We start from the raw sequence: 57671 nt of genomic DNA, 5'->3' as shown, positions 1-57671 counted from the left end.
CTTGGTCAGGGCGTCCTGGTCGTAGTAGAGGCCGGCCGCGGCCCAGTCCAGCGGCAGCGCGTACTGCTTGCCGTCGGTGAACTTCCAGGCGTTCACGCCGACGGAGAAGCGGGACAGGTCGAACTTGTCCTTGGCGATGAAGTCGTCCATCGGCAGCAGCTGGTGCTGGCTCGCGTATGCCTGGAAGAACTGGACGCTGTTCTGGAAGGCGTCGGGGGCGTTGCCCGCGACGAAGCCGGCGGTCAGCTTGGTGAAGTAGTCGTCGACGTTGTACTGCGAGATCTTGACGGTCGTGCCGGGGTTGGCCTTCTCGAAGTCCGTGGCGCAGGTCTTGTAGGCGGCGGCCTGCTTGTCGTCCCAGGTCCACCAGTTGACGGTCTTCGAACCGCCCGCGGAGTCCGAGCCGGAGGAGCAGGCGGACAGCAGCGCGGCGAGGGTGAGCGTGGCCCCGAGCGCGACGACTCTGCGAATTCTCATGGTTCCTTCTTTCGGGACGGTTCCAGGTGAGGGTGGTGGGACGACGTCTTGAGGAGCGCGCGGAAGGCACTCAGGGTGATGACCAGGTCCTCGGGGCCGCCGGCGTCGTGGCCGTTGAACTCCCACAGCCGCATCTGCTTCGGCCCGCCGTAGCGGTGGTAGGCAGCGAGGGTGGTGGCCGGCGGGCAGACCTCGTCGCGCAGTCCGGCGGAGAACCAGGCGGGCGCGGTGGCGCGGCGCGCGAAGGCGAGGCCGTCGAAGTAGCCGAGGGTCCGGAAGGTCTGCTCGACCCGGTCCCGGCGGGCGGCGAGGTAGCCGATGAGCTCCGCGTACGGCTGCTCGCCGGTGAGCCGGGTGGCCTGCCGGATGTCGCACAGGAAGGGCGCCTGGAAGTGCGCCGCGCGCAGTCCGGGGACGAGCCCCGAGACGGCCAGGGCGATGCCACCGCCCTGGCTCGGGCCGGTCACCGCGACGCGGTCGGGGTCGGCGTGCGGCGAGGTGCGCAGGGCCTCGACGGCGCGGACGGCGTCGGTGAAGACACGGCGGTAGACGTAGGTGTCCTTGTCCTCGATGCCGCGGGTGAGGAAACCGGGGTGCGAAGGGCCGCTGCCGACCGGGTCGCCGGTGGCGCCGCCGCCCGCCCAGGCACCGCCCTGACCGCGGGTGTCCACCAGCAGGTGGGCGTAGCCGGCGGAGGCCCACAGCAGGTCCTCGACGGGGGCGCCGCGTCCGCTGCCGTAGCCGTGGAACTGCACGACGGCGGGCAGGGGGCCGCTGCGGTGGCGCGGCAGCCGCAGCCAGCCGTGGACCGGGTGGCCGCCGAAGCCGGGGAAGACGGCGTCGTGGACGTCCACGGTCTCCAGGTCGGTGTCGACCGGGGTGAGTTCGAGCCGTGCCTCGTGGACGCGGGCGGCGTCGAGGGTGTCCTTCCAGAAGGCGTCGAAGTCGGCGGGCTCGCGGTAGCCGCTGCGGTAGGCCCACAGTTCGGGGACGTCGTCCTCGGTCAGCACGGCCGGGCCTCCTCCCGCGTGGTGAGGTCGGCACCGAGGGTCACGGCGGTGCCGGCGGCGACACGTACCCGGGCGGTGCGGTCGCCGTGGCGGACCGTCACCGGCTCGGTGTCGTCCCCGGCGAGCCGGCGCAGTGTCAGGGAGGTGAGGGCTCCGTCGTGCCAGGTGAAGTCGGCCGCCAGGCCGCCGCGGCAGCGCAGGCCGGTGGCCTCGCCCTCACGCCACTGCGCGGGGAGCGCGGGCAGCAGGTGGACGGTACCGTCGTGGCTCTGCAGCACCATCTCGGTGACCGCGGCCATGAGGCCGTAGTTGCCGTCGATCTGGAACGGCGGGTGGCTGGAGAACAGGTTGGGGAGCAGACCGCCCCACCGCGAACCGTCGACGGGCGCGTCGGTGTCCGGGTCGCCGGTGAGCGGCCGGCTCGCCTCCAGGAGGAGCGAGCGGGCCGTCGCGGCGTCGCGCAGCCGGGCGCGCAGGGCGGTCTTCCAGGCCCAGGACCAGCCCATCGCACCGGGACCGCGCCGGTCCAGCAGGGCCGCGGCGGCGGCCGCGAGCTCCGGGGTGCGGTCCGGGCCGACCTGGCCGAGTGGGTGGACGGTGACCAGCTGGGAGAGGTGGCGGTGGTGGGGGTCCTGTTCTGGGAGGTCGTCGGCCCACTCCTGGAGCCAGCCGCCCGCGGCGATCCGGAGCGGGTGCAGGCGCGGCAGCGCGGCGGTGATGCGGCTGCCCAGCGGGGTGTCGATGCCGAGGAGCGCGGCCGTGCGCTGGGTGCGTTCGAGGACGGCCCGGGTGAGCGCCATGTCCATCGCGGAGGATCGGGTCAGCGAGGCCATGGAGCCGTCGGGGGTGAGGTAGTGGTTCTCCGGCGACGTGGAGGGGAGGGTGCCCAGCCGCCCGGTGCCGTCGTCCACCAGCCAGTCGAGCAGGAACTCGGCGCAGCCGCTGAGCAGCGGCCAGGCGCGTTCGCGCAGGAAGGCGGTGTCCTGGGTGAACTCCCAGTGGTCCCACAGGTGCTGGGCGAGCCAGGCACCGCCCATCTGCCAGATGGCCCAGGACGCGGCGCCGTGGCCCATGCCGACGGGCAGCGCCCAGCCCCACATGTCGGTGTTGTGGTGGGCGACCCAGCCGCGTGCGCCGTACAGCTGCTCGGCGACGTCCCCGCCGTGCGCGGCGACGCGGTCCAGGAGGTCGAACAGCGGCTCGTGGCAGGGGCCGAGGCCGGCGGCCTCCGCGCCCCAGTAGTTCATCTGGGTGTTGACGTTGATCGTGTAGTTGGACGACCAGGCGGGGCGCGGGTCGGCGTTCCAGATGCCCTGGAGGTTGGCGGGCGGGCCGGCGTGCGGGCGGGAGGCGGCGGCCAGGAGGTAGCGGCCGAGCTGGAACAGCACCGTGGCGGTGAGGAGTTCGTCCTCGCCGGAGAGGAGGTCGCGGGCCACGTCGTGGGTGCCCGTGCGGCGCGCTCCGATGCGCAGCGAGGTGCCACCCAGGAGTGCGCGCAGGTCGGTCTCGTGTGCCGTGAGCAGGTCCTCGGTGCCGCGTTCGGCCGCCCGGGCGGCGCTGTCCGCGGCGGCGGCGAGGTGCGCTGCGCGGCCGGCCGGGGTGTCGAGGCCGCGCCAGTGGCGCAGCGCCTCGGTGGAGCTCGCCACCACCGCGAGGAGCCGGGTGGCGCCGGTGACGCGGAGGGCTCCGCCCTCGGCGGTGACCTCTCCGTCGGTGGCCACGCGCAGGGCGAGCGCACCGAAGGGGTCGTAGCCGTCGACGGGGCCGTCCGCGTACCGCAACGGCTCGGGGACGTCCGGTTCGTGGGCGGGTGCCCCGTCGACGGGGATCTCCACGCCGAGGCGGACCCCCTCGGGGCCGACGGCGCGGTGCGCCTCCCGCAGGGGGGTGGTGAGCTCCAGCAGCAGGTCCACGATGCCGTCCCGCGCGGCCAGGTCGGTGCACAGGGTCCCGGTGGTGGCGTCGGCCCAGGTCCGGCGGCTGACCGAGGTCCCGGAGGGCAGGCGGAAGGCGTCCGCGGCGATCCCGCTGTCGAGGTTGAGGGTGCGGCCCCGGTAGGTGGCGTCCTGGCCGCCGCGCACGGTCAGCCACAGGTCGGCGTAGGGCAGGTACTCCTGGCTGTACGGGCCCTCGAAGGCCATCAGGAGTTCCTCGGCACGGTGCGGTTCGCCGGCGCGGAGCGTTTCGCGGACCTCCGCGAGGCGCTCCGGGCCGGCGCCGGCGGCGACGGCGTCGGCGAGCGCCTTCGCGGGACCGCCGGGGGTTCCCGACCACACAGTGGAGTCGTTGATCTGGATCCGGGAGCGGTGGGTACCGCCGAAGACCATCGCGCCGAGCCGGCCGTTGCCGACCGGTGCCGCCTCGTTCCAGTCGGCCGCGGGCGCGGGCCAGCCGAGCAGCAGGTCAGTGGAGTTCATGGGGTGCCGTCCTGGTGTGCGGGCGCGGTCACTTGAGCCCGGAGAAGCCGATGGAGTTGACGATCCGCTTGCCGAAGGCGAGGAACAGCAGCAGCATCGGCAGCGCCGCGATGAGGGCCGCGGCCATCAGTCCGGCCCAGTCGGGGGCGGCCTGCGGTGAGGACTGCTTGAACACGCCGAGCGCGAGCGTCAGCGGCTGCACCGCGGGGTCGTTGGTGACCAGCAGCGGCCACATGTAGTCGTTCCAGGCGTTGACGAACATCAGCAGCGACACGGTGGCGATCGGCGCCGCCGACATCGGCAGGATGACGCGGTAGAAGATCCTCAGTGGTCCCGCGCCGTCGATGATCGCGGCCTCCTCGATCTCGCTGCTCAGGCCGAGCATGAACTGCCGCAGGAAGAACACCGTGAACGCCTGGAAGAGCCCGCCGGGCAGGATGAGACCGGCGAAGGTGTTGGTGAGGCCGAGGTCCTTGACGGACACGAAGTTCGGCAGCAGCGTGAAGACGCCCGGAACCATCAGCGCGCTGATGAGGATGCCGAACACCAGGTTGCGACCACGCCAGTGCAGTCGTGAGAAGGCGTAGGCCGCGCAGGCGGAGAACAGCACGATGAGCACGGTCTGCACCGACGCGTAGATCACCGAGTTGCGCAGGTACAGCGCGATGTCGAGGGACGCGCCCGAGCCGCCCTGTGCCTGGGCCTCGGCGATCGAGGCCAGGCCCAGCGCCCGCTTGAAGGCGCCGAAGGTGAAGCCGACGGGCAGTGGGGACGAGGGGTCGGTGGCCAGCCGGTAGTTGTTGGACAGCGCGGTGCGCACGATCCAGTAGAAGGGGAAGAGCGTTACCAGTGAGACGAGGCCGAGGTAGGCCCAGGCCGCGATCCGGCCGGGGGTCGCCTTGCGGGCGCGGGGGCGCCGCACGCTCGGCGTACGGGATGCGAGGGGGAGCGTCATCGGGGGCCTCCTTCAGTTCAGGTCGGATTCGTCGGCCCGCGCGAGCCGGAGCTGGGTGAAGGTGACCGTGATGAGCAAGGCGAACAGGGCCAGCGACATGGTCGCCGCGTAGCCGAAGTCGAACTGGCGGAAGGCCTTGTCGTAGATGTACATCTGCAGCACGTTCGAGGCGTTGGCGGGTCCGCCCCGGGTGGTGACGGCGACGATGTCGAAGACCTGGAAGGCGTTGATCACCGTCAGGACGACCACCATCACGAGGATCGGCCGCAGCAGCGGCACGGTGAGGCGGCGGAACATCTGGAACTCGCTCGCGCCGTCCACCCGGCCGGCCTCGTAGATGGTGGACGGGATGGTCTGCAGCCCGGCGAAGATCAGCAGGGAGTAGTAGCCCATCCACTTCCACACGCTGATCGCGGCGAGCGAGGGGATGGCCCAGGGGCCGCTGCCGAGGAAGAGCACCGGGTGGCCGATGACGTGGTCGAGCACGATGTTGACGACGCCGAGGTGCGGGTCGAGCATCCACTGCCACACCAGCGCGGCGATCACGTTGGAGATCAGGAACGGCAGCAGCATCACGCCGCGCAACAGCGAGGAGCCGGTGACGCGGTGCAGCACCACCGCGGTCACCAGGGAGATCAGCGTGCCGAAGACGACGGACAGGACCACGAACCAGAGGGTGACCAGGAGGGAGTGCCAGAAGACCCCGTCGCCGAGCATCTCGTGGAAGTTGGCCAGTCCCACCCAGCGCGGCGGGGTGAGGACGTGGAACTCGGTGAAGCCCAGGTAGATGCCGCGCAGGGTCGGGTAGGCGTAGAAGATCGCGAACCCGACCACGGCGGGCAGGATCAGCAGCAGCGCGACCGGCAGGTCCCGCCGCCGGGCCGCCGCGGACCGGGTCGCGGTCACGCGCCGGGGCCGACGGCCGCCGGTGTCCTTGCGGACGTTCAGGGGTCCGCGGGACTGCGGGAGGGAAGAGGCCGTGGTGGCCCCCGTACCGGCTGCGCCGGACGGTGGTGCCACCGGCGTCGTGTGGTTGCCCTGCGATGTGACCACCACGGCACTCTCCTTCACATGTGTCGGGTCGAGCGGGGGGGGACGGTGTCCCGACGCCGGGCCGGCGTCGGTCAGACGGTGATCTTGTCGATGTCGGACACGTAGTCGGACGGGTTGCCGAAGGCGATCGTGTTGGCCCCGGCCTTCAGGTGGACGGGCACGGTGACCGACCGCGGACGGCCCCAGTCGTTGTCGTTGCCGCCGTGCAGCGGAAGCTGGAAGGAGGCGCCGTTGACGGTGACCACGGCCGTGCGGCCCGAGGAGCCGTCGGTGAAGTCCAGCTTCATCAGGTAGGTGCCGTCCTTCGGCGCCGTCACGTCGTTGATCGTCACGGAGGCGTCACCGCCCAGGTTGCCGACCTTCTTGCCGCCGGAGCAGCGGGAGCAGTCGCTCACGCTGGCGTTGCCGGTGCGGGGGTTGCCGGACGCCTCGGCCTCGTAGGCGGTGGGCCCGTCGGCGGCGGGGGTGGTGAGGGAGACGGCCTTGCTCGGTGCGGACGTGACGCCGCGGGCGTCGTGGGCGGCCACGGTGAACGCGTAGCCGGTGGCGGCGTGCAGCCCGGTGACGGTGGCGGCGGTGCCGCCGACCGTGGCGACCTTCGCGCCGTCGGCGTACACGTCGTAGCCGGTGGTGGCGGTGCCGGTGTTGACCGGCTGCCAGGCGAGCGAGACGCTGCCGGCCGTGGAGGCGGTGGCGTGCACGCCGAGCGGGACACCGGGCTCTCCGGTCACCTTCGCCGGGGTGACGCGCAGCAGCCGGGAGCCGTGCGGGGGCAGGTTGTCGGTGAAGCCGTCGCCGAACGTGCCGAGGTTCTTGCGGCTCCACAGGTCACGGACGGCGGGCCTGCCGCTGATGCCCAGCTCGCTCCAGTCCGCGGTCACGTCGGAGTAGCCCTTGCCGAGGTTGAACAGGGCCACCGTGTAGCTGCCGTCGGCGTTGCGGGCGTACCAGACCTGCTGCGGGGTGTCCTGGCTGAGCGGCCTGGCCGGGTTGCCGGACTGGTCGACGGCGATGACCTCGTCGTTGGTGAGCAGCGACAGACCGTACGGGTCGAGGTGGGTGAGGTCGTCGCCGATGTAGAGCGGGGCGCTCTCGATGGCCCAGAGCGTCATGTGGCTCTGCCGCTCCACCTCGTTGAGGCCGTCGAGCGGGCCGGCACCGACGTCGAGGGAGTCGAGGTTGTTCCAGTGCCCCGGCCCGGCCTCGTCGATCCACGGGACGACGTCGTTCCACCGCTGCTTGACCGAGTTGTTCCAGGTCACCAGAGTGTCGCAGTAGCACTCGACGTCGGTGTCGATGCGCCAGCCGTTGGAGTTCTCCTTCCAGACGTCTGCCTTGTCGTGGCTGAGCGACCAGGACAGGATGAACTGGATGGGGCGGCCGGTGCGCTCCAGCGCGGCGTGCCAGGCCCGGATGTCGGGGACGTTGTCGTGCGCCGCGTCGCCCTGGTTGGAGCCGGGTCCGACGCCGTCGATCTTCAGGAAGTCCACACCCCAAGAAGCCAGTTGGTCGGCCACGGACTGGATGTACTTCTCGGTGCACGGGCTGGCGAAGTTCAGCTGGTAGGAGACGTTGTCCCAGCCGCTGGTCTTGCGCAGGTCGGGGTAGACGATGTCCTTGGTCGTGCACCCCGGGGCGTCATGGATCGGCGTCCTGCCGTCGTTGTACGTGTCGATGTACAGGCCGACCGCCAGGTAGAGGCCGAACTTCAGACCCCTGGCGTGCAGTTGGTCGCCGAGGTATTTCATGCCGTGCGGGAACTTCACCGGGTCGGAGACGGGGCGGCCGTACTCATCGGAGAGGCTCTTGTTCGTCTCGCTGCCGACGTTCCAGCCGGCGTCGACGTTGACGTACTCGTAGCCGTGCCGCTTCAGCTTCGAGGCCAGGATGTCGGCCTGCCGCAGCACATGGGACTCGGTGAGCCAGGAACCGCCGTAGCCGGGGAAGTTGGTGGACTCCAGGCTCCAGCTGCTCCACCCCATGTAGGGCTTGGCGGCCACCGCGGGGGTGGCCTCGGAGCCGGGGGTGCCGGCCGGGGACGCCTCGGACGCGGGTGCCCCGGGCGCGGCGGGCGACGCGGCGGCGGGTACGGCCAGGGCCGTGGCGAGCGCGGTGGCGACGAGCGCGGGCACGGCGGCCCCGCGCAGGCCGCCACGCCTGCCTGTCACGGGCCATCTGAGACGTGCGAGTAGAGCTGAACGAGCCATGGGGCACTCCATCCCGGCGCGACGGCGTCCGCTTCGAGTGGGCAGGGGTACGGGAGGCAGGGGACGTCCCTCGGTGGCGGTCGTCCCGGAACACCACCGAGGGCGGGCTTACCGCGACCGGGGGAGGCTCCGGTCGCGCTCCTCGGCGGGGGCGGTTCGTCCGCCCCCGCCGAGGAGTGCGGCGAATGTAGCCAGGCTTTCCTTCCAGCGTCAACATATTCCCCGGCAAAAATCCGATGTCTACCGCACCGAGCCGCAGCCCATCGCGGGAAAACCTTCATCGGATCCCTGAATAGCGCACCGAAAGATGGGATGACTGCCCTGACTGGACCCCTTCCTTACTTTCCGCTGGAAAGGTATGGTCCGGGCATGAGCCTCGCCGACCAGCCCCCCGCCGCCGTCCTGGTCTTCCAGACCCTGCTCGTCCACGGACCGCTCACCCGGGCCGAGATCGGGCGGCGCACGGGGCTGTCGGCGGGCGCGGTGACCAAGGCCGCCACTCCCCTGCTGGCCGACGGCTGGATCACCGAACTCGGCAGGCCGGCCGGTGAGCGGGCCAGCGGCCGGCCCGCGACGCCGATGGCCGTGCGCGCCGACCGCGCGCGGTTCGTCGGCGTGAAGGTGACCGACGACGAACTGATCGGCGTGCTGACCGACCTGACCGCCCGGCCGCTGGCATCCCGGCGCGCCGCACTGGACTCCCGCGACGTCGGGACCGTGGTGCTGGCGATCGCCCGGCTCATCACGCAACTGCGCGCCGCCGCGGGAGTGGAGGAGGACGGCGCCGTCCACAGCGCCGGCGTCACGATCTCCGGCGACGTGGACGGGCAGACCGGCACGGTGCAGTTCTCGCCGTTCCTCAACTGGCGCCGGGTGCCGCTCGCCCAGCTGATCGAGTCGGCGTCCGGCATCCCCACGCTGATCGAGAACGATGTGCGCGCACTGACCGTCGCCGAGCAGTGGTTCGGCGCCGGGGTGGGACTGTCCTCGTTCGCCCTGGTCACGGTGGGCGCCGGCATCGGCTGCGGGCTGTCCATCGGCGGCCGGGTGGTGTCGGGGGCCCATGGGGTGTCCGGCGAGGTGGGGCACCTGCCGGTGGGCGGCACCGACCGGGTCTGCACCTGCGGCAACACCGGCTGTGTGGAGACCGTGGCCTCCACAGACGCCATCACCGAGCAGGCCCGTCAGGCGACCGGCGACCCGGCACTCACCATGGAGCAGGCGGTGCGGCTCGCCCATGCCGACAACGCCGCCGTCCGCGCGGTCTTCTCCCGCGCCGGACACGTGATGGGCCTCGCCATGGCGTCGGTGGCCAACCTGATCGGCCCGGAACGCATCATCATCTCCGGCGAGGGCGTGGCCTCCTACGACCTGTTCGCCGACCAGATCCGGCAGACCTTCGCCGACCATGCCTTCGGGGCCGCGGCCGACTGCGACCTCGTGGTGCGTCCGCTGCCCTTCGAGGAATGGGCGCGCGGCGGCGCGGCGGTCGCCGCCCAGCGGGTCTTCGCCCCCGCGAAATGATCTGCCCCCGCCAGGAGACCGTCCTGGCCCCGCTCACCACGGACGACGGCCTCACGGGCACGGGGTGACGCCACCACGCGGGGGTTCGTGGCCGCGGCGCCGGAGGGGAAGCCTGTTGCCGCCCGCCGCCCTGGCGCACCATCAGCCCGTCCTCGTCGTACGGGTACGGGAGGTGCGCCGCCCGACGCCCGTGCCGGCGTCCGGGCCGCGGGGACCCGCCCGACGCGCCGCGGGACGTCGCGCGGGGCGCCTCCGGCACGGCGGATCGTCAGGCGGCGTCCCGCGGATAGCCGATGCCGGCGATGTCCTTTGCCAGTTGCCGCAGCGTGACCTCGGCGTTCAGCGTCGCGACGACCTCCGCGGTGAGCGGTCGCAGCGCGTACACGTGGCGTACGGCCTCCAGGTCCACCGGCACTTCGTAGGAGTCCTCGGCGAAAGCCCGGAACGCCTCGGGGGAACGGTCGGTCAGCAGCCCGAACAGATACGTCGCGCCGTCGGCGTCCGCGCGGTCCTCCGGCAGGTCGACGGAGCCGTGCCGCCACGCATCGTCCCCCGCCCCGCGCCACAGGCAGACGGTCGCGACCGGCACGCCGTCCTCGTCGCAGAACGCCGGCTCCTCGACATACGGCCGGAACGCCTCGGGGACCTCGTCGACGACACCCGGCCACGGCTCGTGATCCTCCGAGCCGTAGGGGCTGACGGGGGACTCGTGGTCGAAGCCGCGCACGAAGGCCCCGGCGGCGGAGAAGACGATCGCGTACTCGTCGCCGGACCCGTCACGAAGGGAGGCCATCTCCTCTCCCGTGTCCCACGCGGCGTCGAAGGAGTGGTGGCGCATCTCCCATTCGGGGCTGAGGATCGCGTCGAGCATCGCCAGGGCACGGCAGTGGTCGCGCAGTTCGGCGATGGAGGGCAGGAGAGGGGCAACGTCGTGAACGGTCACGCGCACATCCAAGCCCATGGCCCGGACATCCCCCACCCGTGGCTCCCGCCTCCGCGGAAATCCGGTGCCGTCCACGCCCCGGTACTGCTAAGCATGGTCCGGCGAGACCAACTCCGGAAGGCGGACATGCCCCCACGCACCCTGAGCGGCGACCAGACCGGGATCGACGTGGCGCTGGTACGCCGGCTGCTGCAGGCGCGGTTCCCCCACTGGGCGGACCTGCCCCTCTCCCCCACCGGATCGGCCGGCACCTCCAACGTCATGTACCGCCTGGGCACCGACATGGTCGTACGTCTGCCCAGGACGGCGGGTGCCGCCGGCGACGTGGACAAGGAGCACCGGTGGCTGCCGCGGCTCGCGCCGGGGCTTCCCGCGTCCGTCCCCGCGCCCCTCGGCAAGGGGGCTCCCGTCGACGGCTACCCGTGGCCGTGGTCGGTGTACGGCTGGCTGGAGGGCGAGAACCCCTCCGCCGGGCGTCTCACCGAACCCGTAGCGCTCGCCCGCGACGTGGCGGCCTTCGTGACCGCCCTGCGGCGCGCCGACCCCACCGACGCGCCACCGGCGTACCGCAGCGAGCCCCTCGCGGCGCGCGACGGCGCGACGCGGTCCGCGATCGACGCGCTGCGCGACGAGGTCGACGCGGCGGCGGCAGGCGCGGTGTGGGAGGCCGCGCTGGCGGCTCCGGGACCGCAGGGGCCGCCGGTCTGGGTGCACGCGGATCTGCAGCCCGGCAACCTTCTGGTGGCGGGCGGACGGCTCTGCGCGGTCATCGACTTCGGGTGCGCGGGGCTCGGTGATCCCGCCGTCGACACCATCGCCGCGTGGTATGTGCTGCCCGCCTCGGCCCGTGGCGCGTTCCGTGCGGCGCTGGGCACCGACGACGCGACCTGGGCGCGTGGCCGCGGCTGGGCGCTGTCGATCGCGCTGATGGAGCTGCGCCACTACCAGGGCACCCAGGAGCGGATGGCGTCGATCGCTCGGCACGTCCTCGGCGAGCTGATCGCCGACGGGGGGCGCTGACCACAGGGAGCGGCGCATCCTACCCGGGGCCGCCCGGGCCGTTCCCCCGCATTGGTGATTCCCTCACAGGAATCGTCACGTTCAGTAGCTTCTCCGTCACCAACCGGGGCGGCGGCGCGCGAAGGCGCGGCCGCCGGAGAGCGACGGCTAGGAGCGAACGCCGATGGCGAATGTGGAGACCTCCCTCAAGGAGACGATGACATCGATCGAGGGCAGTGTGGGCGCTGCCCTGGTCGACTACACCAGCGGCATGGCGCTGGGCACGATCGGAGGCGGCAAGGACCTCGACCTGACCGTCGCGGCCGCCGGCAACACCGACGTGATCCGGGCCAAGGCCCGCACGATGAAGGAACTCGGGCTCAAGGAGGAGATCGAGGACGTCCTGATCACCTTGGACACGCAGTACCACCTCATCCGGCTGCTCAAGAGCCGGGACGGCAACGGCCTGTTCCTCTACCTCGTGCTCGACCGGCGCAACGCCAACCTCGCGATGGCCCGGCACCGCCTCAGGCGCATCGAGGCCGATCTCGAGCTGTAGCCGCCCGTCCGGGTCCGGGGCTTCGTGTGCCCGGGAATTGAAGAATCCTTCAATTCGGCACATCCTGATGCGCACAAGCACGCCGGCGCACGTGCCCCGGAGGGGGAAGGATTGGACGCGGCGTCGCGCCGGCGGCAGCGGGAGCGGCCGCCGGCGCGACGCGGGAAGGCCGTCGGAAACCGGGCAGGAGCGATCGGACGATGCAGGTACCCCTGTACCAGGCCAAGGCGGAGTTCTTCCGCATGCTCGGGCACCCCGTGCGGATCCGGGTCCTGGAGCTGCTCCAGAACGGCCCGGTGCCGGTGCGGGACCTGCTGAACGAGATCGAGATCGAACCCTCCAATCTGTCGCAGCAGCTCGCGGTGCTGCGCCGGTCCGGCATCGTGGTGTCGATACGCGAGGGCTCCACCGTCAGCTACGCCCTCGCCGGCGGGGACGTCGCCGAACTCCTGCGCGCGGCCCGCCGCATCCTCACCGAACTCCTCGCGGGCCAGACCGAACTGCTCGCCGAACTCCGCCAGGCCGACGCCCCGCCCGCGCGTGCGGAGGAGGAGGCCGGCCGCCCCGCCGGCTGAGCGCTCAGGCGCCGCCTGGGCCAGAATGGTCGGGAGGTGAGCGCGATGACGCCTTGGCGGGTTCGTGATCTGGAGGAGGGTGACCTGGACCAGGTCGTGCGCATCTGGGAGGAGTCGCGCGACACGGCCGAGGACCCCGCGGTGACGCTGGCGGAGGTGGTCGGGGCGCTGCGCGCGCGGGCGCCGGCCGTGGTGGCGATGGTCGGCGACCGCGTCGTGGGCTCGGCGGTGTCCTCGACGGCCCAGGAGCGGGCCTGGGTGCTGCGGCTGGCCATCGCCCGCCAGTGGCGGCACCACGGGGTGGGTTCGGCGCTGCTGGCCGCCCTGGAGGACAGCCTCGGCCAGGTGGGGGTGCGCCGGATCGGGGCGCTGCTTCCCGCGGGCGAGGTCGGTGAGCAGGCGTTCAGGAACTCCGGTTACTCCTTCCGCCCGGGGCTGGGCTACTTCGAGAAGGTGCTGTCCGCCGACTCCGCGCAGGCCACGCTGCTCGACCAGCTCGGCGGCGTGGTTCCGGAGGGGGGCCTGTGGGACCGCATCGCGGGCATGGCCGCGGAGAAGACACTGATCGAACGACGGCTGGTGCTGCCGCTGGAGAACCCGGAGGTGGCGGAGCGCTACCACCTGGTGCCGCCGCGTGCGGTGGTCCTGTTCGGTCCGCCGGGCACGGGCAAGACGACCTTCGCCAAGGCCGTGGCCTCCCGGCTGGCATGGCCGTTCATCGAGGTGCTGCCGTACCAGCTGGCCGAGGACGCGCACGGCGTGGCGGACGGGCTGCGGCGGCTCTTCGCCCGGGTCGAGCACCTTGAGCAGGTGGTGCTCTTCTTCGACGAGGCGGAGGAGATCGCCTCGGAGCGGCAGGACCCGTCCACGCTGGCCCACCGGGTGACCAACGAGTTGCTCAAGCTCATCCCGCAGTTCCGGCGCGGCGAGCGCCGGCTGCTGATCTGCGCGACCAACGCGGTGCGCTCGCTGGACCCGGCCTTCCTGCGGCCGGGCCGCTTCGACTTCCTGATCCCGGTCGGCCCGCCCGACGCCGCGGCCCGCCGGGCCATCTGGATCCGCTACATCGGGCCGGACCGGGTGGCGGACATCGACCTGGACGCACTCGTCGAGGCCAGCGACCGCTTCACCCCGGCGGACATCGAGTACGCGGCTCAGGCCGCCGCGCAGACCGCCTTCGAGCGGCACCTGGCGACGGACCCGCGCACCGCGGCGGACCTGACACACCGCACCGAGGACTACCTGCAGGCGGTCGCCCGCACCCGCACCACCCTCACGGCCGAGGACATTCGCGCCTTCGACCATGACCTGCGCTCCGCCGCCCGCGTGTGAGGCACGCAGGGCACGGCGGAAAGGGGGTGGCGGCTCCCGGCCGGGTTCGTGGCCGAAACCGGCGGACATCCCCGATGCGTGGGCGGCGGCCCCCTTGAGGGCCCTATGGTGACGGTGGGTCGGCAGATACGCGCTCCCCCGTCCGTGTCTGCCGGCCCGTCCCGTCCTCCGGCCCCGTGGGGCCCGGCGTTCGCCGGGCCCCACGGGGGTCAGGACAACTTGGGCACATCGATCCGGTCGATGTCCGGGGCGTACGAGGAGCCGCTGTCGAAGGTGATGGTGTTGGCTCCCGCCTCGAGCGTGACGGGGAGGCTGACCGTCTCGACGGTGCCCCAGTCGCCCGTGGAGGGGAACTTGTGGCCGGTGGCACCGCCGCCGTTGGCGGAGACCTGGACCGTGCGCGCGTCGCCGCTCACGTAGGCGACCTTGACCATGTAGGTGCCGGGCTTGCTCACCACGACGTCGTTGAAGCGGAGCGAGCCCCCGAGGTAGAGGTTGCCGGCCTTGCGGCCGCCGGAGCAGGCGCCGCAGTCGGCCAGCGAGGCGTTGCCGGACAGGGTGTTGCCCGGGGCCTCGGCCTCGTATCCGGTCGTGGGCTGGGCGGGGCCGTGCGGGGTGACGGTGAACAGGCGTGAGCCGTGCGCGGGGAGGGACTTGGTGACCTTGTCCTTGTACGTGCCGAGGTTCTCGTGGTTCCACACGTCGCGGACGAAGGCGCGGCCGGAGAAGCCCAGTGAGGTCCAGTCCGCGGTCACGGCGGCGGGGGCGTCGCCGAGGTTGAACAGGGCGACGGTGTAGCTCCCGTCGGCGTTCTTCGCGGCCCAGACCTGCTGTCCGTCGGAGGGGGTGACGGGGCGGGCCGGCGGGGTGCTGGACTGGTTGAGGGCGATGACCTCGCGGTTGGTCAGCAGGGACAGCCCGTAGTCGTCGAGGCGGGTGAGGTCGTCACCGGTGTAGAGCGGGGACTTGGCGATGGCCCAGAGCGTCATGTAGGTCTGCCGCTCGGCCTTGGTGAGGCCGTCCATGGGCCCGTTGCCGACGTCGAGGGAGTCGAGGTCGTTCCAGCCGCCGGGACCGCCGTGCCGGCTCCAGGCGGCGGCGTCGTCGAAGCGGTCGTCGACCGAGTTCTCCCAGCTGACGAGGGTGTCGCAGTAGCACTCGACGTCGGTGTCGATGCGCCAGCCGTTGGAGTACTTCTTCCAGTCGGCGACGTGGCCGATGTCCAGCGACCAGGACAGCTCGAGGTGGATGGGGCGCCCGGTGGCGGCGATGGCCTTCTGCCAGGCGGCGATGTCGGCGCGGTTGTCGTAGTTGTCGCCGCTCTTGAAGGACCCGGGACCGACGCCGTCGATCTTCAGGAAGTCGTAGCCCCAGTCGGCCAGCATCCGCGCCTGCGAGTCGACGTACTTCTGCGCGCAGGGGTTCGAGAAGTCGATCTTGTAGGAGCTGTCCCAGCCGTTGGTGGTGCGCAGGTCGTCGTAGACGATGTCGGCGGTGGTGCAGTCGGGGGTGTTCCAGATCGGCACCTTGCCGTCGCCGTACCCCTCCTTCTCCAGGCCGACGGGCAGGTAGATGCCGGCCTTGAGGCCCTTGGCGTGGATGTGGTCGGCTACCGCCTTCATGCCGCGCGGGAAGCGCTCGGGGTCGGGGGTCTGCCGGCCGTACGCGTCGAACTCGGGCTTCCAGGACTGGTCGCGCCACCAGCCGGCGTCGAGGTTGACGTAGCTGTAGCCGTACTTCTTCAGCTTGGCGGCCATGGCGTCGGCCTGCTTGAGGACGTTCGCCTCGGTGAGGTAGCTGTAGTCCCCGGTGGGGTTGAGTCCGGGGTACTTCGAGGACTGCATGCTCCAACTCGACCAGCCCATGTAGGGCTTGGCGGCGACCTGGTGCGCGGTGGTGTGCGAGGCGGCGGGGGCTGCGGCCACGCTTCCGGGGCCGGTCGCCTGGGCGGCGGGGACGGCGGCCGACACGCCGGCGGTGAGGGCCAGGACGAGCAGTGTCCTGGCGGCGGTCGAGGGCAGGGTGGAGCGCGAGGGTGACCTCATGGGTCGGACCTCCTGGGATGGGGTACGGCGGTTGCGGTGCGGGTGGGTGTCCCGGGCCTTGAGGCGTCAGCCCTTGCCCGAGCCGATGGTCAGGCCGCTGATGAACTGCCGCTGCAGCGCGAAGTACACCAGCAGGGTGGGCACGGCGGTCATCAGGGCACCGGCGGCGATGAGGTTGGGGTTGGTGAAGTACTGGCCCTGCAGATTGGCCAGGGCGGAGGTGATGGGGCGTTTGTCGCCCGTCTCGATGAGGGCGAGCGGCCAGAAGAAGTCGTTGTAGATCCAGATCGACTCCAGGGTGGCCAGCGCGGCGAAGGCCGGCCGGCACAGCGGCAGGACGATCTGGAAGAACTGCCGCCACACCTGGGCGCCGTCGACGAGGGCGGCCTCGGTGATCTCCCCCGGGATCGTCTTCATGTAGTTGCTCAGCACGAAGGTGCAGAAGCCGCACTGGTAGGCGATGTGGATGGCGATGATGCCCCAGGTCGAGTTGTACAGGAGCAGGGAGTCGCTCATCCACGCCGGCAGCGGGACCAGCAGGTAGAGCCGGTAGAGCGGGGTGATGAGCACCTGCGCGGGCAGCAGGTTGCCCGCGGTGAAGAGCATCAGCAGCGCGATGTTCCAGCGGAAGTCGAAGCGGGAGACGAAGAAGGCGACCGCCGCGGAGAACAGCAGGGTGCCCAGGACGGAGGGGACGGTGATCAGGACCGAGTTCCAGAAGAAGTGCGGCATGCCGGACTGGTTCCAGGCGTCGGTGTAGTTCTGCAGACTGATGCCGCGCGGCCAGGACAGGTAGCCGTGCTTGCTGGTGTCCGCGTAGGGGCGCAGCGAGGTGTAGACGGCCCACAGCAGCGGCAGCAGCCACAGCAGTGCGATCGTGGCGAGCATCAGGTGCCTGCCGGTCTGCCGCGGGGGGTTGGACGCGGCGCCGCCGGGCGGCGGCTCGTGGCGGGGGCGGGCCGGGGTGACGGGCGCGGTGGCGGTCGTGGTCACCGGTCCTCCTTGCGGAAGTTCTGGACGAGGAAGGTCCCGATGGCGGCGAGGGAGACCAGGAGCAGGACGACCGCGAGGGCGGAGCCGTAACCGATGTGGCTGGACTCGCCGATGATGTTGTCGGTGATCAGCAGCGACAGCAGTTCCATGCCGGGCTTGCTGCCGACGCCGCCGCCGAGCACGTAGACGACGTCGAAGGCCCGCAGGGACTCGATGACGGTGACGACCAGGATGATGACGTTGACCGGCTTGAGGGCGGGGAAGACCACCTTCAGGAAGGTCTGGCGGCCGTTGGCGCCGTCGAGGGCGGCGGCCTCCTTCAGGGCCGGGTCGAAGCCCTTCAGCCCGGCCAGGTACAGGATCATGATGTAGCCGGTGTGCCGCCAGGCCGAGGCGACCAGGACGGCCCACAGGTTCAGGTCGGGGTCCCCCAGCCAGTCGATGTGGTGGCCGGGGGACACCGCGCCCACGATGCCGTCCAGCAGGCCCGTGTCGGGGTTGTAGATGATCTCCCAGATGAGGCCGACCACGGCCAGGGAGAGCACCATCGGCAGGAAGATCGCCGTCTGGTAGACCCGGGTGAAGCGGAGCTTCCGGTCGAGCTGATAGGCGAGGAAGATCCCGAACGGGGTGGGCAGCAGCGCCGTGAAGACCATCCAGATGACGTTGTGCCGCACCGCCGGCCAGAACGGCGGGTAGTTGGTGAGGATCTGGTGGTAGTTGTCGACCCCGACCCAGTGGATGTCGGACAGGTGGATGCCGTCCCAGCTGGTGAACGACAGGCCCATGGAGGCCAGTGCGGGCAGCCAGACGAAGACCAGGAGGGCGAGGAGCGGCACGCCGACGACGACCGCGAGGAAGAGCCGGTCACCGCCGCCGAGCCGGCGGGGGCGGCGCCGGGGCGTCCCGGTGTCGGGGGCCTTCGGCCCGGGGGCGGGGGGTGCGGTGGGGGACGCGGAGGGCACGGTGAACCTTCCCGGTCCGGTCAGGAGGTGAAGAAGCGCGAGCGCTGCGACTCGATGCGCTTCAGCAGGGCCGAGCCGTCGTCCGGGTGGCCGAGCCACTGGGTGAGTCCGGGCAGGACGACCGTGGAGATGAAGCCGGGGTCGCTGTCGCGGTCGGCGAACTGGGTGATGTGCTTGGCGGAGGCGATGAGTTCGGCCGACTTCTTCTGCAGCGGGTTGTAGGAGCCCGTGTCGGCCTGGGCGTTGACGGCCACGTTGCTGGGGTCGACGCCCATGTAGAGGCTCTCGGCCTTGGCGCTGCCGAGGAACTCAAGGAGCTGCTTGGCGCCCTTCTCGTTCTTGGGGCGGCGGCTGAGCATGAAGCCGTCCGTGGGCGCCTCGACGGCGTCCTGCCCGTTGGCCGGGTCGATCTCGGGGAAGGGGAAGAAGTCGATGTCGGCGCGGAGCGCCTCGTCGGAGACCTGCTGGCCGAGGAAGAGGCCGATGACCGCCATGCCGGACTTCTTGTCCAGCAGCGACTGGGCCGCGTCCTGCCACGAGCGCCCGCCGGCGCCCTGCTGGTAGTACGGGCTGATCTCGCGCCACAGGTCGAGGGTGGTGGCGGCGCGCTTGTCGGTCCAGGAGACCTCGCCGCGCATCAGCGACATGTGGAACTCGTATCCGTTGGCCCTCAGGTTGAGGTAGTCGAAGGCGCCGAGGATGCTCCAGGCGTCGCCGCCGCCGTAGCCGGAGGCGATCGGGGAGAGGCCGTCCTTCTTCATCCGCTTGGCGAGCGCGGTGAACTCGGACCAGGTGCGGGGGACGGTGTAGCCGCGCTCCTTGAACAGGCTCTTCCGGTAGAAGACGCCCCAGGGGTAGTTGTACAGCGGGACGAAGTAGAACTTGCCGTCCTCGCCACGGGAGAGCTGCTTGGTGGCCTCGCTGAAGCCGCCGCCTATCTTCTCCCACACGTCGTCGAGGGGGGTGGCGAGGCCCTTCTTGGCGAAGTACTGCATGCGGTAGCCGGCGAACCAGGTGAAGACGTCGTCCGGGGTGCCCTGCAGGTAGCTGGAGATGCTCTTCTGGAAGCTGTCGTGGTCGACGGTGTTGGTCTTGACCGTCAGGCCGCTCTCCTTGGCGAAGGCCTTGGTCACCGCGGCGTAGGCGGACTTGGGCGTGGCGTCGGCCCCGTTGGACCCGAAGCTCACCGTCTTGGGGTCGGCCGCCGCTCCCCCGCCGCAGGCGGTGAGGACGGGGGCGGCAAGCGCCGCGGCTCCGAGCCCGAACAGCCCGCCGACCACGGTGCGGCGGCTTGGCTGACGCGCGGTCAGGACGGTGCGGCTCTGCAGCGTCATCGCTACTCCTAGAACGTGTCTGATCTGATGAAGGACTGGATCGCGGTGGCCGCGGCCCCGCGCGCCCACTCCTCGAAGGGCAGCGGCCGGGTCCGCAGGTCGCACTGCCCGGCGGTGCCGAAGGCGGAGGCGGCGAACGCCTCGAGGATCTGGTCGGCGAACAGGTCGTGGGCCACCAGGCCCTCGCCCGAGATGATCACGCGCTCCGGGCCGAAGAGGTTGGCCACCGATCCGATGGCCCGTCCGATCGCCTCTCCGGCCCGCGCGTACACCTCCCTGGCCCCCGGGTCGCCGCCGTGGGCCAGTCGCAATGCCTCGGCGGCGTCGGCCACGGGGGTGCCCGTCGCCTCGCTGACCGCGCGGACGATCGCCGGGTCCGCGGCGATCGCCTCCACACAGCCGCGGTTGCCGCAGTGGCACAGCGGCCCCGCCGGGTCGATGGACAGGTGCCCGATCTCACCGGCGACCCCGTACGCGCCGGAGACCACCCGTCCGTGCACGACGAGACCGCAGCCGATGCCGGCACCGACCGTCACCACGGCGAAGTCGGACAGGCCCACCCCGGCGCCGAACCACTGCTCTGCGACGGTGAGCGCCCTGACGTCGTTGTCGACGGTGACGGGCAGGCCCGTGGTCATCCGCGCCAGCTCGGCCAGCGGGATGTCGCGCCAGTCGAGGAAGGGCGAGTAGCGCACCACGCCACCGGCCCGGTCCACGTCACCGGAGACCGCGATGCCCAGGCCACTGACGGGGACCCCGAAACCGTCCGCCTCCGCGAGCAGTTCGTGTACGAGCGCCGCCGCCGACGCCAGGACGGCCCTGGGGTCGGGGGCGGCCAGCGGCATGTGGCGGGAGGTACGGATCCGGCAGCACAGGTCGGTGAGCACGCCGATGATCTCGTCCCCGGTGATCTTGAGGCCGATGAACAGCGCCCGGCCGCCGTCCACCCGCACGGGGTTGGCCGGTCGCCCCAGGGAGGGACGCGCTTCCTCGTCCACGTCCTCGACGAGGTAGCCGGCCTCGATCAGCGGCCGGACCGCCTTGGTGACCGCGGCCGCCGACAGTCCGGCCCGCTTGGCGATCCCGGTGCGGGTGAGCGGACCGTGGCACAGGACGGTGGTGAAGATCTGGGAGGCGGCCGGGGTGTGGGCCGGGAACGCCTCCCCCGGAGGGATCGAGGGCATGGCCGGGAACCTAGGTGGGTTCTTTTCTGCTGTCAATAAAAGAAGCAAGGATCCTGGGAAGTTGTCCCTGTGAGGGTCTGTCAACTTGCAAACGCCAAATCCTGGTGGGTGTTGACATCTGATCCAAGGTAAGGATTGGCTGCCGCCTGTCTCCCGGCGCCACTGAACGTGAGGACCCATGCCCGTGATCTCCCATGCCCCGGACACCGGGATCTGGCTGCTGAGCACCCCGCGCACGTCGTACGCGCTGCACATCGACGCGACCGGTGCGCCCTGCCACGTCGCCTGGGGCCCGCGGCTGACCCTCGAGGAGGCGGCGGAACTCGCCGTCCCCCCGGGGCCGGACGCGAGCAGCTTCGAGGGCCGGTCCCCCGTGGGCGAGGAGCTCCCCGTCGACGGCGGAGCGCGCTTCGGGCCGCCGTCGCTCCAGGTCCGCTTCGCCGACGGGACCCGGGCCTTCGAGTGGCTGCCGACGGGGCATGACGTGCGGGAGCCGGCGCCTGGTGTGAGCGAGCTGTCGCTTCGGTTCCGCGACCGCGTCCACCCGCTGGAGGTCACCCTCCGCTACCGTGTGCACGACGACAGCGATGTCATCGAGCGGCACACCGTCCTGCGCAACGCGGGCGAGCGGAAACTCACCGTGCTCCGCGCCGATTCCGCGGCCTGGACCCTGCCGCCCCTGCCCGACTACCGGCTCAGCCATGTCACCGGCCAGTGGTCGGCGGAGAGCCAACTGCGGCGGGAACGGCTGCCGTACGGCGAGACCGTGCTGACCAGCCGCCGCGGCATCACCAGCCACCACGCCAACCCCTGGGTGATGCTCGACGCGGGCGACGCCACCGAGACCCACGGCCGGGTGTGGAGCGCCGCGCTCGCCTGGAGCGGCAGTTGGCGGATCACCGCGCAGCGCACTCCCGACGGGCGGGCCGGCTTCACCGGTGGCGCCGGGCACGACGGGACGAGCGTGCCGCTCGCCCCGGGCGAGGAGTTCACCACTCCGGGCTTCGCCGCCGTGTGCACCGACGGGGGCTTCGGTGCCGCCAGCCGCGCCTGGCACGCCCACACCCTGGCCCATGTCCTGCCGCACCCGCGGGAGATCGCGCCGGTGCTCTACAACTCCTGGGAGGCCACCGGCTTCGACGTCGACGAGCCCGGCCAGATGGCGCTCGCCGCCCGTGCCGCCGCGCTCGGCGTGGAGCTCTACGTCGTCGACGACGGGTGGTTCGGGGCACGGCGCGACGACCGTGCCGGACTCGGCGACTGGACCCCGGCCGCCGACCGCTTCCCCGCAGGGCTCGGCCCCCTCGCCGACGAGGTGCACCGGCTCGGGATGCGCTTCGGCCTCTGGGTCGAGCCGGAGATGGTCAACCCCGACAGCCACCTGTACCGCGAGCACCCGGACTGGGTGCTGCACGTCCCGCACCGCGCCAGGACCGAGTTGCGCAACCAGCTGGTCCTCAACTTCGCGCGGCAGGACGTCGCCGACTGGGCGTACGGCTGGCTCACCCGGCTCGTCGCCGCCAACGGTGTCGACTTCCTCAAGTGGGACATGAACCGCGCCTTCAGCGAGGCAGGCTGGCCCGGCCGTGACGACGGGGCCGACCGGCTGTGGACGGGCTATGTGCACAACCTCTACGGGGTGATCGACCGGCTCCGCGCCGACCACCCGCGGCTGCGGATCGAGTCCTGCAGCGGCGGCGGGGGCCGGGTGGACCTCGGCATCCTCTCCCGTACCGACCAGGCGTGGCCCTCGGACAACACCGACGCCGCCGACCGCGTGGCGATCCAGCACGGCTACGGCCAGGTCTACCCCGCTCGCACCATGGCCGCCTGGGTGACCGACGTGCCGAACCAGCTGACGCACCGCACGGTGCCGCTGCGCTTCCGCTTCCACGTCGCGATGGCGGGGCTGCTCGGCATCGGCGGTGACCTCACCCGCTGGTCCGAGGAGGAACTGGCCGAAGGCGCCGGGCTGGTGGCCCAGTACAAGCGGGTCCGCCACCTCGTCCAGCACGGCGAGCTGCACCGGCTGCGCGGTCCCGCGGACGAGGGCCCCACCGTGGTGGAGTACGCCGCGCACGACGGGAGCGAGGCGCTGCTGCTCGCCTGGCAGCGCGTCCAGCGGCACGGCGGCCCGCGGGGACCGGTGCGGCTGGGCGGCCTCACACCCGGGGCCCGCTACCGGGACACGCGCACCGGGAACGTGCACCACGCCGCCGTGCTCGGCGGCTACGGGCTCGCGCTCGATCTGCCGTCCGGGGACTGGGCCAGCACGGCGGTGCACCTGGTCCGCGTCGCGGAGCGGGACGGCGCGTGACCACCCGGCCTGGCCGTGCCGCGCCACGCGCATGTGGGCAACTGCGCAAACCCGCAGCTGCCGGAGCTTGTCCCGCGTGACGTGGCACCGTCAAGGTGAGCTCCGTCCGCCCGTCCGTCCCGAAGTCCCGTCGGCGCTCTGCACGTTCCTCTCCCGATCATCGAAGGGCGTTGCATGTCCCACCGCTTCAGACGAGCGCGTTTGACGGCGCTCGCCGCCCTGTTGTCCACGATCGCCGCGCCTTCCGTCGCCCACGCCGCGGATCCGGACGCCCCGGCGTCCCGGTCCGCGGCCCACGGGGCCCCCGCGGCCCACTCCCTCACCCTCGCCGACGGCTCGGTGCTGCGCTGGTCCGACGACGGGTCGGGCACCCTGACCCGCAAGGACGGCACCATCCGGGCCTTCCCCGTCGCCGTTACCAAGGGCCGCAGCGCGTTCGGCGGCTCCCTGACCCCGTCCGCGGAGATCCTCCAGCGCCGGGCCGACGCCGCCGCGTTGACGCCGTACGCCGTGGGCGCGTCGACGGGCGCCCGCTCCGCGGTACGCCCCCGGACCATGAACTCCGGTGCCGTCCCGCTCCCGAAGGCGGTCCGCGAGGCCATCGACGGCCTCGGCGACCGCAGCGCGGCCCGCACCGTCGTCCCCTCCACCGCCGCCGAGGACCTGCCCGCCAACGAGGGGCTCACGACGTCCTTCCAGTCCTACCTCAACGCGGGCGGCGTCAACGCCGTGGGTGCTTTCCGGGACACCGCCCGGTACCTCGACGCGCTGCCCGGTCAGGGCCAGGTCGTCACCAACGTGTCGCTCGGCGACCTCACCGACCAGGGCATGGCCGACGCGGGCGACGATTACGTGCGCCTCAACGGCCCCACCACGGTGCTCCGTGACGGCAAGCGCTACCTGGACTTCCCCTCCCTGCCGCTCATACCGACCTACACCAGCGACAACAACGGCCGCCTCGACCCGGCCGGCGCCATCGAGGGACAGGACCCCAACCTCGCCGAGGTGCTGCTCGACTTCTCCATGATGGCCCCGCTGCCGCACGACCGGCAGCGCCCGGAGGCCACCGGGAGCGGCGCCACCGACCTTCTGGGCATCGCGCCCGGCGCGCAGTACCGCCTCGTCGTCCCCGAGGAGCCCTCGGCCACGGGCATCGCGGCCGCGCTGCGGGCCGCGGCCGCCCAGAAGCCCCGGCCGGACGTCATCACGGCGAGCCTCGGCTTCGGCACGGACGGCTCGATCGGCTTCCCCTCGCGGTGGCTGGAGGACGACCCGGAGATCCGGGACACCCTGCGCTCCATCGTGGACTCGGGAATCGTGGTGGTCGTGTCGTCCAACGACGGCACCCGCCTGGGCCTGCCGGTGTCCGTCGGTCCCGACGGCGGCAGCACCCCGACCGACGTGACGTCGCGCCCCGGTTCACAGACCTCCATCGACGACGTCGCCCCCACCACCACGCCCACCCTGGTCCGTGACACCGGGGTGATCGCGGCCGGGGGCACCACCGTCGACGACACCCTCAGCTCGGACGACGTACGGACCGCCGTCTACCCGACGACCCGCTACAACGGGTCCGCCGGCTACTCCTCGGGGTTCGGCAGCCGGATCGACCTGGCCGCACCGGGCGACAACCTGCCCTCGCTGATCCACACTCCGGACGGACCCGGCGTGGTGCTCAACGGCGGCACCTCGGCCTCGGCCCCGATGATCGCCGCCGCGGCGGCCAACGTCCTGGCGGCCGCCGAGGCGACCGGGCAGAAGCTCAGCCCGCGGGAGGTCAGGAAGCTGCTGGTGGACACCGGCCGCCCGATCGCCCAGCCGCCGCAGGCCGACCGGGAACTGCGGATGGGGCCACAGCTGGACATGACCGCGGCGGTGGAGAAGGTGCTCGCCAGGCGCCATTCCCTCACCTCGGCGGCGGTGCGGCTCTCCGTCGCCGAGCGCCAGCTGCTGTCGGTGAGCCCGACGACCTCCTTCGTCGAGGCCACCGATCCCTCCGCCATCGACCTGGCGGGCCCGGCGGACGCCTGGGGCAACCCGTCGGGGCAGAACGCGGTCTCGCCCATCACGTTCGGCCTCGACCTCACCGGGGGACACCGGAAGCTGACATACCGTCTGCGCGTCGGCGACCACGGCACGATCCCGTCCGCCGGTCCCAGCCTGCGGGTCCTGCCGCGGGAGCTGCTGGCCGCCGCCGGACTGCCCTTCGCCTCCGACGAACCGCGCACCGTGCAGGTGACCTTCGAGGCGCTCTCCGGGGGCAAGGTGGTGGCCTCGGCCGGTCGGCGGCTGACCCTCGGCGCGGCCGACGGCACCTATGTGCAGCCGAAGGCCCCGACCGCTCCGGGCTCGTCCCCGCTGGGCAAGCCCGTCACCGTGCACTACGACCTCACCGGCCTGCGGGACGCGACCGCTCCCGAGCTGGTGCTCTCCTCGGTCGGTCACTGGACGCCCTTCACCACCAGCGACAAGTGGCGTGCCCAGTGGCGCACCCCGCTCACCGGCACCAAGGGCACGGTGACCATCCCCGCCTCCGCCTTCGAGCCGGGTGGCGCCGGCCTGTACGGCATCGGCGTCACGCTCTACGACGGCCAGGTCTTCGGGGAATTCCGCGCACTGCGCGTCGGGCCGGGCGCCGACCAGCGGCCGCAGGCACCGCTGCTGGGGCAGGGGAAGTCCGCCACGGCCCACACCCTTGAGCTGTCCCGGCCGGAGCCTAGGCTGACGGTCTCCTGGGACGCCTCCTCGGTGCGGCACGCCGACGGCGCGGCCATCGAGTTCCTCACCCCGGCGCCCACCCTGTACGGGGCGCTCAACACCGCCACCAACCAGAACGGCAGCGGCCGCGACGACAACGGCGTCGACCACGCCTCCACCCTCTTCCGGCCCCTGCCGTCGGTGAAGGGACGGACGGTGCTCGACCTCAGGGCCCTCGGCCTCCCCACCGGTCTGCAGTACCCGGTCCGGATCCTGCCCACCCGCGCCGGCAAGCCGATCGGGCAGGCCTCGCCCACGTCGTTCGTGCAGTACCTGGACGGCGACACGGTCTCCGGCACCCTGGAGAACTTCGAGGTCAGCGACGGCAAGGCGCTGATCGCCACCGACGACTTCGCCGAGGGCGACGACGGCTGGATCCACCTGGAGGGCTCGGCCACCACCACGTACTCGCTCTCCGAGGGCACCCTCGGCACCACGGTGTCCCACGAGACCGGGAACTCGATGATGCAGATGGTGCTGGGGGCCGACCCCGGCTCGGGGCACACCCTCGTCGCCCACCGGCCGTTCGACGGCGGCGTGCTCCCCGAGGTCGACCTGCGCGACACCGCGACCGGTGAACGCGTCAGGCTCAGCGCGCTCGACCCGGGCACCGGCTCGACGTCACTCTACTTCCAGGGCGGGATCGTCGACCCGGCCCGCCACCGGGCGGCCGTGACGACCTTCGACGGGGTCTCGGGAGTGGCCTCGCTGTGGACCGTCGACATGTCCACCGGCGAGGTCTCCGCGCCGATCCCGCTCAACCCCGACAACCCGGGGCGCACCTTCAACAGCGTCTCCGTCGACACCTCGACCGGCACCTTCTTCGCCGCCACCGGCGGCACCATGGGGCCCTGCCTGTCCGGGCGCGTTCCCTACTGGGCCGTTTCGGTCGACCCCACCACCGCCACGGTGTCGCCGCTGACCACCATGCCGGCCTGCACCGCCGGGCTGCTGCCCGACGGCAAGGGCGACCGGGTGTAGGTCACGGCGGGACCCGCCACCCCGAGCTACACCACCGGTGAGTTCCCCACCAGCACCTGGCGCTCGGCCGACCAGAAGTCCCTGGCCACCTCCGCGCCGGCCGACCTGGGCACCCGGGGCGTCATGTGGCCGGTGCTCGACACCCGCAACCACGTCGCCCTCGTCGCCCACCTCTACGAGGAGGCCACCACCGGCGACAACAACGCCCTCAGTGAGATCACCGTCCTCGACCCCGGCACCGGCGAGGTGCTCGCCCGGCACCCCGTCGCCAACCTCGTCAACTCCACGCTCAGCACGTCCAACTTCGACTTCACCAGCCGACGCGGCCTGTTCGTCGACCCCGCCACACGCACGGTCTACCTGGTGAACCCCTGGGCCAACGGGCTTCAGCGATTCACCTACTGACCGGGGACCGCGGGGCCGGGTCCGCCACCGACGCGTGGCGGGTCCGGCCTCCCGCCGTGCGGCCCCGCATGTGCTAGGTTCTTCGCGTTGCAGTTTTGGTACCCATGAACTTCTTGTGCACCTGCCGGGATGTAACCGTCAGGTGCATTTTTTGTTTTCCGGTCCTTCCGGAGGGGTCATTGCGGCGACGGAAGTCCGCAAAGTGCGGCCTTCGTGTACTGCTCCCAAAGGAGATTCCCATGGCGACCGGCACCGTGAAGTGGTTCAACTCGGAAAAGGGCTTCGGTTTCATCGAGCAGGACGGCGGCGGCGCCGACGTCTTCGCCCACTACTCCAACATCGCCACCCAGGGCTTCCGTGAGCTCCAGGAGGGCCAGAAGGTGAGCTTCGACGTCACGCAGGGCCAGAAGGGCCCGCAGGCCGAGAACATCCTCCCCCTCTGACCCACCGGGGATGTAAGGGGCCGGCACCTCACGGGGTGCCGGCCCCTCCTCGTTGAGGGACCCCGGGCGCCGGGCCTACCGGGCGAGGGCCGCGGTGACGGCGGCCAGGTGGCGGTCCACCGGGCCCGCGGTGAGCAGACCGCTCCCGGCGCCCGCGAGTTCGCCGGCGGCGGGCAGCAGGCGGGCCCGCAGTGACCCCAGGAGGTCACGGTCGCCGAGTTCGACGGCGAGCACGCACTGCAGGCAGCACAGCGCCTCGTAGAGCAGATCGGGCGGCGGCTCGGGCAGGGCCCGGAGGACCGCCAGGGCCTCGGCGCGGCGGTCGTCACGCAGCAGGAGGAAGGGTTCGGCCCACGGCCGGTACGGCCCCCAGTCCGCGGCCGGATCCACGCGTTCGGCGATCCGTGTCGCCGGGAGGGTGCCGTCGGCCAGGTCGAGGCAGAGCAGCGCGAGCGGCAGCAAACCACGTTCGACACCCGGCATCCCGGCGCCCTCCAGCCGTGCGGCGGCGGCCCGGTAGGCGGCCTCGGCCCGTGGCCCGCCCCCGGAGGCGGCCGTGCGCAGCGCCCGGTACCACTGCGTGAACACGCCCGCCAGGGGCAGTTCGTGTCGCTCGGCCAGCACGTCGACCGCCGCGGCGTGCTCGTCCGCCCAGGCGAAGTCGGCGAGCGCGCCGCGGGCCTGGAGGCGGATCAGGTGCCCGAGGACCTCGTACGTCGTCAGGCCGTGCCGCCGGGCCAGCGCCACCAGTTCCGCGCCGACCGTGTCCCGCCGCGGCGCGAGGCCCGCCCGGGTGCACGTCTGCATGAACACCCCGTTGAGCGCGAACGCCAGGAGCGCCGGGTCGTCGAGCCGGCGGGCCGCCTCCTCGGCCTGCCGCGCCGCCATCGGTCCGCGCGGGGAGCGGATGCCCCGCGACTCCACCGCGACCGTGGCCAGCAGGCGGCAGCGCACGGCCTCGTGCGCGGCGTCTGCGGGCAGGGCGGCCAGCGTGCGCTCGGCGGCGGCGACGATGCGGCGGGCCTGCTCCGGGTCGTCGCTGCGGGTCCAGATCGCGGGTACGTCGTAGGCGCCGATCACCCGGGCCGTCAGCTCCGGGTCGCCGGACTCCTCCGCCGCGGCCACGGCCGCCAGGCGGTGCTCCCGGGTGGCCGCCAGGCCGCCGCCCCCGGTCAGCGCGAGATTGCGCAGGAGGCCGACCGTCGACTCCAGGCGGGCACGGGCCCCGGCAGCCACCGTGCGGTCGTACGCCTCGGCCGCCCGGGCCCACACCCGTGCGGCCGTGTCAACCGGCCCGGCGGGCGCGGGCGACGGCGGGTCCAGGAGCGGGTCCTGGGCGAGCATGTCCGCCTCCAGGCGGCGCAGCGCAGATCCCGGGTCGAGGCCCAGCCCCCGGGCCAGCATCGTCCGGGCCCGGCGCAGCACGGCGAGCGCGTCCCCCTGGCGGCCCGAGCGGTACAGCGCGAGCGCCAGCAGCCGCCAGGCGTCCTCCCGCCACGGGTGCTCGGTCAGGTGCGCGTCCAGGTCGGGCACCGCCTCGGCGGCCATGCCGAGGTCCAGCCGTGCCTCGGCACGCCGCTCCACCGCCCGCAGTCGCAGTTCGGCGAGTCGGGAACGCTCGCCGCGGGCCCACTCCCGGTCGGCGTACTCCCCGTACGAGGGGCCGCGCCACAGTTCCAGCGCCACTTCGAGCCGCGTCAGCGCCGCCGCGGGCGGCAGTGCCGCGGCGGCGTCGATGGCGGCCTCGAACCGCCAGGCGTCCACGGATTCCGGATCCGCCCGCAGCGCGTACCCGGTGCCCGCGGTGACCAGCAACCGGGCGGGGGCGCGCGGCGGCCGCTCCGGTTCCAGCACCCGGCGCAGCGCGCCGACGAAGGTCTGCACGGACCCCACAGCACCGGCCGGCGGCTCGTCCCACAGGTCCGCCACCAGGCGGTTCACGGGTACGACGCGGCGGCGCGCCGCGACCAGCCGCGCCAGCACCTCCCGGTGCCGCGGGCCCTTGAGCGCGAGCGCGCGGCCGTCGCCGTCCCAGGCGGCGACCGGCCCGAGCACACCGAACGCGACCCGCACGCTGCCCACCTCTCCGGCCGTCCTCCCCGCTGCCACGCTACGCGCTGACCGGATGCTGATTCGCGGGCGGGAGGCTCGGAGCGTCCGCCGCCGGCGGGCACATCACTCCCTCACCGCGGAACGAGAGCAACGCACCATGACACCGGTCATCCCCGGCTTCACCTACCACCGCGTCCCCGTCGCCGACGAGGTCGCCCTCAATGTCGCCGTCGGCGGCTCGGGCAGCCCCGTCGTGCTGCTGCACGGCTTCCCGCAGACTCATCTCATGTGGCGCCACGTCGCCGCCGACCTGGCCGCCGACCACACCGTGATCTGCCCCGACCTGCGGGGTTACGGTGCCAGTGACAAACCGGCGGCCGTGGGGCCCGCCACGTACGCCAAGCGCACCATGGCCGCGGACGTCGTCGCGCTGGCCCGCGCGCTCGGCCATGACCGCTTCGCGCTCGCCGGCCACGACCGCGGCGCCCTGGTCGCCTTCCGGGCCGGGCTCGACCATCCCGACGCGGTCAGCCGGCTGGCCTGTCTCGACGTCCTGCCGACCCTCGACATGTGGGACGTCCTGCACGGCGCCGACGCGGCCGTCGCCTTCCACCTGTACCTGATGGCCCAGCCCCCGGGGCTGCCCGAGCAGATGATCGCCGCTGCTCCGGACGCGTTCTTCGGGCACTTCCTCGACGCGTGGAACCGCTTTCCGGGTGCCGTCCCGCCCGAGGTGCGCGCCGCGTACCTGGACGCGTGCCGCGCGGCCGTCCCCTCGATCGTGGCCGACTACCGCGCCTCGGCGACGATCGACGCCGACCACGACCGCGCCGACCGGGCCGCGGGCCGGCGGCTCCGGATGCCGGTCGCGGTCCTCCAGCAGGACTGGGGCGCCGCCCTCGGCTACGACGCCCGCGCCGTCTGGGAGGCCTGGGCCCCCGGCCTGACGCACACCACGGTCGGCTGCGGCCACTTCATGGCGGAGGAGGACCCGGAGCTCGTCGCGACGGCACTGCGCGCGCTCGTCGCCTCCTGAGCCCTCGCTCCGCACGTGCCCGGGGGCCGGGGGCGGGAAGAACTCCGAGGCGAATTACGTTACAAAAACTCATCGTAACGGAACTTGCTGGACCCCAGTGAGGAGCACCGGATGTCCGTCACCTCAGCCCTCGGGACCGGCTCGCCGCCGCGCATCGCGACCGCCGAGCACTGGTTCGACTTCATCTGCCCCTACTGCTACGTCGCCCAGGACCGCACGCGGATCCTGCGCGAGCACGGGATCCACGTGGTCGGGCACGCGCTGTGGATCCACCCCCGGATCGGCCCCGGCGGCATCCCGGCCGGTCCGCGGACCGGCCCCGGTTACTCGTTCCTGGCCCGGAGGCCGAGGCCGCGGGCCTGCCGCTGCGGTGGCCGGACCGCATCGGCCACTCGCGCCCGGCCCTGGCGGCCCACGAGTGGCTCGCCGCGACCGATCCGGAGGCCGCCGACCGCCGCCGTCTTCGCGGCCTACTTCGCCGACGGCCTCGACATCGAGTCCGAGGACCTGCTGGTCTCCCTCGCCGGGAAGGCCGGCGGCAACGCGGACGGACTGCGCGCCGCATGGCGTTCCTCGGCGATGACCGACGCGCTGGCCGCGTCGAGGTCGCTCGCCTCGCGGTACGGCGTCCGCGGCACACCCACCTGGGTCTCCGGGCGGCAAGGCATCGCCGGCCTGCGACCCCGGGAGTGGTTCCGGGACTGGGCCGCGGCGCTGACCCCATGAACCGCCGGGGCGGGCGCGACGACGTCGTGCCCGCCCCGGCGTGCCCTACTTCAGCAGCGCTTCCATGTGGGCCGCGGCCTCGCGGGCGGCCTCGTCGGGGGTGCGCCCCTGCTCGCGGGCGAACAGGTAGGCGGCGTACCAGTCCCACCAGTGGTGCTCCGGTGCGGCCGCCTCGTACGCGCCGTGGTGCTCCTCGGCCTCGTGCAGGAGCCCGGCCAGGGTCGGGACGTCCATGGCGGCACCTCCTCGTTCATGGGCCCGGAATCCCACCGTCCGCGAGGACGGCGGGATTCCGCAACCCGGGGATGACTAGCGCATCGGGCGGAAGCCCGTACGGACCTCGCTCACGAACAGCTCCGGCTGCTCCCAGGCGGCGAAGTGACCGCCCTTGGGGAGCCGGTTGTAGTGGACGAGGTTCGGGTAGGCATGCTCCGCCCAGCTCCTGGGAGCCTGGTAGAGCTCGTCGGGGAAGACGCTCACGGCGACGGGGAGCTTGACGCCCTTCGCGCCGAAGAACGGCGTCGTGTTCTCCCCGTACAGACGCGCCGCGGAGATCGCGGTGTTCGTCAGCCAGAACAGCGTGATGTTGTCCAGGACGTCGTCGCGGGTCAGGCCCTCGCTCACGCCGTTGAAGGAGCGGGTGATCAGCTCCAGGCTGGCCTTGTCGTGGTCGAGCATGAAGGCCGCCAGGCCCACCGGGGAGTCCGCCAGGGCCGTCAGCGACTGCGGGCGGGAGCCCATGATGTAGGCGTAGTACACGTGCCGGTAGACGAAGTCGAGCTGCTCGACCGCGGCCTTCTCCTCGTCGTTGGCGAGGACGACGTCCGACGGCAGCGGGTTGCCGGCCACGATCGCCTCCTCGATGGCGGGCGGGATCACCTTCGGCATGTTGGTGTGGATGCCGACCAGGCCCTCGGGCTCCTGCACGCCCATGAGGTCCGTGACGACCGCACCCCAGTCGCCGCCCTGCGCGACGTACTTGGTGTAGCCCAGGCGCTTCATCAGCTCGCCCCAGGCGGCGGCTATGCGCTCCGGGCCCCAGCCCTTGGCGGTGGGCTTGCCGGAGAAGCCGTAGCCCGGCATCGAGGGGATCACCAGGTGGAAGGCGTCGGAGGCGTCACCGCCGTGCGCCGTCGGGTCGGTGAGCGGCTCGACGATCTTCAGCTGCTCGACGATCGAGCCCGGCCAGCCGTGCGTCACGATCACCGGCAGCGCGTCCTCGTGCTTCGAGCGCACGTGGATGAAGTGGATGTCCAGCCCGTCGATCTCGGTGATGAAGTGCGGCAGGGCCTTCAGCCTCGCCTCGACCTTGCGCCAGTCGTACTCCTTGGCCCAGTACCGGGCGAGCTCCTTGATCGTGGCGAGCTGGGTGCCCTGCGACTGGTCACCGACGGTCTCCTTCTCGGGGAAGCGCGTCGCCTCGATGCGTGCGCGCAGGTCCGCGAGGTCCGCATCGGAGAACTCGAACGTGAACGGACGGATCTCCGGGTTCTGCGGAGTGAAGGACATCTAAGTCTCCTCGTCATATGCGGCGACCCTGCGTCGCCGGCTCACCCAAAATCGCCTGAAAGGGGCGGGCATCGCCCCAGGGAAAACCCCGGGGATCGCCCGGGCTCCACCCCGGGGCCGCACCCCTGGGCAGGGCGCGGCCCGGGGGTGGACGACACCCCGAAAGCCACCCAAATCGCATGAATGAACTAAAATGACCGGGTCAGGCTGGAGATCAGGAAGATCGACCCATGGGTGTGCCCGCCATCGACGCACGGCTCGGGCTGCGGGGCCGGGAGCGGGAGCTGGCCGCGCTGGAACGCGTGCTCGCCACGGCACGGGCGGGCAGCAGCGCGGTGCTGGTCGTCCGCGGAGAGCCGGGCATCGGCAAGACCGCCCTCCTGCAGAACGCGGCCGCCCGGGCCACCGGCTTCTGCACCGCGGCCATCGCGGGCGTCGAGGCGGAGATGGAGCTGCCGTTCGCCAGCCTCCACCAGTTGTGCGCTCCCCTGCTGGACCGGCTCGACGGACTGCCCGGACCGCAGCGGGACGCCCTGTCCGTCGCGTTCGGGCTGCGGGAGGGCCCGGCCCCGAACCGGTTCCTGGTGGGCCTGGCGGCACTGAGCCTGCTGGCGGGCGCCGCGGAGCGGCAGCCGCTGGCGTGCTTCGTCGACGACGCGCAGTGGCTCGACGCCGGATCCCGGCAGGTGCTGGCCTTCGTCGCCAGGCGGTTGATGGCCGAACCGGTGGCCCTGGTCCTGGCCGTACGTGAGCCCGACGACGATCCGGGGCTGGCCGGACTCCCCGCGCTGACCGTGGAGGGCCTCAGCGAACCCGACGCGCGCGCCCTGCTGGACTTCGCGGTCCGCGTACCGCTCGACCCGCTGGTGCGGGACCGGATCGTCGCCGAGGCCCACGGCAACCCGATGGTCCTGCTGCACCTGCCGAGCACGCTCAGCGCGTCCGAGCTGGCGGGCGGTTTCTGGCTCCCCGGCAGGCGTCCGGCGGCGGGTCACGTGGAGCGGGCCTTCCACCAGCGGTTCCTGTCGCTGCCGCGGGACAGCCGCCGGCTGCTGCTGACCGCCGCGGCGGAGCCCACCGGCGACGTGGAACTGCTGTGGCGGGCGGCCGCCGCGCAGGGGATAGCCGCGGAGGCCGCGGGGCCGGCGGAGGCTGCGGAGCTGGTCGAGTTCGGCGCCACGGTGCGCTTCCCCCACCCCCTGGCACGTTCGGCCGTCTACCAGCGGACACCGGCGCCGGAGCGCCGGGCGGCACACCACGCGCTGGCGGAGGCCACCGATCCCGGTCTGGATCCCGATCGCCGGGCATGGCACCGGGCCCACGCCGCCGCGCGGCCCGACGAGAGCGTCGCCTCCGATCTGGAACGTTCGGCGTGCCGGGCGCAGGGCCGGGGCGGGGCGGCCGCCGCCGCGGCGTTCCTGCGTCAGGCGGCCGATCTGACCCCCGATCCCGCCCGCCGGGCCGGCCGTGCGGTGGCCGCCGCCCAGGCAGCCATCGACGCCGGTGGAGTGGACCGGGCCCGCGCCCTGCTGGCGACCGCCGAGTCCTGCCCGCTCGACGGACTCCAGCGGGCCCGGCTGGAACGGCTGCGGGCCCGCCTGGAGTTCTTGCAGGTACGCGGGAGCGTCGCGCCCCGGCTGCTGCTCGACGCGGCGCACCGGATGGCACCGCTCGACACCGCCCTGGCCCGGGAGACCCTGCTGGAGGCGGTCGGCGCGGCGATCTTCGCGGGCGGCCTCAGCGATGGGCCGGGGCTGCGCGAGGTCGCGGAAGAGGCCCGCAGGGCGCCCGCGCCCCCGGTCCCGCGGACCCTCGACGTACTCCTGGACAGCGTGGCGGCCCTCGTCCTCGACGGTTACGCGGCGAGCGTGGACACCCTCAGGGACGCGCTCGGCCGGGTCCGCCGGGAACTGCGTTCCGGCGCCGTCCGCGCGGACGACTCCCGGATGTGGCTCTGGCTGGCCTGCCCCGTGACGCCCGAACCCCTCGCGCTGGAGCTGTGGGACGACGACGCGTGGCACGAACTTGCGTCCGGCGCGGTGTGCGTCGCCCGCGCGGGCGGTGCGCTCGCCGTCCTGCCGATGGCGCTCAGCTACCAGGCCTGCTTCCACGTGCACGCCGGGGAGTTCGGCACCGCGCAGGCCCTGATCGATGAGGCGACCGCGATCTCGGAGGCGACCGGCAGCGCGCCGATGATGTACACCCCCATGCTGCTCGCCGCCTGGCGGGGGCAGGAGTCCCGCGCCCTGGAGCTGATCGAGCACCACATCAGGGAGGTGGGCGAGCGTGGCGAGGGGCGCGCACTCAGCCTCGCCGAGTGCTCGACCGCCGTGCTCTACAACGGCCTGGGCCGCTACGACGCCGCGCTGGAGGCGGCGGAGCGCGCGTGCCGCTACGAGGACCTGGGCTTCCTCGGCTGGACGCTGTTCGAACTGATCGAGGCGGCCGCCCGCGGCGGCCGGCCCGAGGCGGCCGCCACCGCGCTGGACCGGCTCACCGAACGCACCCGCGCCAGCGGCACGGAGTGGGCGCGGGGCATGGATGCCTGTGCCCGCGCGCTGCTGTGCGAGGACGACCACGCCGCCGACGCGTTCTACCGGGAGGCGATCGAGCACCTCGGCCGCTGCCGCATCGCCGTCCACCTGGCCCGCGCCCGCCTGCTGTACGGCGAGTGGCTGCGGCGCCGGAACCGCCGCCAGGAGGCCCGTACCCAACTGCGCGCCGCCCACGAGGTGTTCAGCCGGCTCAAGGCGGACGGGTTCGCCGGGCGCGCCTACCGTGAGCTGCTGGCGACCGGGGAGACGGTACGCAAGCGGACGCCCGACACGGCGGACCGCCTGACCGGCCAGGAGGCCCAGATCGCGGCCCTGGCCGTGGAGGGGCGGACCAACTCCGAGATCGCCGCCCAGCTGTTCATCAGTCCGCGCACGGTGGAATGGCACCTCGGCAACGTCTTCACCAAGCTCGGGATCTCCGGGCGCCGGCAGCTGCGCACGGCGCTGTCCCCCGGAGGCACGACGACCCGGCGCGTCTGAGGCCCGGGCAAGAGCCCGGAACCGAGGGGCGCCGTCCGCCTCGCAGGCGCGCGGCGGCGTGCCGACTGCCCTCGCTCAGGACAGGGGGCGCGGCTCTCGCGGTCGACGGCGAAGGCGTCGCGCGCCCACCCGGAGGATGCGCTCCCGGCTCCTGAGCTCGTGGGCGCGGTGCGCGCTTCCGTCGCATCCGGGTGTCATTCGCAGTCCGTGAGGCGGCGCAGCAGGCGGCCCGCCTCGAGGACCTTGTGCACGTCCTCCGGCGGCAGCGTGCCCAGCCGCACGGCGAGGGCCTCCGCCTCGCCACGGGCCATCCGGGCCAGTTCCCGCCCGCCCGGCTCGGTCATGACCACCCGCGTCGCGCGGCCGTCGACCGGGTCGGGTTCGCGGCGGACCAGCCCGGCCGCCTCGAGTTGCACCACCGCGGCAGTGATCGTGGGCTGGCTGCAGGCCGCCCGTTCGGCGAGGACGCCGACGCGCGAGGGACCGTACTGGTTCAGCAGGGCGAGGACGATGAGCGGGGTCGGCTGCACCCACGGCTCCGGGCGGGCCCGGCGCAGCAGCCGCACCAGGCGGTGCAGGGACACCACGAGGTCCAGGGCCTCGTTCTCGCCGACCACCGCCATCGTCCGCCCCCTCGCGTCGTCTCCCTCGGGTCAGGGGATCCCGATCGTGGGCGTGTACAGGTCCATCCACAGCGCCAGGTCGAGGGCGCGTTCCAGCCCGTGCCGGGCGGCTTGCGTGCTGACCGGGGTGTCGGTCCTGACCGCGTCCTCCAGCCGGGTCCGGCTGACCAGTTCGAACACCGGGTGCGAGGGCCTGGCCAGCAGGTCCTTGGCGTTCTCCTGGAGCGCGACGAAGTACTTCGGGTCCTGGGTGGAGGGGTAGGGGCTCTTGACCCGGTCGTAGACCGAGCGGGGCAGCACGTCCGCGGTGGCCTCGCGCAGCAGGCTCTTCTCTCTGCCGTCGAAGGACTTCAGCGACCAGGGCGCGTTGTAGACGTACTGGACCAGCCGGTGGTCGCAGAACGGGACCCTGACCTCCAGGCCGTTGGCCATGCTCGCCCGGTCCTTTCGGTCGAGGAGGATGCGCACGAAGCGGGTGAGGTGGAGGTGGCTGATGACACGCATCCGGTACTCGAAGTCGCTCTCGCCGTCGAGGCGGTCGACGACGGCTGCCGCCCGGCGGTAGCCGTCGTGGACGTAGCCTTCCAGGTCCAGGGACTTGGCCACCTGGTCGGTGAGGATGTCGCCGTCGTCGCCGAACTCCGTCGCGAAGCGCACCAGCCAGGGGAAGGTGTCGGCCCTGCGGGCCTCCTCGTCGAAGAACTGGCGGTAGCCGCCGAAGACCTCGTCCGCGGACTCGCCCGACAGGGCTACGGTGGAGTGCTGCCGGATGGCCTTGAAGAGCAGGTGGAGCGAGGTGTCCAGGTCACCGAGCCCGGCCGGGATGTCGCGGGCGCGGATCACCGTGGCGCGCACGTCGGGATCGGCGAGCTGATCGGAGTCGAGGACGATGTCCTGGTGCTCGGTACCCCAGAGCCCGGCTACGTCGTGGACGAACGGGGTGTCGGGCGTCCCGCGCAGGCTGTCGGGGACGAAGTGCTCGGTCTGGCCGACGAAGTCGACCGCGAAGCTGCGCACCTTCTCGCCCTGTTCGCCGAGTTGCCGCGCCGCGAGCGCGGTCATCGCCGAGGAGTCCAGGCCGCCGGAGAGCAGGGTGCAGCGCGGCACGTCGGAGACGAGCTGACGGCGCACGATGTCCTCGAGCAGCTCGCGCACGCGCGCGATCGAGGTCTCCTTGTCGTCGGTGTGCGGCTCGGTCCGCAGCGACCAGTAGACGTGGGTGCGCAGGCCGTTCCGCCCGACGGTGACCACTGTGCCGGGCTCGACCTCGCGCATGCCGTCCCAGATCGCGTGGCCGGGCGTCTTGACGAAGGCGAACAGCTCCCGCAGCCCGTCCAGGGTGACGCGGCGAGGGACGAGCGGGTTGGCCAGGATCGCCTTGGGCTCGGACCCGAATAGCACGCCGTCGTCGGTCGGGTAGTAGTAGAACGGCTTGATCCCCATCCGGTCGCGAATCATGACCAGCTTCTGTTCCCGGCTGTCCCAGATGGCGAAGGCGTACATGCCGTTGAGTCGTTCGGCGACCGCCTCCCCCCACTCCAGGTAGCCGCGCAGCACCACTTCGGTGTCGGAGGTGGTGGTGAAGCGGTGACCGCGCGCGGTCAGTTCCTCGCGCAGCTCGGTGAAGTTGTAGGCCTCACCCGAGTACACCATCACCACCGCGCCGCCCTCGGGTGCCTCGGCGCTCATCGGCTGCCGGCCGCCGGGCAGATCGATGATCGCGAGCCTGCGGTGTCCGAGCGCGGCGGGCCCGTCCACCCAGGTGCCGCGGTCGTCCGGGCCGCGGCAGGCCATCGTCTCGGTCATCGCGTCGACCGTTGCCTGCTCGTTCCGCAGATCCCTGCGGAACGAGATCCATCCGGCGATTCCGCACATGCGTGTCCTCCGGGCTCTTGCTGTGCCCGACCGTCGTACGCAACGTCACGGATCGGTGCGGCCCTGGGCGGCTCCGCGGCGCGATGGTCACTCTCAGTGACATGTATCGGGCATCTATCAATTGAGTCTGCGCCGGCTCCGGTCGACCGTCAAACGCCCGCGCCGACCCCGTGGTCCACGAGGGGACCGACCGTCAGACCGGCGTCCCGGCAGGCCGCCACCAGGCCGGGAAGCGCCGCGAGGGTCGCGTGCCAGGAACCCGGGGCGGAGGCGTGGTCGCTGTCGTGGAGCAGGACGGTGGCACCCGCGCCCAGGTCGGGCCGGAGGGTCGCCAGCACGGACTCCGCGGTGGCGCCGGACGTCCAGTCGCGGCCCCAGGCGCTCCACAGGACCGGGGTCAGGCCGGCACGTGCGGCCGCCGCCCAGCGGCCGCCGGTGAGGATGCCGTACGGGGGGCGGTACCACAGCGGCGTGGCGCCGCAGGTCTCGCGGACCGCCCGGACGGCGCGGGCCAGGTCGGCCCGGTCGCGCGCGGGGCCGGGCAGCCACGGGCGGTCGTGGGTCCAGCCGTGGACGGCGATCTCATGGCCGCGCCGCAGGGCCTCGCGCACGATGCGGGGGTGTCCGTCCACCCGAGCGCCCAGGACGAAGAAGGTGGCCCGGACCGAGAGTTCGTCGAGGACGTCCAGGAAGCGCGGGGTGGAGACCGGATCGGGCCCGTCGTCGAAGGTGAGTGCCACGTGGTCGGGGCGCCCGATGCCGGCCAGTGCGGGGAAGGCCCGGCGGCGCAGTCCCGGGAGCCAGGTGGCGGCCGGGACGATGTGGCCGGCCGCCAGGACGCCCCCCGCCAGCGCCGCCCGCCGGACCTCGCCGCCGCGCCTCATCCCGGCCCTCCGTGGACGGTACGGTGACGGTCCTCCCGGCTGCCCGAGCGGTGCTCGCGCGGCACGTCCCAGCCCCCGGCCACGGCGGGCGAGCGCGACAGCCCGACGGTTCCGGCGGCCATCAGGGCGACGCCGGCCGCCTCGGGCACCACGTGCGCCCCGAGGGCGATCCGCTCCCCGAAGAGCACCCAGCCCAGCGCCACGCTCACCACCGCGTCCCCGATGGTGAGCGCCGGCTGGGACGCGGCCAGGCTGCCGGCCCGCAGGGTGACCTGGAGCAGCAGCAGGCTGAGCAGCCCGACGGCGCCCACCGCGTACAGCTGCCAGGAGGCGAGGACCCTGGGCAGGCCCTCGGGGACGCGGCCCGTGATGTCCTTGATCAGCGCCGCCGTGCAGGCGAAGCAGGCGGCGGTGGCGCACCCCAGGACGCAGGCGCGCGCGCCACCGCGCAGCGCCCGCCCGGCGGACCACAGGACGAGCACCAGCAGCGCCAGTGGCACACCGGCGCGCGGCCAGGTGCCCGGCAGGGACTGCGACTGCCCGCCGGAGGGCGCCGCGGCGCCGAGGAACAGCGCCAGTCCCCCGGCCAGCGCCAGGAACCACAGCCAGGTCCCGGCGTCGGGCCGCCGGGAGAACGCCAGGCTTCCCGCCATCAGGGTGAACAGCAGCTCGGTCGCCATCAACGGCTGGACCACCGACAGCTGCCCCACCGCCAGCGCGCTGGCCTGCAGGGCTCCGGAGACCACGAGCGCCGCCATCCCGGCCGCCCAGAACGGGCGCCGGACCAGTCGCAGCAGATGCCGCACCCGCCCGCGCACGCCGTGCCCCGTGCCCTCTTCCTCCTCCTGTTGCAGGGCGGCGCGCCGCTGCAGCGCGGAGGCCGCGCCGTTGGCGAGGGCCGCCAGCAGTGCCAGCACGACGGTCAGGACGGGCACCGCGTCATCCGTACTTGCCCGCGAGACGCCGGTAGACCCAGGGCAGGACGCCGCGTACGGCGACCGGGATCCGCAGCCAGCGGGGGACGTACACCTCGTCCCGTCCGCGGCGGATCGCGTCGGTCACCACCCTGGCGACCCGCTCGGCGGGCATCGGGCGGGGCCGGGAGCGGGTGTACGCCACGCCCCGCGTCGCGAAGAACGGCGTGTCGACGACGCCCGGGATCACGTGGGTGATCCGCACGCCACTGCCCGCCAGCTCGTAGCGGAGCGAGTCGGCGAAGGCGCCCAGCGCCGCCTTGGCCGCGGAGTAGACGGCCTCGTCGCGGACGCCGACGCTGCCCGCGAAGGAGCCGATCAGGACGATGTGTCCGCTGCGCCGGGCCAGCATGCCGGGGAGCACCCGGCGGACCAGTTCCATCGCCGCGACGACGTCCACCGTGAGGATCCGCTCGATGACGGTCTGCGGCATCGAGGCGAAGGGGCCCGCCCAGCCGATGCCCGCCCCGGCCACCAGGAGGTCGACCCGGCCGCCCGTGACGAGCGCGGCGTCGCGCACCAGCCGGCCGGTGCCCTCGGGATCCTCCAGGTCGGCCGGCAGCGCGGTCCCGGAGGTGCGCTCCGCGACCGCCCGCAGGCGCTCGTGGTCGCGGCCGCTGACCAGCAACCGCCAGCCCTCAGCGGCGAGGCGGTCGGCGATCGCGGCACCGATGCCAGAGGACGCCCCGGTCACCAGCGCGACCGGGGCCGGTCCGCCGGCCGGGTCCGCCGGGCCGCGCACGGGCTTGCCGCGCACCGCCTTGCCGCCGGAGACCGCTTGGGGAGGGTGAGAGGTCATGGCTTCGCTTTCTGTCCCTGCCGCTGCAGTTGCCGCCCGGGATGGCCGGTGCGGCTCCCCCGGGGCACGTCCCCCTCCGGTCTCAGTAAACCGCCCGATCGCCGGACCGGCTCTGTGGGCGATCCGGCCGCCGAGCGCGCTCGGCCCGTCGGCCGGTGGCGTGGGCGGTTCGTTTCAAGACAGGGCAAATCGGTTAGACCCGAATAGTCCGCAACTGGTGTACGAGGTGATCACGTGCCGGATGTGCTCGCAGCAGCGCCGCCCGTTTCCTCCCGGCGGGACGTGGTGTCGCGGTGACGCACACCGAGCGGGCGGGCCGTGCGCCGCGGCGTTTCCTCGTGCTCAGCGCCGCCATGGGCGCCGGTCACGACGCGGTCGCCGACGAGCTCGTCGCGCGGCTCACCGCCCGCGGCGGCAAGGCCCGCCGGGCCGACGTCCTGGAACTTCTGCCCGCCCACGCCGGCGCGGTACTGCGCGCCTTCTACCGCGCCAGCGTCCTGCACCTCCCGCTGCTCTACGCGGGCATCTACGCGACGTTCCTGCGCCCGGGTGGGTCACGCCGCACGCCCGGCCCGGGCGGGCTCGCCGGGCTCGCCGAGCGCGGGCTCGCCGAACTCGTCCGGCGCGAGCGCCCGGGCCTGGTCGTCCCGGTGTTCCACCTCGCGGCGCAGCTCACCGGCGGGATGCGGGCCCGCGGATCGCTTTCGGTGCCCAGTGCCGTGGTGGTCACGGACTTCGACGTGCACAGCCAGTGGCTGCACCCCGGCAACGACCTGTACTGCTGCCTCACGGAGAGCGCCGCACGCCGGGTGCGGGAGGCCACCGGCCGCCCGGCCGCCGCGACCGGTCCCCTGGTGGCGTCCCGCTTCCTGGCGTCCGCCCCGGACGCCGGTCCCTGGCACCGGATGTTCCGTGACCGGGCGCGGGACCGGCCGGTCGTCCTGCTCTCCGCCGGTGCCTGGGGAGCCGGCACGCACCTGGCGGACACCGCCGCGCTGCTCGCACAGGCCGGCTTCCTGCCGGTGGCGCTGTGCGGCGAGAACCGGCGGCTGCGGGCCCGGCTCTCCCGTGTCCCCGGGACGCTCGCGCTGGGCTGGGAGCGCGACATGCCCGGGCTGATGAGCGCGGCGGACGCGCTGGTGGACAACGCCGCGGGGCAGACCGCGCTCGAGGCACTGGCCATGGGGCTGCCCGTCGTCGGCTACCGCCCCATCCCGGGCCACGGCAAGGCCGGGGCGCGCCAGATGGCCGCGCTCGGACTGACCCGCTTCGCCCCCGATCCGTGGACGCTGATCGACGTCCTGGACGGCCTCACCCGTCCGCGCCGCGCGCGCCGCACCCCCTCCCCGGCCGCCGCCGCGCTCTTCGCCCCGGACACCGCGGCGCACCTGATGGAGGCGTGCTCACCGGACCCGGTCGCGGTCTGAACGCATGGCCGCCGTACCCACGCCCTGTCCATCACGGGCGCGATGACCTGGAACGTCACCTGGGCGCCGATCCCCGGCTTCGCGCTGCCCGCGCTCGCCCGGCCGTGGCCCGCAAGCCGGGCGTCGCCGGCCCGCTCGGCGACGCCCGGCCGCGGACTACGGCCGCGGACGGCCCTGCTGATCCTCGGCACCTGCTACGACGCCATGGCCGTCGCCGGCGACGTCGTCCAGGTCCTCTTCGGCGCGCCCGGCTGATCCCCGACCACATCGCCTTCCCGGGCCAATGTGACGACCGGGCCTCCTACGCGCCCCCGGCCCCGTCCGGGGCGCCGATGGGCTGTGGTCTCATGGGCGGTGTGAGTCGCGCCGCCGAAGAGACCAACCGCCGGATGCTCCGGGCACGGGACGCGATGGACCGCGCCTACGCGCAGCCGCTGGACGTGCCGGCGCTGGCGCGGATCGCCCATGTGTCGCAGGCGCACTTCACGCGCACCTTCCGGGCTGCCTTCGGGGAGACGCCGCACCGCTACCTGCAGCGCCGCCGCGTGGAACGGGCGATGTTCCTGCTGCGCGAGAGCGACCGGAGCGTGACGGACATCTGCTTCGAGGTCGGCTTTGGCAGCCCGGGGACCTTCAGCCGCACCTTCCGCGACATCGTGGGCACGTCACCGCGGGCGTACCGCAAGCAGGCCACGGCCATGGACGTACCGACGTGCTTCGCGAAGGCATGGATGCGGCCGAGGGCCTGATCGCCCGCTGAACGGGCCGGCAGGCCGAACGGGCTGAGCAGTTTTGGATAAGTTTTCGTCCGGCCCGGCCAGTAGCGTGATGCACATGTTCAACGCCATCACGCACTCGCAGATCTACGTCCTCGACCAGGACGAGGCCCTCGACTTCTACGTCGGCAAGCTCGGCCTGGAGGTGACCGCGGACGTCGACCTCGGCTTCATGCGCTGGCTCACGGTGAGCGTCCCCGGCCACCCGGAGCGCCAGATCCTGCTGGAGAAGCCGGGCCCGCCGGCGATGTCCGAGGAGACCGCGCAGCAGGTCCGCGAGCTGGTCACCAAGGGCGCCGCCGGCGGCCACCTGATCTTCAGCACCGACGACTGCCGCAAGACGTACGAGACGCTCCGGGACCGGGGCGTGGAGTTCACCGAGGAGCCAACCGAGCGCCCGTACGGAATCGACTGCGGCCTGCGGGACCCCTTCGGCAACAACATCCGCTTCACACAGCCGAAGGCCTGAGCCGCGGCCGCCGCGAGGCGCCCGCACGGCGAAGGGAATGTGGGGCACCGCGTGCGTCATGGGCGGCGGCTCCAGCGGCGGCCCGCGCATCACCGGTCTCGACGCGCAGTCCGGTCCGGGCACCGTCGTCGGCGACGACTCCGAGGGCACGGGCTCGACGCCGGGGGCAGCGCGTGCGACCCCAGGGACCCGGCCCCGGGCTGCACACGCCACCTGGTGGGCCCGCAGTTCACCTCCACCGTCACCCGGCCGCTCTACGAACGCGCCCAGCACGTCACCCACTGAGCGCGGCCGGCGACGGCGCCTCCCGGCCGCGAGCCGGGAGGCGCCGTTCACACCCTTCGTCCAACAGCGCCCAAAACCGGTGGCGTTGCTTCTGGAACCGGTGACGGCCGGGGCCTCTCCGCTGGGCCGGGAGGGCGTTAGTCTGTGCCAATCTCCTTGCACAGGCCATCGAGAACGGGGGGCGTGGTGCCGGGGTTCGTGTTCCTGCGGCTGCGCGCGCATCGTCTGCTGCTCGGTGCCGCCCTGCTCTCCGTACTCCTCACGACCTGCGCGGTCGCGGCGCTCGCCGCGTTCAGCTCGGCCGTGGGGGACGCCGGTCTGCGGCGCGCGCTGCAGGAGCAGTCGGCGGCACGGACGCTGGTCGAGATCACCGCGGACGTCGACGGCAAGGACCCGGGCGCGGTGGACGAGGCCGTGCGCGCGACGGCCACCGGCGCCTACGACGGCCTGCCGGCGTCCGTCACCGGGGTCACCCGCTCCGGGCCGTACGGGCTGCCGGCGGCGCTGCGGCCACGTGGTGCCCCGCGCACCGCGGACCCGGACCTGACGGTGCTGTCGACGCTGGACCGGGCGCAGGTGACCATGACCGAGGGGTCCTTCCCCGGCACGCCCGCGGCCGGCGAGCCCGTCCCGGTGGCGCTGCCCGAGGCGGCCGCCGAGGCGCTCAAGGTACGCGCCGGGCAGCTGATCACCCTGGCCGACCGGCTGCACCACGGCACGTTGCGGGTCCGCGTGACCGGGACGTACCGGCCGGTCGACGCGTACTCCCTGTACTGGCGGCTCGACCCACTCGGCGGCCGCGGGGTACGGACGCTCTCCTTCACCACCTACGGGCCGATGCTGACCGGCCCGGGGGCCTTCGGGCCCGGCGGCGTTCCCGCGGTGGAGATGGAGTGGCAGACGCACGGGGACTTCGCCGCGATGACCACGGCCCGCGCCGACGACGTCAGCGGGAGCGTCCAGCGCACGGTGCAGCGGCTGGAAGCCCTGCCGGCCGCGAACTCCGTCGTGGCGGACAGCGAACTCCCGCTCCTGTTCGGTGAGTTGCGTGGCACTTTGCTGGTCAGCCGGTCGACCCTGCTGATCAGCGTGCTGCAGCTGATGCTGCTGGCCGCGCTGTCTCTGCTCCTGGTCGCCGGACTGCTCGCGGAGGAACGTTCCGGCGAGACCGCGCAGTTGCGCGCCCGCGGCGGCTCGCGCGCCCAGATGACCGGTTTCGCCGCGGCCGAGGCCCTGCTGCTGACCGTACCGGCCGTCGTGCTGGCGCCGTTGCTCTCCGGTCCGCTGGTGCGGTTGCTCGCCGGTCACGGGGCACTGGCCCGGGCGGGGGTACGGCTGGAGCCCTCGCCGGTGACCGCCTGGTGGGTGGCGGCGCTCACCGCGCTCGCCTGTGCCCTCGCCGTCGTCGTGCCCGTACTGCGGCGCTCGGGGACGTACGCGCAGGAGTACTCGGCGCGGCGGCGCAGGCGGGCGTTGCCCGCCGCGGCGCAGGCGGGCGCGGACGCGGGCCTGGTGCTCGTGGCCGCCCTGGCGTTCTGGCAGTTGTCCCGCCGCGAGGCGGGGAGCGGAGCGCTGAGCACGGACACCTCCGGACGGCTCGGGCTGGATCCGGTCCTGGTGGGGGCGCCCGCGCTGTGCCTGCTGGCGGGTGCGGTGCTGGCGCTGCGGCTGCTGCCGCTGGCGGCACGGCTCGGCGAGCGTCGCGCGGCGAAGGCCCGCGGGCTGCCGGCGTCCCTGGTGGGCTGGCAGCTGGCGCGCCGCCCGGGCCGCGGGGCGGGGCCTGCCCTGCTGCTGGTCTTCGCCGTGTCGATCAGCATGTTCGCGATCGGCGAGAACAGCACCTGGACCCGGTCGCAGGACGACCAGGCGGACTTCGCGGTCGGCGCCGACCTGCGCGTGTCCGGTTCCGCCACGCCCGCGTTCGGGCAGGGCGGCATCTACGACGACGTGCCCGGCATCGCGGCCGTCACCCCGGCGGCCCGCGACACCGTGTCCCTCCCCCGCGACCGTGACGCCACCGTCGTGGCCGTGGACACCACCGCGGCGGCCCAGGTCCTGCGGCTGCGCGACGACCTGTCCACCGAATCCCTCACCGACCTCATGCGGCCCCTGCGCGCGGACGGCGAAACCGCTGCCCGCGGCGCCGGGTTCGTCCTGCCCGACGGCACGGACCGGCTCCGCCTGACGGTCCGTCTGCGGTCCCTGGGGGCAGAGGACCGCACGATCACGGGCACGGTGACCGACCAGCTGTACGTGACGGTGACCGACCGGTACGGCGTCCCGTACACCCTTCCTCTCGGCGAGGTTCGGGCCGACGGCGAACAGCACGTGCTGGAAGCCGACTTCGCCGCCGTGACGGGCCGGGCACGCGGCGCGGGCCCGGCCGGGCCGCTGCGCATGACCGGGCTCAGGGCCGAGTACCGCGTGCCCCGCCGGAACGAGCGGCACAGCCTGACCGTCACCCGGGTACACGCCATGACCGCCGACGGCCTCCGCGACGTGCCCTCCCCCACCACGACGGCGTGGTCGGCCCGCACGCAGATCGACAACCCCGACTTCCCCGAAGCCCCCGGCCTCGGATACCGCCCCTCGGACGCCGGCAAGCCGCGCTCCGCCGCGGACACCCCGCTGACCGTCCGCTACGACACGGGCGAGGAGCCCTTCCAGAAGGACGCCCCGGGCGGCGCCGACGGCGCCTCCCTCACCCTGCGGGCCGGGCCGCCCCGGCCGCCCACGGTGCTGCCCGCGGTCGTCACCGACGACTTCCTGAGCGCCGTCGACGCGAGACCCGGCAGCACCGTCCCGGTCGAACTGGCCGGCACACGGCTGTCCCTGCGCGTCACGGGGTCGGTCCACGCGCTGCCCACCACCGGGCCGGACGGCTCCTCGGGCACCGGCGGCGGCGCCGTCCTGCTCGACCTGGCGAGCCTCGATCGCGCGCTCGTCCTCCAGGACCAGCGCCCGCTGGAGCCCACCGAGTGGTGGCTCGCCGCCGGTCCGGCCGGAGCTCCCCGTGTCGCGGCGGCGCTGCGGGCCCGCGGGGACGCCGCCACGATCGTCGTCCGCGACGAGGCGCGGGCGGAGTTGCGGCGCGATCCGCTGGGCGCGGGCCCGTTGTCGGCCCTGCCCGCGGCGGTGGTGGCGGCCGCGGTGCTGGCCGCGGTGGGTTTCGCGGTCGCCGCCGCGGGAGCGGTACGAGAGCGGTCGGAGGAGTTCGCGCTGCTGCGGGCGCTGGGCACGCCACGCGGGTCGCTGGCCCGGGTGATCGCGGCGGAGCAGGGGTTGCTGGTGCTGACGGCGGTGGGCGTGGGGGCGCTGCTGGGCGGGCTGCTGACCCGGTCGATCGTGCCGTTGATCGTGCTGACGGCGCGCGCGGACAGCCCGGTGCCCGCGGTACGGGTGCAGTTGCCGGCCGTGCCGCTGCTGGAACTGCTGACCGCGGTGGCGGTGCTGCCGCTGCTGGCGGTGGCGGTGGCGGCGTTGCGCACGGCCGATCCGGTCCGCGCGCTGCGCCGCCAGGGAGGGGAATGACATGGCCGAGGTGCGCGCGGCCCGGACCGCCTCGTGGACCGCTGCCCGCCTGCGCGCGGCCCCGGGCGGGGCGCTGGCGCTGGCCGCCCTGGTCCTGGTGACCGCCTTCCTCGCGGCGGCGCTGCCCCGCTCCGTGGAGGCGTACGAGGACGCCGCGCTGCGCGACACGCTCCGGCACGCCTCCTTGCCCGACCGCAGCGTCACCGCCACCTTGGACGTGTCGTTCGCCGGCGCGCGTGTCGGGGGCGATTCGCCGTTCTTGGCGAGCGCGCTCGCCAGGAACGAGGACGCGTTCCGGAGCGTGGTGCGGCCGCCGCTGGCCCTGGACACCGCGCAGACGGTGTACGGGGTGCGCAACACGGTGGCGGCCGCCGCGACCGATCCCGGCCTGCCGCGTCCGACCAAGAACCTTGATCCGCGGGCGACGCTCGTCTCGCAGCCGGGCTTCGCCGCCCGCTCACGGCTCGTCGCCGGGCGCATGCCCGCGTCCACCTCCGGGGAGCGCGAGGTGGAGGCAGTGCTCACAGCCCGGACCGCCAAGGTGATGGGTCTGCGCTCGGGTTCCACGGTCCGCCTGCTGGACACGACGGGGACCGGGCTGACCGTCCGGATCACCGGGATCGTCGAACCACGCTCGCCCGGCGAGGCCTTCTGGAACGCCGAACAGGACCTGCTCGCCCCTACCTTGGTGAGCGTCCCCGGGCCGCCCGGTGAGGACCCCGAGCACTACTGGCACTTCACCGCGCTGATCGGCCAGGACGCCGGCGGCGTGCTGCTCGGCCTGCCCGAGGGCGCCCGCCTCTACTGGCACCACCCCGCCGACGTCGACGCGCTCTCCGCCCACGACGTGCCCGCGCTGCGCGACCGGCTGGCGTCGCTGTCGGGCGGGCCGGACTCCACACAGCTGCGCACCATGACGGGCAGCGGGGCCATCACCGTGGACGAGGACGGACTCGCCTCGCTCCTGGGGCCGTTCGTACGGGAGCGGGAAGCGGCCGCGCCGCTGGTGCTGATCGCGACGGTCGGCGTGGGCGCGGTGGCGGGCATCGTCCTGCTGATGGCGGGCGGCCTCTCGGCGACCCGCCGTCGCACCGAACTGCGGCTGATGCGGGCTCGCGGAAGCAGTCTGACGGGTCTGTGCGCGCGGCTGCTGACCGAGAGCGCGGTCGTGGTCGTCCCGTCCGCGGCGGCCGGGGTGCTGCTCGCGCTGCTGCTGGTGCCGGCCGAACGCTTCGCGGCCTCCCTGCTCGCCGGGGTGCTGGTGGCGGCGGTCGCCGTGCCGGCGCTGCCGCTGCGGGCGGTGGCGCAAGTCCGCCGGGTCGGCCCGGAGCGGCGTGACGACCTCGTGCAGGCCCCGCCCTCGCGCCGCCGGACGATGGCGGAGCTGACGGTGGCGGTCATCGTGACCGGCGCGGTCGTGGCGCTGCGGCGCCGGGGCACGGCCGGCGGCGGCGCGGACCTGCTGACCGCCGCGGCGCCGGTGCTGGTCGCGGTGATCGGGGCCCTCGTCCTGCTGCGGCTGTACCCGCTGCCGCTGCGCCTGCTGTCCGGGCCCGCGGCCAGGCTGCGGGGCTCGGTGCTGTACCTGGGGCTGGCCCGGGCCGGCCGTACGCCCTCCGCCACGGCGCTGCCGCTGGTGGCCGTGCTGGTGGCGCTGGCCGTGACGTCGTTCGGCGGCTCGGTCCTCACCGGCGTCGAGAGCGGCCGCGACCGGGCCGCCACGCGGGCGGTCGGCGGCGACGCGCGGATCGAGACCCTCACCACGCTCCCCGGCGGACTGGACGCGCGGGTCCGGCGGCTGCCCGGCGTGCTCGGGACCTCGCCCGTGCGGGTCGAGACGGGACTGTCGACGGCGCCGGCCGGGACCTCCTACGACCTGGTGGTCGTCGACCCGGCGCGGTACGCCGCCCTGGCGGCGTCCACGGGCATCGGCGCCCCCTTCTCCGCCGCGGCACTCGAGGACGACGGCACCGGACCGCTCCCCGCGATCGTCTCCCCCGGCCTGGCGGGGGAGTTCGGCAGGACTACCGCGACCGTGCAGGCCTTCGCCGGAGCGACCCCGGTGCGCACCGTCGCGGTGCGGGACGTGACGCCCGCCGTCCTGGGCGGCGACTTCGTCGTCATCCCGGCGGCCGGCCTGGCCCGCACGCATCCCGAGTCCGCCCGCTCCCCCGCCCAGGCCGCGAACACGCTCTACGTGACGGGGCCGCGGCTGGACGGGCGGGCCCTGAACGCCGCCGCGCGCGCCGTCTCATCGGACCTGACGGTGGTCCTGCGCTCCGCGGAACGCGCCTCGTTCACCTCCTCGGCACTCCAGACCGGCGCCCGACGGGTCTACCTGGCGGCCGTGGCCGCCGGCGCGGGCTACAGCGCGCTGGCCCTGCTGCTCTCCCTGATGGTGCACACACCGCAGCGCAAGGCCCTCCTCGCCCGACTCCGGACGATGGGCATGACGGGCCGTCAACGGCAATGGCTCGCCGTCGCGGAGACGCTGCCACAGGTCCTGCTGGGCGCTCTCGGCGGCATCCTGGTCGGCCTGGCCACGGTCCCGCTGCTGCGTCAGGGGGTTGATCTCACCGCCCTCGCCTTCTCCACGACCGAGCCGGTCACCGGCGCGTCCGGGACGGTGCTGCGCACCGACGCGGCGTCGCTGCTGGTGCCGTCGGCCGCGCTGGTGGTGCTGGCCTGCGTGGTGCTGGCCGTGCAGGCCTGGCTGACCGGACGACGGGGAGAAGGAACCGAACTGCGGATGGGGGAATGATCATGAGTCAGGTCACGTCCGGGACCGCCGAGCGCGACCGCGCCCCCGACCACCACACCGACAACGCCGAGGGCGCGCCGGACTCGTAAGCCGACGCCGCTGCTGCGGCGGAGCTTTTGCCGCGGTCCCCGGCCAAGCCATCACGATGACACGGCCGTCACGGAACGGTGAGCGTCCCACCTCGTTCTGTGCTCGGGCGACACCGGAGCCCAGAACCTCCGTGAGGCAAGACGGCTCAACTGCACGACCGTCGGGCGGGAAGCAGACCTTCACACGGGGCCGCCCGGCGGCACGTGGCACGTACTCGACGAGTGACGAGCCCGGCGCACCGGACGTTCCGGACAACCCACCGCCCGGCAGCCTTCTCTTCGCGGCGACACGGACGTCCTTGACGGTCACGCGGCGGGCGACACCTTCCCGTCCCGGGCCGCCACCCCGGACGGCCTCTGGCGCGGGCGGACCAACGACTCTTACGCGAAGCCCGACTCATGTCAACATGTATTCCTAATTCAGGAGAATCCCGGAACGCGGCGCGCCCGGAACCTTGACAGGCTCTTCCCGGCGGGTGCATGTTCGGCAACGTTGTCATCGCGATGGCAACGTTGTCATCGCCATGATGTCAGGCCGTCTCGTCATTGAACATCCCTGAACGGAGCCGCTGTTCATGCCGGATAAGTCCTCCTTGCCCTCCCGTCGCGCCGTACTCTCCACCGGCTCCACCCTCCTCGCGGGGTTCGGGCTCGGCATGGCCTTCCCCGCCGCCGCGGCAGCGCAGACACGGCCCTCGAACCCCGCCGGTGCCCGGAGCGAACTCGCCGCGTACCGCCCGGTCACGGTGTCCTCCACCGACTACGCCCCCACACCTGCCGAGTTCGCCGTCGACGGCCTCGACCGGGTCGGCGTGCGGGGCTCCGGGTGGCGGGCCGCCGCCGGCGACCCGCAGTGGATATCCGTCGACCTCCAGGGGCTGTGCGAGGTGGAGTCCGTGCGCCTCACCTTCGAGGCGACCGCCGACGACCCGCCGTACACCCCCTCGACCGGCGGCAACCCGCGCGACAACACCACCGGCCAGGAGATCCTGTCGAGTTGCGCGGTCGCCTTCGTCATCGAGACCTCGCGCGACGGGAAGTCGTGGACCGTCGTGCACCGCACCGACGACGGCAAGGGCGGGGTCGTGGAGATCGCCCTGGCCGAGCCCGTCACCGCCCGCTGGGTGCGGATGACCGTCACCAAACGTTCCAACGCCAACCCGCTGGGCCTCAACGGCCTCCAGGTGTACGGCACCCCGCGCGGAAAGCGCCCCGAGGCCACCGGCTGGACCGACTGGGGCACCCACCACCGCACGCCCCCGGCCCTCGAGGTCGCCGACGACGGCACCGTACCGCTGGAGTCCGGCTGGGACCTGACCATGGACGACTGGGCGGGCGGCACCGCCGCGGAGCTGTCGGCCCCGTCCGTGGACACCAGCGCCTGGCTGCCGGCCGTCGTGCCCGGGACCGTCCTGTCCTCCCTCGTCGCCGAGGGGCACCTGCCCGACCCGGTCGCCGGCTTCGCCAACCTGCACATCCCCGAGGCCCTCTCCCGCCACTCCTGGTGGTACCGGCGCGAGTTCCGCCTGCCCAAGGGCCTGCCCACCGGGGCGGGACGCCGCGTCTGGCTCGAGTTCGACGGGGTCAACCACGAGGCGGACATCTGGCTCAACGGCAAGCAGGCCGGCACCCTCACCTTCCCCTTCGCCCGCGCCACCTACGACGTGACCGGGCTGCTGGCCGCCGAGGGCCCGCAGGCCCTCGCGGTGAGGATCAGCCCCATGCCGTTCCCCGGCAGCCCCGGCGACAAGGGCCCGGCGGGTCTCGCCTTCGTCGACGCCGGCGCGAACATGATGAACCGCAACTCGCCGACCTACCTGGCCTCCTCCGGCTGGGACTGGATGCCCGCAGTGCGCGACCGGGCCGCCGGCATCTGGAATCACGTGCGCCTGCGCTCCACAGGCGACGCCGTACTCGGCGACCCCCGCGTCGACACCGTCCTGCCCGACCTGCCCGACACGGGCACGGCCGAAGTCACCATCGTCGTCCCGGTCCGCAACGCAGCGGCGGACGCCCGGTCCGTCACCGTCACCGCCGCCTTCGACGGTGTGCGCGTGCGGCGGACGGTCACCGTGCCCGGGGGCGGGAGCACCGACGTCGTCTTCGCCCCGGCTTCCGACCCCCGGCTGCGCGTGCGGAACCCGAAGCTGTGGTGGCCCAACGGCTACGGCGAGCCGGAGCTGCACCGGCTCACCCTCACCGCCTCCGTCGCCGGGCAGGAGAGCGACCGGCGCACCACGCGCTTCGGCATGCGTCAGTTCGGCTACGAGTACGACGTCCCGCTGACGTTCCAGTCGGGCTCCGACGCCTACGCCCAGACGGTCACGTTCGCCCGCACGACCGCCCGTCACGTGCGGGTCCTGTGCCGGACGCGGGCGACCGACTGGGGTTCGTCGATGTGGAGCCTCACGGTGGCCGACAGCTCCGCGCCCGGCGTCGACCTGGCCCTGCACAAGGAGGCCTACGCCTCCTCGACCGACGACCCGGCCAACCAGCCGGGCAACGCCACGGACGGGAACCCGGACACCCGGTGGTCGTCGGAGTTCAAGGACGACCAGTTCATCCGGGTCGACCTGGGCTCCGCGGTGTCCTTCGACCGCGTCGTCATCACCTGGGAGCAGGCGTACGCCGAGACGTACACCATCCAGGTCTCCGACGACGGCGACCACTGGACCGACGCCGCATCGGTGGACAACTCCGCCGTCCCCCTGCCGTTCCGGACCGGAGGCGCGGCGAGCCTGCAGAACGTCGACTTCTCCGCCACCACGGCGCGCCACGTGCGGATCCTGTGCCACACGCGGGCCACCAGCTGGGGCTCGTCCATGTGGGGCCTGTCGGTGGTCGACAGCGGCACGCCGGGCGTCGACCTCGCGCTGCGCAAGGAGGCCACCGCCTCGTCCTTCGAGGGCGAGGGCAGCGAGCCGGCCAACGCGGTGGACGGCAAGCCGGGCACCCGCTGGTCCTCCAAGTACGAGGACGAGCAGTGGATCCGGGTGGACCTGGGCGCCCCGGTGCGCTTCGACCGCGTCGCCATCACCTGGGAGCAGGCGTACGCCAAGACCTTCACCGTCCAGGTCTCCGACGACGGCGACCACTGGACGGACGTGAAGTCCGTCGACAACTCCACCGTACCGCTCAAGATCAGCGTCAACGGCGTCCGCGTCTTCGCCCGCGGCGGCAACTGGGGCTGGGACGAGCTGCTGCGCCGCATGCCGGCGGACCGCATGGACGCGGCCGTGCGCATGCACCGCGACATGAACTTCACGATGATCCGCAACTGGGTCGCCAGCAGCAACCGCGAGGAGTTCCACGCCAGTTGCGACGAGTACGGCCTGCTGGTGTGGAACGACTTCCCCAACGCCTGGGCAATGGACCCGCCGAACCGCCAGGCCTTCCTGGACCTGGCCCGGGACACCGTGCGGCGCTACCGCATCCACCCCAGCGTCGTGGTGTGGTGCGGCGCCAACGAGGGCAACCCCCCGGGTCCGGTCGACGACGGGATGCGCGCCGCGGTGCGCGCGGAGGCACCCGCCCTGCTGTACCAGAACAATTCGGCGGGCGGCATCGTCTCGGGCGGCGGCCCGTACGGCTGGGTCGAGCCCGAGCGGTACTACTCCGCGTCCACCTACGGCGGCGGCGTCTTCGGCTTCCACACCGAGATCGGCATGCCCGTCGTATCGACCGCCGAGACCATGCGGCGCATGGCCGGCGAAGAGCCCGCGTGGCCGGTCGGCGGCGTCTGGTACCACCACGACTGGAGCACCCGCGGCAACCAGGCCCCGCAGAACTACCACGCGGCCATCGAGGGCCGGCTCGGCACCGCGGAGGACCTCTACGACTTCTGCCGCAAGGCGCAGTTCGTCAACTACGAGAACTTCCGCGCCATGTTCGAGGCCTGGAACGGCCGGCTGTGGGACGACGCCTCCGGTCTGATGCTGTGGATGTCGCACCCCGCCTGGTACAGCACGGTGTGGCAGACGTACGACTACGACTTCGACGTCAACGGCGCCTACTACGGCGTCCGCAAGGCCGCCGAGCCCGTCCACGTGCAGGCCGACCCCGTCAGCGGGAAGGTCGTGGCGGTCAACCACACGCCCCGGGCCCTGACGGGCGCGAAGGTGTCCGCGCGTCTGTTCGACCTGTCCGGCCGTCCGCTGTCCCCGGAGCGGCACGGGACGGTGGACGTGGCCGCGTCGGCGAAGGCCGACGCCTTCACGGTGGCCTGGACGGACGACCTGCCGGACTTCCACCTGCTGCGCCTGAGCCTGACGGACCGCCACGGAGAGGTGCTGTCCGAGAACGTCTACTGGCGCTACCGCAAGCCCGAGCACATGCGGGCGCTCAACGAGGCCGCCCGGACCCGGGTCTGCGCCGACGTCACGGACACCGACCTCGCGGGCGCCCGCCACGGGCTGACGGCGCGGCTGAGCAACCGCGGGTCCTCGGTGGCCGCCCTGGTCCGGCTCTGCCTGCTGGACTCCCGTTCCGGCGACCGGGTGCTGCCCACGCTGTACAGCGACAACTACCTGTGGCTGCTGCCGGGCGAGAGCCGCACGGTGACGCTGTCCTGGCCCGCCGGGGCGCTGCCGTCGAAGCGGCCCGGACTGCGGGTCGACGGTTACAACGTGCCGCAGGTCACCGCGCAGCCGTAACCGGTCGCGCGGGCGCGGGGGTCACCTGCCGGGTGGCCCCCACGCCGGTCCGGCGTGCCGGGAACCCGTCCCACATCGCGGACGTCTGACAGGAGGTGACGACTTCTCCAGCCCTGATGCGCCCGGCGCGGTTCGGCGACCTGGCGGCCATCGTGGACCTGCACACGCAGGCACGTGCCGCGTACTACCAGGCGGGCGGCCTGCCCGGCTCCGAGATCGACAGTCCCGACGGGTGGGCGCGCCGCCGGGCGTCCTGGGCGCAGGCCATCCAGTCGGGCGCGATGACGGTGCTGTGCGCCGTCGAGGACACCGAGGTGGTCGGTGTGGTGGCCATGGGGCCGCCGAAGGAAGGCGCGGAGGCCGCGCGCTCCTGCGGTCAGCTGCACCGGATCCATGTACGCCCGGACCGCTGGGGCCGCGGCGTCGGGGGGCTGTTGCACGCCGAATTCGTGCGCTTCCTGCGGGAATCCTCCCTGGAGACGGGTCTGCTGGACGCCTGGGAGCGCAACAGCCGCGCCCTTGCGTTCTACACCCGTCAGGGGTGGGTCCCGGACGGCCACCGCCGCCCCGGCCCGGGTGGCCTCGACTTCCTGCGGCTCCGGCTCGACCTGCACGACCGCGTGTCCGCCGCCGCGTCGTCGGGCACTTCCCAGCCGCGGGCCTGACGCGCGCCGCGTGGCATCCTGTGCGCGTGCAGATCAAGGGGTACGAGGGCGGGCCGCTGACGGCCGGTGAGCCCCTGGCAGCCCGGCCCGGCTTCTGGGCGAACCACCTCCTGGAGTGGTGCGCGGCAGGGCCGGACGGCGGCCGTCCCGAGCCGAAGTGGTTCGGGGACGACGGCGCCGACAGCGACGCCCTGGGCGAGGTGCTGTACGACGAGTCGGCCTGGCCGGTCCTCCGAGTGCCTTTCGGGGACGGGCACTGCGCCGTCGTGGTCTTCCGGAACTTCGCCGACGCATTCGGGCTCGACTTCCTGCTCACCCATCCCGGCTGGGCCGGCGCGCGGACGCTGCTGTCGTACGACGGCGAACGCCGCGGCCCCGGCCTCGGCTGGCGGCACCTGCTGCACGTCGCCGCGGCGGTGCCGGCCGCCGGGCCGCGGGAGGGCCTGACCGATCCCGCCGCCCGGCTGCTGCTCCTGCTGCCCTTGCTCAACGACGGCCGCCGGCACGCCCGGCAGGCCGTCCCGCGGATCGCCGGTGCGCTCACGGCGGTCGGGGCGCCGGAGGAGACGGCGGGGACGGCGGCCCGGTGCCTGGTCGACGGGACGGCGGACGAGGTCTGGCACGATCCGGCCTGGGGCTCGCCGCTGAGCGGCGGCTCCCGTACGGGGAACGGCGACGGACGTCCCGGACCCGGGCCGCGTCCGCGCCCTCGGTGAGCACGGGGAGCCGTTGGCGGGGGTCAGCGCGTCAGGGACGTGACCCATTCTCCACAGTGACGACGACGGCCTGCCGCCCGACGAACGCCGCAACCACCAGGGCCCCGTGAGGTTCGAGCGAGGGTGGCGAGAGCGTGCGGGGACCCCCGCCTGCGGAGGGCACGCGGACAGCGCATAAGGTTAGGCTCGCCTAACGCTTCAAAGGTGAACCACGTACAGGAGTCTCCACATGTCTCTTCGGCGCCGCGGCACAGCCGCCGTCGCTGTCGCCATCGCCGCCGCGCTGTCCCTCGCGGCCTGCGGCGGGTCCAGCAGCAACGGGAAGGAGAGCAGCGCAGCCGCCTCCGCGACCGCCGGGTCCAAGGACTCCAAGTCCGTCGCGAAGGGCGGCAAGGACTTCGGGGACGCCGCCGAGAAGACCGCGGCCATGGGCACCACCGCCAAGCCGGGCGAGTGGCCGCGCACCATCACGCACGCCATGGGCAGCACCGTACTCAAGGCGCGGCCGAAGCGCGTCGTGGTCCTGGACGTGGGTGAGCTCGATAACGTCGTCTCGCTCGGCGTCAAGCCGGTCGGCCTCGCGCCCACCGAGGGCTCGCCGGAACTCCCGTCCTACCTCGAGGGCGACGCGGGCAAGCCCGCGAACATCGGCACCATCAACAGCCTCAACCTGGAGGCGATCGCCGCGCTCAAGCCCGACCTGATCCTGGGCAGCCAGCTGCGCGCCGCCGACTCCTACGACGAGCTGTCGCAGATCGCGCCGACCGTCTTCTCCATCCGCCCCGGCTTCACGTGGAAGGAGAACTACCTCCTCAACGCCGCCGCGCTGGACAAGACCGCGCAGGCCAAGGCGAGCCTGGAGGCGTACACGAAGAAGGCCCGGGAGCTCGGCACGAAGCTCGGAGCCGACAAGCCGACCGTGTCGATGGTGCGTTACATGCCCGAGGGCAAGATCCGCCTCTACGCGAACGACTCGTTCATCGGCACCATCCTCAAGGACGTCGGCATCCCGCGGCCGAAGAACCAGGACATCGACGACCTGGCCGCGGAGATCAGCGCGGAGAACATCGACCAGGCCGACGGCGACTACATCTTCACCGGCGTCTACGGCGACCCCAAGGCCACCGAGAAGTCCAAGGCCCAGGGCAACCCGCTGTGGAAGAACCTGAAGGCGGTCAAGGACGGCCACGCCTTCGACGTGCCGGACGAGACCTGGTACCTCGGGCTCGGGGTCACCGCGGCGCACGCGGTCCTCGACGACCTGGACAAGCACCTCACCGCCTGAGCCGGCGAGGCCGTTCCAGAGCCGTGG

At 73.1% G+C, this 57671-nt stretch carries 42 protein-coding genes (1 of these 42 running past the window's edge); 22 read left to right on the top strand and 20 right to left on the bottom strand.

Features of this window, described 5'->3' with window-relative positions:
* From AC3EUJ_RS17535 to AC3EUJ_RS17510, 6 genes are all read right to left on the bottom strand, one after another.
* A protein-coding gene (locus AC3EUJ_RS17535) for an ABC transporter substrate-binding protein (protein ID WP_431962269.1) crosses the window boundary here: on the bottom strand, positions 1 to 477 show its 5' portion. 873 nt of this gene lie to the left of the window's left edge; the window shows 477 of its 1350 coding nt (coding positions 1–477); it begins with the start codon at positions 475 to 477; its stop codon lies off the left edge, out of view.
* Positions 474 to 1487, bottom strand: a complete 1014-nt coding sequence (locus AC3EUJ_RS17530; RefSeq protein WP_431962267.1) for an acetylxylan esterase — start codon at positions 1485 to 1487, stop codon at positions 474 to 476. The genes AC3EUJ_RS17535 and AC3EUJ_RS17530 overlap by 4 nt, the downstream gene beginning before the upstream one ends.
* Entirely contained in the window at positions 1481 to 3904 is a 2424-nt protein-coding gene (locus AC3EUJ_RS17525) for a glycosyl hydrolase family 95 catalytic domain-containing protein (protein ID WP_431962265.1), read from the bottom strand. The genes AC3EUJ_RS17530 and AC3EUJ_RS17525 overlap by 7 nt, the downstream gene beginning before the upstream one ends.
* A 28-nt stretch (positions 3905 to 3932) precedes the next feature.
* Positions 3933 to 4859 (bottom strand): carbohydrate ABC transporter permease, encoded by a 927-nt coding sequence (locus AC3EUJ_RS17520; protein WP_431962263.1) that lies wholly within the window; start codon positions 4857 to 4859, stop codon positions 3933 to 3935.
* A gap of 12 nt (positions 4860 to 4871) precedes the next feature.
* Positions 4872 to 5915 (bottom strand): carbohydrate ABC transporter permease, encoded by a 1044-nt coding sequence (locus tag AC3EUJ_RS17515; RefSeq protein WP_431962261.1) that lies wholly within the window; start codon positions 5913 to 5915, stop codon positions 4872 to 4874.
* 68 nt (positions 5916 to 5983) lie between these two features.
* Positions 5984 to 8080: an alpha-galactosidase D gene (locus AC3EUJ_RS17510; RefSeq protein ID WP_431962259.1), complete on the bottom strand. Its 2097-nt coding sequence runs from the start codon at positions 8078 to 8080 to the stop codon at positions 5984 to 5986.
* Positions 8081 to 8488: 408 nt separating this feature from the next.
* Between AC3EUJ_RS17510 and AC3EUJ_RS17505 the strand changes: the two genes are divergently transcribed.
* The gene (locus AC3EUJ_RS17505; RefSeq protein ID WP_431962257.1) at positions 8489 to 9643 is read left to right on the top strand and encodes an ROK family protein; all 1155 of its coding nucleotides are present in this window, start codon (positions 8489 to 8491) and stop codon (positions 9641 to 9643) included.
* 268 nt (positions 9644 to 9911) lie between these two features.
* Here AC3EUJ_RS17505 and AC3EUJ_RS17500 read toward each other — a convergent pair whose 3' ends face one another.
* Positions 9912 to 10604, bottom strand: a complete 693-nt coding sequence (locus AC3EUJ_RS17500; RefSeq protein WP_431962255.1) for a hypothetical protein — start codon at positions 10602 to 10604, stop codon at positions 9912 to 9914.
* A gap of 108 nt (positions 10605 to 10712) precedes the next feature.
* Between AC3EUJ_RS17500 and AC3EUJ_RS17495 the strand changes: the two genes are divergently transcribed.
* The 4 genes from AC3EUJ_RS17495 to AC3EUJ_RS17480 all read left to right on the top strand — a co-directional run bounded on the left by AC3EUJ_RS17495 (position 10713) and on the right by AC3EUJ_RS17480 (position 14051).
* Positions 10713 to 11606 (top strand): aminoglycoside phosphotransferase family protein, encoded by an 894-nt coding sequence (locus tag AC3EUJ_RS17495; RefSeq protein ID WP_431962253.1) that lies wholly within the window; start codon positions 10713 to 10715, stop codon positions 11604 to 11606.
* A gap of 163 nt (positions 11607 to 11769) precedes the next feature.
* The gene (locus AC3EUJ_RS17490; protein ID WP_431962251.1) at positions 11770 to 12144 is read left to right on the top strand and encodes a roadblock/LC7 domain-containing protein; all 375 of its coding nucleotides are present in this window, start codon (positions 11770 to 11772) and stop codon (positions 12142 to 12144) included.
* A gap of 200 nt (positions 12145 to 12344) precedes the next feature.
* Complete coding sequence (locus AC3EUJ_RS17485) at positions 12345 to 12719, top strand: ArsR/SmtB family transcription factor (protein ID WP_431962249.1); 375 nt, start codon at positions 12345 to 12347, stop codon at positions 12717 to 12719.
* Between the two features lie 45 nt (positions 12720 to 12764).
* Positions 12765 to 14051, top strand: a complete 1287-nt coding sequence (locus AC3EUJ_RS17480; RefSeq protein WP_431962247.1) for an ATP-binding protein — start codon at positions 12765 to 12767, stop codon at positions 14049 to 14051.
* A gap of 209 nt (positions 14052 to 14260) precedes the next feature.
* Here AC3EUJ_RS17480 and AC3EUJ_RS17475 read toward each other — a convergent pair whose 3' ends face one another.
* From AC3EUJ_RS17475 to AC3EUJ_RS17455, 5 genes are all read right to left on the bottom strand, one after another.
* Complete coding sequence (locus tag AC3EUJ_RS17475) at positions 14261 to 16096, bottom strand: alpha-galactosidase D (protein WP_431962245.1); 1836 nt, start codon at positions 16094 to 16096, stop codon at positions 14261 to 14263.
* A 66-nt stretch (positions 16097 to 16162) separates the two neighbouring features.
* The gene (locus AC3EUJ_RS17470; RefSeq protein WP_431962243.1) at positions 16163 to 17089 is read right to left on the bottom strand and encodes a carbohydrate ABC transporter permease; all 927 of its coding nucleotides are present in this window, start codon (positions 17087 to 17089) and stop codon (positions 16163 to 16165) included.
* Positions 17086 to 18054, bottom strand: coding sequence for a carbohydrate ABC transporter permease (locus tag AC3EUJ_RS17465; RefSeq protein ID WP_431962241.1), 969 nt, complete (start codon positions 18052 to 18054; stop codon positions 17086 to 17088). The genes AC3EUJ_RS17470 and AC3EUJ_RS17465 overlap by 4 nt, the downstream gene beginning before the upstream one ends.
* 20 nt (positions 18055 to 18074) lie before the next feature.
* Positions 18075 to 19388 carry an ABC transporter substrate-binding protein gene (locus tag AC3EUJ_RS17460; RefSeq protein WP_431962239.1) on the bottom strand — a complete coding sequence of 438 codons (1314 nt, stop codon included), beginning with the start codon at positions 19386 to 19388 and terminating at the stop codon, positions 18075 to 18077.
* Positions 19389 to 19396: 8 nt separating this feature from the next.
* Positions 19397 to 20572 carry an ROK family transcriptional regulator gene (locus AC3EUJ_RS17455; RefSeq protein WP_431962237.1) on the bottom strand — a complete coding sequence of 392 codons (1176 nt, stop codon included), beginning with the start codon at positions 20570 to 20572 and terminating at the stop codon, positions 19397 to 19399.
* A 178-nt stretch (positions 20573 to 20750) separates the two neighbouring features.
* Here AC3EUJ_RS17455 and AC3EUJ_RS17450 point away from each other — a divergent pair, with 178 nt between their 5' ends.
* The 4 genes from AC3EUJ_RS17450 to AC3EUJ_RS17435 all read left to right on the top strand — a co-directional run bounded on the left by AC3EUJ_RS17450 (position 20751) and on the right by AC3EUJ_RS17435 (position 27475).
* On the top strand, positions 20751 to 22889 hold the full coding sequence (locus AC3EUJ_RS17450) for an alpha-galactosidase (RefSeq protein WP_431962235.1): 2139 nt from the start codon (positions 20751 to 20753) through the stop codon (positions 22887 to 22889).
* Positions 22890 to 23090: 201 nt separating this feature from the next.
* Positions 23091 to 26627 (top strand): S8 family serine peptidase, encoded by a 3537-nt coding sequence (locus AC3EUJ_RS17445; protein ID WP_431962233.1) that lies wholly within the window; start codon positions 23091 to 23093, stop codon positions 26625 to 26627.
* Between the two features lie 123 nt (positions 26628 to 26750).
* Entirely contained in the window at positions 26751 to 27032 is a 282-nt protein-coding gene (locus AC3EUJ_RS17440; protein WP_488180963.1) for a hypothetical protein, read from the top strand.
* Positions 27033 to 27271: 239 nt separating this feature from the next.
* Entirely contained in the window at positions 27272 to 27475 is a 204-nt protein-coding gene (locus AC3EUJ_RS17435; RefSeq protein ID WP_431962229.1) for a cold-shock protein, read from the top strand.
* 75 nt (positions 27476 to 27550) lie between these two features.
* On the opposite strand, the gene AC3EUJ_RS17430 is transcribed toward AC3EUJ_RS17435, so the two are convergent.
* Complete coding sequence (locus AC3EUJ_RS17430; RefSeq protein ID WP_431962227.1) at positions 27551 to 29548, bottom strand: AfsR/SARP family transcriptional regulator; 1998 nt, start codon at positions 29546 to 29548, stop codon at positions 27551 to 27553.
* A 136-nt stretch (positions 29549 to 29684) separates the two neighbouring features.
* Between AC3EUJ_RS17430 and AC3EUJ_RS17425 the strand changes: the two genes are divergently transcribed.
* Complete coding sequence (locus AC3EUJ_RS17425; protein ID WP_431962225.1) at positions 29685 to 30563, top strand: alpha/beta fold hydrolase; 879 nt, start codon at positions 29685 to 29687, stop codon at positions 30561 to 30563.
* Positions 30564 to 30674: 111 nt separating this feature from the next.
* A complete protein-coding gene (locus tag AC3EUJ_RS17420; RefSeq protein ID WP_431962223.1) occupies positions 30675 to 31289 on the top strand; it encodes a DsbA family oxidoreductase in 615 nt (204 codons plus the stop codon).
* A gap of 45 nt (positions 31290 to 31334) precedes the next feature.
* On the opposite strand, the gene AC3EUJ_RS17415 is transcribed toward AC3EUJ_RS17420, so the two are convergent.
* Positions 31335 to 31523 carry a bleomycin resistance protein gene (locus AC3EUJ_RS17415; RefSeq protein ID WP_431962221.1) on the bottom strand — a complete coding sequence of 63 codons (189 nt, stop codon included), beginning with the start codon at positions 31521 to 31523 and terminating at the stop codon, positions 31335 to 31337.
* Between the two features lie 75 nt (positions 31524 to 31598).
* Entirely contained in the window at positions 31599 to 32798 is a 1200-nt protein-coding gene (locus AC3EUJ_RS17410) for an epoxide hydrolase family protein (protein WP_431962219.1), read from the bottom strand.
* Positions 32799 to 33028: 230 nt separating this feature from the next.
* Between AC3EUJ_RS17410 and AC3EUJ_RS17405 the strand changes: the two genes are divergently transcribed.
* Entirely contained in the window at positions 33029 to 35833 is a 2805-nt protein-coding gene (locus AC3EUJ_RS17405; protein ID WP_431962217.1) for a helix-turn-helix transcriptional regulator, read from the top strand.
* Positions 35834 to 36027: 194 nt separating this feature from the next.
* Here AC3EUJ_RS17405 and AC3EUJ_RS17400 read toward each other — a convergent pair whose 3' ends face one another.
* The 5 genes from AC3EUJ_RS17400 to AC3EUJ_RS17380 form a co-directional block, all read right to left on the bottom strand.
* Positions 36028 to 36456: a MarR family winged helix-turn-helix transcriptional regulator gene (locus AC3EUJ_RS17400; protein WP_431962215.1), complete on the bottom strand. Its 429-nt coding sequence runs from the start codon at positions 36454 to 36456 to the stop codon at positions 36028 to 36030.
* A gap of 30 nt (positions 36457 to 36486) precedes the next feature.
* Positions 36487 to 38331 (bottom strand): asparagine synthase (glutamine-hydrolyzing), encoded by a 1845-nt coding sequence (asnB, locus tag AC3EUJ_RS17395; RefSeq protein ID WP_431962213.1) that lies wholly within the window; start codon positions 38329 to 38331, stop codon positions 36487 to 36489.
* Between the two features lie 149 nt (positions 38332 to 38480).
* A complete protein-coding gene (locus AC3EUJ_RS17390; protein ID WP_431962211.1) occupies positions 38481 to 39215 on the bottom strand; it encodes a polysaccharide deacetylase family protein in 735 nt (244 codons plus the stop codon).
* On the bottom strand, positions 39212 to 40150 hold the full coding sequence (locus AC3EUJ_RS17385; RefSeq protein ID WP_431962209.1) for a DMT family transporter: 939 nt from the start codon (positions 40148 to 40150) through the stop codon (positions 39212 to 39214). The genes AC3EUJ_RS17390 and AC3EUJ_RS17385 overlap by 4 nt, the downstream gene beginning before the upstream one ends.
* 4 nt (positions 40151 to 40154) lie before the next feature.
* Positions 40155 to 40988 carry an SDR family NAD(P)-dependent oxidoreductase gene (locus AC3EUJ_RS17380; RefSeq protein WP_431962207.1) on the bottom strand — a complete coding sequence of 278 codons (834 nt, stop codon included), beginning with the start codon at positions 40986 to 40988 and terminating at the stop codon, positions 40155 to 40157.
* A 293-nt stretch (positions 40989 to 41281) separates the two neighbouring features.
* Between AC3EUJ_RS17380 and AC3EUJ_RS17375 the strand changes: the two genes are divergently transcribed.
* The 10 genes from AC3EUJ_RS17375 (at position 41282) to AC3EUJ_RS17330 (ending at position 57644) form a co-directional block, all read left to right on the top strand.
* Positions 41282 to 42415: an MGDG synthase family glycosyltransferase gene (locus AC3EUJ_RS17375; protein WP_431962205.1), complete on the top strand. Its 1134-nt coding sequence runs from the start codon at positions 41282 to 41284 to the stop codon at positions 42413 to 42415.
* 42 nt (positions 42416 to 42457) lie between these two features.
* Positions 42458 to 42670 carry a hypothetical protein gene (locus AC3EUJ_RS17370; RefSeq protein WP_431962203.1) on the top strand — a complete coding sequence of 71 codons (213 nt, stop codon included), beginning with the start codon at positions 42458 to 42460 and terminating at the stop codon, positions 42668 to 42670.
* A gap of 92 nt (positions 42671 to 42762) precedes the next feature.
* Positions 42763 to 43164: a helix-turn-helix domain-containing protein gene (locus tag AC3EUJ_RS17365; protein ID WP_431962201.1), complete on the top strand. Its 402-nt coding sequence runs from the start codon at positions 42763 to 42765 to the stop codon at positions 43162 to 43164.
* A gap of 85 nt (positions 43165 to 43249) precedes the next feature.
* Positions 43250 to 43660 (top strand): VOC family protein, encoded by a 411-nt coding sequence (locus AC3EUJ_RS17360; RefSeq protein ID WP_431962199.1) that lies wholly within the window; start codon positions 43250 to 43252, stop codon positions 43658 to 43660.
* Between the two features lie 471 nt (positions 43661 to 44131).
* Complete coding sequence (locus AC3EUJ_RS17355; protein WP_431962197.1) at positions 44132 to 47476, top strand: FtsX-like permease family protein; 3345 nt, start codon at positions 44132 to 44134, stop codon at positions 47474 to 47476.
* A 1-nt stretch (position 47477) separates the two neighbouring features.
* Positions 47478 to 50237 (top strand): FtsX-like permease family protein, encoded by a 2760-nt coding sequence (locus AC3EUJ_RS17350; protein ID WP_431962195.1) that lies wholly within the window; start codon positions 47478 to 47480, stop codon positions 50235 to 50237.
* A 664-nt stretch (positions 50238 to 50901) separates the two neighbouring features.
* Positions 50902 to 54978 carry a discoidin domain-containing protein gene (locus AC3EUJ_RS17345; RefSeq protein WP_431962193.1) on the top strand — a complete coding sequence of 1359 codons (4077 nt, stop codon included), beginning with the start codon at positions 50902 to 50904 and terminating at the stop codon, positions 54976 to 54978.
* Between the two features lie 95 nt (positions 54979 to 55073).
* A complete protein-coding gene (locus AC3EUJ_RS17340; RefSeq protein ID WP_431962191.1) occupies positions 55074 to 55643 on the top strand; it encodes a GNAT family N-acetyltransferase in 570 nt (189 codons plus the stop codon).
* A gap of 26 nt (positions 55644 to 55669) precedes the next feature.
* Positions 55670 to 56359 carry a hypothetical protein gene (locus tag AC3EUJ_RS17335; RefSeq protein ID WP_431962189.1) on the top strand — a complete coding sequence of 230 codons (690 nt, stop codon included), beginning with the start codon at positions 55670 to 55672 and terminating at the stop codon, positions 56357 to 56359.
* Positions 56360 to 56588: 229 nt separating this feature from the next.
* Positions 56589 to 57644: an iron-siderophore ABC transporter substrate-binding protein gene (locus AC3EUJ_RS17330; protein WP_431962187.1), complete on the top strand. Its 1056-nt coding sequence runs from the start codon at positions 56589 to 56591 to the stop codon at positions 57642 to 57644.
* The last annotated feature ends 27 nt before the right edge of the window (positions 57645 to 57671 follow it).

This window comes from Actinacidiphila sp. bgisy160 (assembly GCF_057707815.1).
Note: the sequence above shows the minus strand (reverse complement) of the source record. Positions and strands in the feature narration are given on the sequence as shown.

Bases quoted from the DNA above. Each gene is read 5' to 3' on its own strand.
- AC3EUJ_RS17525 (WP_431962265.1), bottom strand. From the start codon at position 3,904: ATGAACTCCACTGACCTGCTGCTCGGCTGGCCCGCGCCCGCGGCCGAC.
- AC3EUJ_RS17520 (WP_431962263.1), bottom strand. From the start codon at position 4,859: ATGACGCTCCCCCTCGCATCCCGTACGCCGAGCGTGCGGCGCCCCCGC.
- AC3EUJ_RS17505 (WP_431962257.1), top strand. From the start codon at position 8,489: ATGAGCCTCGCCGACCAGCCCCCCGCCGCCGTCCTGGTCTTCCAGACC.
- AC3EUJ_RS17500 (WP_431962255.1), bottom strand. From the start codon at position 10,604: ATGGGCTTGGATGTGCGCGTGACCGTTCACGACGTTGCCCCTCTCCTG.
- AC3EUJ_RS17495 (WP_431962253.1), top strand. From the start codon at position 10,713: ATGCCCCCACGCACCCTGAGCGGCGACCAGACCGGGATCGACGTGGCG.
- AC3EUJ_RS17490 (WP_431962251.1), top strand. From the start codon at position 11,770: ATGGCGAATGTGGAGACCTCCCTCAAGGAGACGATGACATCGATCGAG.
- AC3EUJ_RS17485 (WP_431962249.1), top strand. From the start codon at position 12,345: ATGCAGGTACCCCTGTACCAGGCCAAGGCGGAGTTCTTCCGCATGCTC.
- AC3EUJ_RS17480 (WP_431962247.1), top strand. From the start codon at position 12,765: ATGACGCCTTGGCGGGTTCGTGATCTGGAGGAGGGTGACCTGGACCAG.
- AC3EUJ_RS17475 (WP_431962245.1), bottom strand. From the start codon at position 16,096: ATGAGGTCACCCTCGCGCTCCACCCTGCCCTCGACCGCCGCCAGGACA.
- AC3EUJ_RS17460 (WP_431962239.1), bottom strand. From the start codon at position 19,388: ATGACGCTGCAGAGCCGCACCGTCCTGACCGCGCGTCAGCCAAGCCGC.
- AC3EUJ_RS17455 (WP_431962237.1), bottom strand. From the start codon at position 20,572: ATGCCCTCGATCCCTCCGGGGGAGGCGTTCCCGGCCCACACCCCGGCC.
- AC3EUJ_RS17450 (WP_431962235.1), top strand. From the start codon at position 20,751: ATGCCCGTGATCTCCCATGCCCCGGACACCGGGATCTGGCTGCTGAGC.
- AC3EUJ_RS17440 (WP_488180963.1), top strand. From the start codon at position 26,751: ATGTGGCCGGTGCTCGACACCCGCAACCACGTCGCCCTCGTCGCCCAC.
- AC3EUJ_RS17435 (WP_431962229.1), top strand. From the start codon at position 27,272: ATGGCGACCGGCACCGTGAAGTGGTTCAACTCGGAAAAGGGCTTCGGT.
- AC3EUJ_RS17425 (WP_431962225.1), top strand. From the start codon at position 29,685: ATGACACCGGTCATCCCCGGCTTCACCTACCACCGCGTCCCCGTCGCC.
- AC3EUJ_RS17420 (WP_431962223.1), top strand. From the start codon at position 30,675: ATGTCCGTCACCTCAGCCCTCGGGACCGGCTCGCCGCCGCGCATCGCG.
- AC3EUJ_RS17415 (WP_431962221.1), bottom strand. From the start codon at position 31,523: ATGGACGTCCCGACCCTGGCCGGGCTCCTGCACGAGGCCGAGGAGCAC.
- AC3EUJ_RS17410 (WP_431962219.1), bottom strand. From the start codon at position 32,798: ATGTCCTTCACTCCGCAGAACCCGGAGATCCGTCCGTTCACGTTCGAG.
- AC3EUJ_RS17405 (WP_431962217.1), top strand. From the start codon at position 33,029: ATGGGTGTGCCCGCCATCGACGCACGGCTCGGGCTGCGGGGCCGGGAG.
- AC3EUJ_RS17400 (WP_431962215.1), bottom strand. From the start codon at position 36,456: ATGGCGGTGGTCGGCGAGAACGAGGCCCTGGACCTCGTGGTGTCCCTG.
- asnB (WP_431962213.1), bottom strand. From the start codon at position 38,331: ATGTGCGGAATCGCCGGATGGATCTCGTTCCGCAGGGATCTGCGGAAC.
- AC3EUJ_RS17390 (WP_431962211.1), bottom strand. From the start codon at position 39,215: ATGAGGCGCGGCGGCGAGGTCCGGCGGGCGGCGCTGGCGGGGGGCGTC.
- AC3EUJ_RS17380 (WP_431962207.1), bottom strand. From the start codon at position 40,988: ATGACCTCTCACCCTCCCCAAGCGGTCTCCGGCGGCAAGGCGGTGCGC.
- AC3EUJ_RS17370 (WP_431962203.1), top strand. From the start codon at position 42,458: ATGACCTGGAACGTCACCTGGGCGCCGATCCCCGGCTTCGCGCTGCCC.
- AC3EUJ_RS17365 (WP_431962201.1), top strand. From the start codon at position 42,763: ATGGGCGGTGTGAGTCGCGCCGCCGAAGAGACCAACCGCCGGATGCTC.
- AC3EUJ_RS17360 (WP_431962199.1), top strand. From the start codon at position 43,250: ATGTTCAACGCCATCACGCACTCGCAGATCTACGTCCTCGACCAGGAC.
- AC3EUJ_RS17350 (WP_431962195.1), top strand. From the start codon at position 47,478: ATGGCCGAGGTGCGCGCGGCCCGGACCGCCTCGTGGACCGCTGCCCGC.
- AC3EUJ_RS17345 (WP_431962193.1), top strand. From the start codon at position 50,902: ATGCCGGATAAGTCCTCCTTGCCCTCCCGTCGCGCCGTACTCTCCACC.
- AC3EUJ_RS17330 (WP_431962187.1), top strand. From the start codon at position 56,589: ATGTCTCTTCGGCGCCGCGGCACAGCCGCCGTCGCTGTCGCCATCGCC.